Source organism: Paenarthrobacter sp. 10L412 (assembly GCF_056395565.1).
Genome location: NZ_JBFTJT010000003.1, coordinates 1 through 57,671 on the forward strand (window position 1 = coordinate 1; position 57,671 = coordinate 57,671).

A 57,671-nucleotide genomic window follows, 5' to 3' on the forward strand; every position below is an offset into this window, starting at 1 on the left:
AGGTTGGACGTGGCTGCAGGAGAAGAGACCTCACACATCCTCAGCGGGTTGACTGCCCAGCTGCCTGATCGTGATCCGGAAGAGACCGCGGAGTGGATTGAGTCCCTTGATGCGTTGATCGCGGAGCAGGGCACGGAGCGTGCCCAGTACATTATGCGTTCGTTGTTGCAGCGTGCCGGTGCCCGGTCGGTGGGTGTGCCGATGGTGACGACCACTGATTATGTGAACACGATCCCGGTGGAYCAGGAAGCAGARTTYCCSGGGAACGAGGAGTTCGAGCGCCGGTACCGTGCGTACATGCGCTGGAACGCCGCGGTCATGGTCCACCGTGCGCAGCGGGCCGATATCGGGGTGGGCGGGCATATTTCCACYTATGCCGGCGCGGCGACCCTGTACGAGGTCGGGTTCAACCATTTCTTCCGCGGCAAGGACCACCCCTCGGGCGGGGACCAGGTGTTCTTCCAGGGACACGCGTCCCCGGGCATGTACGCCCGGGCGTTCATGGAAGGCCGGCTCTCCGAGGAGGACCTGGACGGGTTCCGTCAGGAAAAGTCCAAGCARGGCCAYGCCCTGTCCTCSTACCCGCACCCRCGCCTGATGCCGGACTTCTGGGAATTCCCCACCGTGTCGATGGGCATCGGTCCGATGAACGCGATCTACCAGGCCCAGTCCAACCGGTACCTGCACAACCGCGGCATCAAGGACACTTCCGACCAGCAGGTCTGGGCGTTCCTGGGCGACGGGGAAATGGACGAGCCCGAGTCCCGCGGGTTGCTGCAGCTGGCAGCGAACGAGAACCTGGACAACCTGAACTTCGTGATCAACTGCAACCTCCAGCGCCTGGACGGGCCCGTGCGCGGCAACGGCAAGATCATGCAGGAACTGGAGGCGTTCTTCCGCGGTGCGGGCTGGAACGTGATCAAGGTCGTCTGGGGCCGGGAATGGGACACCCTCCTGGAAAACGACACCGACGGGGCGTTGGTGAAAATCATGAACGAAACCCCCGATGGTGACTACCAGACCTACAAGGCCGAGTCCGGCGGGTTCGTCAGGGACCACTTCTTCGGCAAGTCCCCGCAGACCAAGGACATGGTCGCTGACCTGACCGATGAGCAGATCTGGGGCCTCAAACGCGGCGGGCACGATTACCGCAAGGTCTACGCCGCCTATAAGGCAGCGGTGGAGTTCAAGGGCAAACCCACCGTGATCCTGGCCAAAACCGTCAAGGGCTACGGCCTGGGACCGCACTTCGAGGGCCGCAACGCGACCCACCAGATGAAGAAGCTGACCATGGAAGACCTCAAGGCCTTCCGTGACCACCTGCGCATCCCCATCAGCGATGACCAGCTCGACGCGGACCTCTACCGGCCCCCGTACTACCACCCCGGCATGGACGCCCCCGAAATCAAATACCTGATGGAACGCCGGGCAGAACTCGGCGGGTTCGTCCCCGAACGCCGCCGCACCCACACCCCCGTCACCCTGCCCGARGCSAARTCCTACGARGTCGCCAAACGCGGCTCCGGCAAACAACAAGCCGCGACCACCATGGCCTTCGTCCGTTTGTTGAAGGACCTGATGCGGGACAAGAACTTCGGGGCCCGGTTCGTGCCCGTCGTCCCGGACGAATCCCGGACCTTCGGCATGGACGCGTTCTTCCCGACCGCGAAAATCTACAACCCCAAAGGCCAGAACTACCTCTCCGTGGACCGGGACCTCGTCCTGGCCTACAAGGAATCCCCCGCCGGGCAACTGATCCACCCCGGCATCAACGAAGCCGGCGCCGTCGCAGCGTTCACCGCCGCCGGAACCGCGTACGCCACCCACGGCGAACCCCTGGTCCCGATCTACGTCTTCTACTCCATGTTCGGCTTCCAACGCACCGGAGATTCCTTCTGGGCCGCCGCGGACCAAATGACCCGCGGCTTCATCATCGGCGCCACCGCAGGACGAACCACCCTCACCGGCGAAGGACTCCAACACGCCGACGGGCACTCCCCCATCCTGGCCTCCACCAACCCCGCCGTGAAAACCTACGACCCCGCCTACGGCTACGAAATCGGCCACATCATCCGCCACGGCCTCGAAGAAATGTACGGCCCCGACAACGACGGCACCGGCACAGCATCCGATAAAAACGTGATGTACTACCTCACCGTCTACAACGAACCCATCACCCAACCCGCCGAACCCGAGAACCTGGACATCAACGGGCTCCTCAAAGGCATCTACCGCCTCGCSCCCGCCCCGGAAAACACCACCGGAGACACCAGGCCCACCGCGAACATCCTCGCCTCCGGCGTGTCCGTGCCCTGGGCCCTCGAAGCCGCCCGGATCCTCGCCGAAGACTGGGGAGTCGCCGCCGAAGTCTGGTCCGTGACGTCCTGGAACGAACTCCGACGCGACGGACTCGCCGCCGAAGAACACGCCTTCCTCAACCCCGGCCAACCCGCCCGCACCCCGTTCATCACCGAACAACTCGCCGGCACCACCGGACCCGTCATCGCCGTGTCCGACTACATGAAAGCCGTCCCCGACCAAATCCGCCAATTCATCCCCAACGACTTCGCCTCCCTCGGAGCAGACGGCTTCGGCTTCTCCGACACCCGCCAAGCCGCCCGCCGCTACTTCAAAAACGACACCCACTCCATCGTCGCCAAAACCCTCCACCAACTGTATTTGCGATGGAACCGGGAGGGCTCAGGTGCCCAGATTCCTCCGGTCTACGACGAATCCGGTTGCCGCGTTTTCGCGGACTGCGTTGATACCGGCCACGACGGCCTTCAAATTGGGAAACTGTGGCGACACTGCCACAACTGTGCCGTCATCGGCTGTGAGTCGGAACCTGAACGTGTTCGTCCCGGCCTTGAGTATCTCGAAACTGCCCGCCATCTTCCCCTTTTCCTCCACGCATCATTGCATTAGAGCTGATTTGAACAATTCCCTACCGACAATAATGGCCGTCGGAACCTACCAACAGACCTACTGAGGAGTAGTTTGCAACCGATTTTGGTAGATGTCCCGGAAAGCTCCGAGGGAGCTACAGACCGCGTGCATGCCCGCGCGTATCGTGAGGATATGACTGGATCCGGCGTGGCGCCCACTACGGGCGTCCTGCTTGCCGCAGGGGCTGGTACTCGCTTGGGCCGCGGACCGAAAGCGCTGCTCCCCTACCGCGGCCGCACGCTGGTTGAGGTGCTGGCCGACACGCTGTTCGACGGCGGCTGCCGCGAGGTGGTGGTTGTTGTTGGGGCCGAGGCGGACCGCGTTCGAAGCACCACGGATCTACGGACGTACACCGTGGTCGAGAACGAAAACTGGGCCAAGGGCATGGCCGGTTCTTTCCGCGCAGGAATCGAGGCGGCCTCGCCGGGACACAGCATCATGGTGGCTCTGGTGGATCAGCCCGGACTAACCCCGACGGCGGTCAGCAGGTTGCTGGGCAGCCACCATCCCGGTCGGGTCACCGCAGCCGCCTACCCTGACGAATCAGGCCGCCTTAAGCGTCGGCACCCGGTGATTATCGACGTCGCGCTCCGATCCCAAGCGGCGGAAGCCGCGAATGGTGACACGGGGGCGCGATCGTTCCTCAAGGCGCATCCGGGCTTGGTGGACCTGGTGGATTGCAGTGACCTCTGCTCCGGCGAAGACCTGGATACGAAGGACCAGTTGCACCTGCTGGAGGACTGACTGCGGAGCCGACCACTCCAGGGCCGGTAAATTTGAATCCATGATCCAGATTGCCCTTGACGATCCCACGCGCCCGGATGTCCATCAGCTCCTCAGCGAACATCTGGCGGACATGTTTGCGACGTCGCCCGCAGAAAGCGTGCACGCATTGGACCATTCGGCGTTGTCCCATGAAGCCATCACGTTCTGGACGGCCCGCGAAAACGGCGTGTTGCTGGGATGCGGGGCGCTGAAGGAACTGGCCACTTCTGACGGAGACGGCCGGTCCGGCGAGATCAAGTCGATGCGCACCACCGCCGCTGCCCGTGGGCGCGGAGTAGCCACGCTGATGCTCAACCACATCGTGGTCGAAGCCGGCCGCCGGGGCTACGAGCGGCTGAACTTGGAAACCGGGACCGAAGAATACTTTGCCCCTGCACGTCGTTTGTATGCCAGGCACGGATTCACCGAGTGCCCGCCCTTCGCGGACTACGCCCTGGACCCAAACAGCGTGTTCATGGAACTCGCCGTTTCCCCCCAAATAGCCGTCCCACCCAAGTAAGTCGCAGTTAAGCGCGTTCTAACGGCTCAAAACGCGCTCAACTGCGACCTAGTTGGGTAGGACGGGTTTAGTTGGGGATCAGGGTGCGGTCCCGGAGGGCCAGGTAGATCTTGTCCGTGGCAATGGGCAGTTCGCCGAAGCGGATTCCGGTGGCGTTTCGGATGGCGTTGGCCAGCGCAGGTGCCACGGGGTTGAACGGGCTCTCGCTCATGGACTTGGCGCCGAGGGGCCCGGTCGTGTCGTTCGTTGTTGCGAAATAGACCTCGCTCCGTGGCACGTCCGCGAATGACGGAATGTGGTACTGCCGGAGGATATCGGTGGTTACCTGTCCGGCGTCGTCCACTATCACTTCCTCATAGAGCACCGCACCAAGCGCCTGCGCGATGCCGCCTTCGATCTGCCCACGGCACTGCCGCGGGTTCACCACAACGCCGGCATCTGCCGCCTGCACGCTCTGCAGGATCCGCAGCTCACCCGTACCCGTATTAACGGCAACCCGGAAACCGTGCACGTTGAATGCCACCGAGCGTGGCGTTCCTCCCCAGTTCCCATCGATGGCGAGGCGAACGCCTTGGAGACGGGCTGCGTCGTAGATTTCATTGAGCGGAACCATGCGGGCGCCGCACTCCACAGCTCCATCCACCAAGCGGCAATCCGTCAATGCAGCCCCAGTCAGCGACGCTGCAACGGCATGGATCCTGGTTGCGAGCTCCAGGGCCGCGCCGAGCGTCGCCTTACCGGCCACGACCGTCCCGGAAGAACCGAACGCGCCGGTGTCGTGCTCCACAAGGTCCGTATCGGACTGACGGACGGTAATTTTGGAGGCGGCTGTCGCCAGCGCAGTCGCAGCCAGTTGTGCATGAACGGTTGTGGTGCCGTTCCCGAACTCTGCAGTACCGACGTCGACGGCGAACCTTCCGTCCGATTCCAGGCTCACCCTGGTGTGGGCGAAATGGCCTCGCGGCGGAACGGTATCGATCATGGAGAGCGCCGAGCCCTCACCGACGACCCAGTCGGGGCCGAGGTCCTCCAGGCCAGCGGCCCGGTAACGCTCCTTGCCCCGGTCCAGGGCATCCCGGACCAAGGCCACACACTGGTCCAGACCGTAGCTACCGTAGTGGACGTCTTCCTCAGGTTCGGGTGTAGTAGACAACATGTGATCGCCCGGACGGACCATGTTCTTGAGCCGGAACTCCAAGGGGTCCATCCCGATACCGATCGCAAGTTCGTCGATGGCGGACTCAATCGCGAAGATCATCTGGCTCAACCCATACCCCCGGAAAGCACCGGCGGGAACGGTGTTGGTATAGACGGCCTGGGCGTCCACCTTCTTGTTGACGCATTTATAGACGGCCAACGATTCCCCACAACCATGGAACATCACGCCGGGCGCATGGTTTCCGTAGGCGCCAGTGTTGGTGATGACGTCCAGTTGAAGGGCGGTCAGGTATCCATCCCGGCTGGCTCCCGCCTTGAGATTGATGGTGAAGGGGTGGCGCGTTGTGGTGGACGTGAACTGTTCGGTCCGGGTGAACTCCACCTGGACCGGCCTACGCAAAGCAAGTGCCGCGAGGGCCACAAGATCCTCGGTGAGGACCTCCTGCTTGCTGCCGAAACCACCCCCGACGCGGCCAGCCACCACGCGAACAGTCTCCTCCGGCAGATTGAACAACCTCATCAGGGTACGCTTTACCAGGAAAGGAACCTGGGTGGAGGAACGGACAACCAGCCTGCCGTCCTCGTCCAGCCAGGCAATGGACGCGTGCGTTTCCATCGCGACGTGCTGAACCCTTTGCGTCTTGTACGTGTGCTCATGGATGAAGTCGGCTGCCGCGAAGCCGTCGGCCACGCTGCCAAGCTCGGCGTGGACCTCTGCCACCACGTTCTCCAGGGGCCGGGAGATTCTGGAGTAAACGCCATCCTTGTCACCATGGATGGCAGGTGCGCCGGGAAGAATGGCCTCTTGGGGCGTGAACACCGGTTCCAAGAGCTCGTACTCCACAGCAAGCGCCCGGGTTCCGGCCTCGGCAGCACCCACGGACTCCGCCACGACAGCGGCAACACGCTGCCCGATGAACCGCACCACATTGTCCAGCACGCGGGTGTCATCAGGATCGTCCGTGAAGTGTTCGTGCTGGGCAGTGGAGAACAACTGCGCTGGTGCGTCTTCGTGCGTGAAAACAGCGACGACGCCAGGAACTGCCAATGCCGCGGTCTTGTCAATGGATACGATCCGCGCGTGTGGATGCGGCGACCTCACGAGCTTGAGATGCAGCAGTCCGGGCAGTTGCTCAGCCGGGACATCCAGGGTGTACCGGGCATTTCCGGTAACCACGGCTTGACCGGCGGGTGCGGGCACGTTGTCCCCGAGCTGGCCGGGCGTGGCTTCCACAGCCACGGGCTGTCCGGCGGCAGACTGTCCAGCGGCAGGCGATTGTGCCCTGGAAACGTCAGCTCCGGCGTCGTGCTTGTGCCTGCCGCCGTGACCATCAGCATGACCACACACGGCGTCGGCGATGGAGCGGTAACCGGTGCAGCGGCACAGATTGCCCTTGAGGTTGCGGGGCAGGTTGGCACGTTGCTCGTCGTCAAAAGTGGCTGCGGTCATGACCATGCCAGCGGTGCAGAAACCGCATTGGAAACCCTGGGCTTCGAGGAACTGCTCCTGCACAGGGTGAAGGTTTTCGCCGGCGGAGAGGCCTTCGATCGTGGTGACCGCTTTGCCCTCGGCGCGGACAGCCGGATAGATACAGCTGTGGACGGGGGTGCCGTCGACGTGCACAGTGCAGGCGCCACAGTCACCGCCGTCGCAGCCCTTCTTAACACCGAAGTTTCCCTGTTCCCGGAGGAAAGTGCGCAGGCATTGGCCCGGGCGGGGTGTGGCCTGAGAGGCAGCGCCGTTGATCTCAATTGCCATGGGAGGCCTCCTTCTGCGGGTTGTTCTGTGCGGGTTGCGTGGATGGTTGCGGCGAGGTGGCGTGCGGCGGCCAGAAATCGCCAGAAACGACCATCGACTCGCCCAGCAGCTCGGCCCGGATCTCCTCGGCCAGTTTGAACGTCATATCGCGGCGCCACGCGGGGAGCCCATGGATGTCATCGTGGTACAGCGGCCAGGGAATGGAATCCCCGACGGCGTCAGCCAGCATCCCGGCGTCGGGAACCTGCCCGGCGGGGAACCGTAGCTGTACGGGACTTTTGGTGGAGGCAGTGACGGTGATGATCAAACCGCCATCGGCGTCGAGGCGTCCGATGAGCAGCACGCCGGATCGTCCAAGATTACTCAGCGACAGACGCCGGAAGGCAACGCGGGCCGAGAGTGCCGCGGCCGGAAGGTGGACGCTCCGGAGCAACTCCCCCGCGGCCAGGACATTCTCCATGTCCCCTACGACGAAATCGGCCACGGGTACGCTGCGGCTGCTGCCGTCCGGGCTCTGGATGGATGCTGTGGCATCGAGCCCGGCACACAGCGAAATCATTGGACCGGCCGGCAAGGATGTGCAGAGATTGCCTCCCACCGTGGACATGTTCCAGATCTTGAAGGACGCCACAAACGAGTCGCAGCAAGGACGGATCAATGCCAGGCCGGGCCACTCGCGGTTTGCTGTTTCCGCGGACACCGGCAGGGCGTAGAGCTCGGCAACGGTGCAGGTTGCGGCCAGCTCGATGCCGTCATCGGTTACGGTAATGGCCGGCCAATCCGCTTGGCCCAAATCAAGGAGCCGCTTGAGGACAGTGCTTCCGTAGGAGAAGAGGACAGTCCCTCCGGCAAGCCAGGCATCGCCGTCGCGCCATTGCGAAGGATCCGTGGTGGGAACCACGGCCTCGATGGTGTTCATGTCCATGGGTCCTCCTGAGTGAGGTGTTGCGGTGCTGGGTGAATGGGTGCCGCGTGAATCGGGCCGGTGCTGTCCTTCAACGAGGGGAAGCCTGCGGCTGTGCGGCCGGGGGCCTTGTGGCCGGTGACTTTGTGGCCCGTGACTTTGCCGCTGTGGGCCCCTCGCTCGGCGATGATTTCTGCCGTGATGGAGACTGCGACTTCGGCTGGTGTCACTGCACCAAGGTCTAATCCGATCGGGGAATGCAGGCGTTCGAGCGCTTCGGAGGGCGTGCCCGCCTCGAGCAGGGCGTCAACCCGTTGCCGGTGGCTGCGACGCGAGCCCATTGCGCCGACGTAAGCCAGGTCTAAGCGAAGCGCTGTTTCGAGCAAGGGAATGTCGAACTTTGGATCGTGGGTCAGGACGCACGCCACGGTCCGGGCGTCGACTCGCCCGGCCGCTGCTTCGGCTTCCAGATAGCGGTGCGGCCAGTCTGTGACCACTTGGTCCGCTCCGGCGAAACGGCCCTGCCGGGCAAACGCAGGGCGGGCATCACACAGGGTGACGTTGTAGCCAAGCAACTGTCCGGCGGGGAGCAACGCGGCACCGAAGTCGTTGGCGCCGAAAATGAGCATCCGCGCGGCCGGCAAACGGCTTTCCACGAACAAGGTGATGGGCTCGGGCTGCGTTATTTCTTCCGGGCCGGCCGACGCCCATCTGTCCACTGTCACCCAGCCATCGATGCAGCCTTCGGGTGCTGCCAGGCGGACCAACCCCGTGCGTCCGCCTTGGAGCAGCGGCTCAACCTGGGCCGCCGCAGCCATAAGGGTGGCGGGATGATCGCCCACCAACCGGGCCAGTTGCGTTGATTCCATGGCGCGGAACCGAAGAGGATCATCAACGACCACCGCTCCCCCTCCTCCACCGAGCCTGCGGATGAGGGCCAAGGCCGTGGGTTCGTTTGATACGGCGATGTCCAACAAGGCCATTTCGCCGGAATCGCTACCCAGTGGCTGGATATGGACTTCCAGTTCTCCTCCACAGGTGAGTCCGACGGCGAACGCGTCCTCGGCACTGTAGCCAAAAGACTCAAGGCGTGGGCCGCCGTCGCGCATTGCTTCCAAGGCTGCCTCAACGACGGCCCCTTCCACGCAACCGCCGGACAGGCTGCCCAGGATTTCGCCATCTTCGGAGACCATCATGGAAGTCCCCATGGGCTGCGGGACTGAGCCGCCGGTCCCTACGATCGTGGCCACAGCGCATCGTTGGCCAGAGACCGCAGTCCGCCAGCTGCCCAGTGAAGGCATCAGATCCAGCATGGCAACACGTCCTTTTTCCAGGTGTCCCGGCCAGGTGGCCCGGCCGGAGCAGTGCGCGATCTTGCCCTCATAATCTCATTTCCAGAAGGTGTTGAGGGGTAGTCGCGGTTATTGAATAAGAGTTCATAGGAACGGGGGCAAGGGCTTCATCTCCCTGCCCCCGTTCCCTGACGGAGCATCAGCACCCGTTCCTGAATCACCAGGGCCGCCGCCCGCCGTCGTGCCTGTTCCGGTGGTGCTGTTCGGTCAGGGACCACGACGACGGACGCCTATTCGCGCGGTGGGTGCGGATGGACCGCCGTTCGAAGTGCCGGATGTGGACCCGCCGGCGCGGGGGTGGGGCACCGGGCTAGACGCCCATCAAGGCGTTGATCGGGCCCCGTGCGAAGTAGATAATGAAGCCCGCCGTGACCACCCACATGAGCGGATGGACCTTCTTGGCCTTGCCCGATGCCGCGCTGATCACTGCGAAGGAGATGAAGCCGACGCCGATGCCGTTGGCAATGGAGTAGGTCAGCGGCATGGTCACGATGGTGAGGAACGCCGGCAACGCGATGGCGAACTTGGTGAACTTGATCTCGCGGATCTGAGCCATCATCATCGCGCCCACCACCACCAGCGCTGAAGCAGCCACTTCCAGCGGGACAACCGATGTAAGAGGCGTGAAGAACATCGAGCCCAGGAACAGCAGGCCAGTGACAACCGAGGCCAGACCTGTGCGGGCGCCCTCGCCGATTCCTGCTGCGGAGTCGATGTAGACGGTGTTGGATGAACCGGAGGTCCCGCCACCCACTACTGCACCCATGCCTTCAACGATGAAGGCCGACTTCAGCTTGGGGAACGTACCGTCCTTATGTGCCACGCCTGCGCTCTTGGCCAGGCCCGTCATGGTGCCCATGGCATCGAAGAAGTTGGTGAACACCAGGGTGAAGACCAGCATGGTCGCAGCCAGGCCGCCGATCCTGGCGAACGAACCAAAGAGATCGAACTGGCCTACCAGGCTGAGGTCCGGGACGGACATCAACTGGCTGGACAAGATCGGCACGTTGAGGTGCCAACCGCCGGGGTTGTCGGCGGTGCCTGGACCAATGTGGAACACGGCCTCGGCTACAGCGGCGAGGACTGTTGTGGCGACGATGCCAATCAACAGGCCGCCTTGGATCTTGCGTGCCACGAGGATACCCATGACCAGCAAACCGATGATGAAGACGAGAGTTGGGATGGAGGTGATGGAACCATCCGTGCCGAGCTGGACCGGCGGGCCGCCCTTGGTGGGGCGGACAAAGCCGGAGTCGACGAAGCCGATGAAGGCGATGAACAGGCCGATGCCAACGGTGATTGCGGCTTTGAGTTCCTTAGGGACTGCCTTGAAGATCGCCGTCCGGGCACCGGTGGCGCCGAAGAGGACGATCAGGATGCCGTTGATGACCACCAGGCCCATGGCTTCTGGCCATGTGACTTCCTGGATGACAGCGACGGCGAGGAAGGAATTGATACCGAGACCGGCTGCGAGGCCGAAGGGCAGGTTGGCCACGAGTCCGAAGACGATGGTCATGACGCCGGCGGTCAGGCCAGTAACTGCGCCCACCTGTGCTGCCGAGAGCCAGCCGCCCGCCACGTCCACCGGGGCGTTGTCTGCCGAGAAGCCGCCCAGAATGAGCGGGTTGAGGATGACGATGTACGCCATGGTGAAGAACGTGACCAGGCCGCCGCGGAATTCGCGGGCCAGCGTGGAGCCACGTTTGGTGATCTGGAAGAACTTATCCAGGAAGGAGTTCGACACCGGCGGCTTGCCGTTGCCGCCTTGTCCGGCGAGCCGGGTGGCTGTGTGCTTTGCGTTTGCCGCTGTGGGCTCTGCGCTCTTGCCTCCGTTGGGGAGGAGCGCAGCCTGCTTTTCAGCTGCGGTCTGCATTTCTGCGGGATCCAGGATTGTCATGTCAGCCACCGGGCCCTAGTAGTCGATCCTGGAATCAAGCGTGTTCCATGTGGTGAACGGCTGGAGGGCCGCCGGAGCCTGGGGGTCGCCCAGTTCCAGCTTGGCTACCGGCATCAGCGCGTCCCGGTTGTCGTTCTCGAAGAACTCGTAGAAGACGGCGTCGTCAAAGCCAACGGATGCGGCGTCGTGACGGTCTGCGGCAAAGAACACGCGGTCAACGCGTGCCCAGAGTGCGGAGGCCAGACACATGGGGCATGGCTCGCAACTGGTGTAGAGGGTTGCTCCGCTCAAATCGAAGGTTCCCAGTTCGCGGCAGGCGTTGCGGATGGCCGTGACTTCTGCGTGTGCGGTGGGATCGTTCGTGGCGGTGACGCGGTTGACGCCTTGGAAGGCTTGTCCATCCGCGGTAACAATGACGGCGCCGAAGGGGCCACCACTGTTGAGGACATTGGCTGTTGCCAGCTCAATGGTTGTGGCCAGGAATTGCTCGGCCGTGACGGTTGTACTCATGTTGCGACTTCCTTAGTGCTGAGGAAGCCAGGTGACCTGTTGGGGGCGCTACGGAGCAGAGCTCCAGTTAGCTTGGTTACCAGGCTTCAGCATGTGCGATGAAGGTTAAGTTGCGCCTGGTAGATAGCTTCCCGAAGTCCGGGTGCCCGCCTTTGGCAGTTAGAGCGTAGCACCAGGTTTGTGAGCCGCGCCATAGTTTTTTGAAAATTTAATTTCGTCATACGAAATTAGGGTTGCTGGCCAGATGTGACCGGGGGACGCCTGCGAACGTTGACTGCGGCCGTCGTGCACCTTACGCTTTTCGGACCGGACGCACTTGGTGGCTTCCGGCTCCTGGATCAGCAGACAGGGCCTAACTGAGCTGGAACGCGTACACGCCGACCAGACAAGGAACCTGTCATGACCCCTCTTTGGATCAAGAACCCGCTGGGTATCTTCACCGCAAACGACCTCGACGCCGGTGGCGGCCTGGTGGTCTCCGATGGGAAAATCGTGGAGCTCGTGCCTACGGGCGGGCAGCCTTCGTTGCCTTGTTCTGTCTTTGATGCCTCCGCCCACGTGGTTCTGCCTGGGCTCATCAACACCCACCACCACTTCTACCAAACCCTCACCCGAGCCTGGGGTCCGGTGGCCAACGCTCCGCTGTTCCCGTGGCTGCAGAATTTGTACCCGGTGTGGGCACGGTTGACGCCACGGAGCCTTGAGCTTGCAGTGCAGGTTGCACTGGCGGAGCTTTTGTTGTCCGGCTGCACCACCGCCGCCGACCACCACTACCTCTTCCCCGACGGCATGGAAGACGCCATTGATATCGAAGTAGGCGCTGTGCGCTCCATGGGCATGCGGGCCACACTGACCCGCGGATCCATGACTTTGGGAGAGGACGACGGCGGGCTGCCGCCCCGGACCACGGTCCAGTCACCCGAGACGATCCTTGCGGACAGCGAACGGCTGATTCGTGAGTACCACGAAACCGGTGATGGGGCTTCGATACAGATTGCCCTCGCCCCCTGCTCTCCATTCTCCGTGACCAAAGAGATCATGGCCGAGAGCGCAGCCATGGCCGAACGCTTCGATGTCCGGTTGCACACGCACCTTGCAGAGACCATCGACGAGGAAGACTTCTGCCGCTCCATGTTTGGGCTGCGGACCGTGGATTACCTGGAGTCCGTTGGCTGGTTGGGATCCCGCACGTGGCTTGGACACGGCATCCACTTCAACGACGACGAGATCGCCAGGCTGGGAGCCGCTGGCACCGCCGTCGCGCATTGCCCAACCTCCAACATGCGCCTCGCATCCGGGACAGCCCGAGTGCTGGAACTTGAAGCCGCGGGTGTTCCTGTGGGCCTGGGAGTGGATGGCTCAGCGTCGAACGATGCTTCCAACATGATCCTCGAGGCCCGCCAAGCGCTGTATTTGCAACGACTCCGGTACGGGGCTTCCGTCCCTGTGGAGAGAGCACTCGGTTGGGCGACACGCGGGTCCGCCGCCGTTTTGGGCCGCTCGGACATCGGTCAGTTGGCTCCGGGCCTTCAGGCAGACCTTGCCCTGTTCAAGCCCGACGAACTGCGCTTCTCCGGCAGCCATGACCCCGTCGCCGCCTTGCTGCTCTGTGGGGCGGACCGGGCAGACCGCGTCATGGTTGGGGGTGCTTGGAGGGTAGTGGACGGGGAGATCCCAGGGCTGGACGTTGCCGGGCTGATCGCTGAGCACTCGGCTGCGGCGCGGAAGTTGGTGGCGGGGTAGGTTCTGCTCCCCCTTGCGCGAAATCGCCGGAACGCTGCCACTTCACCGGGAACGTTCCGGCGATTTCGCACTTTTCCAGCGATCTCATTGCGGGCCGCAGGAAACGGCCGAAGGCCAACGGAAAGGCGGGCGGCACCTCCCCAGGTGCCGCCCGCCTCGTTGGCTCTGTTGCGCAGAGTCCGCGCCCCTTGGATGCAGAAAAGATCCTAGGGGCGCTGGCGGCCGAACACCGGGAGCGCGCGGAGCCAACGGGAGAATCCGCCGGCATTGCGGTCGCAGTCGGCCGGAATGTAGAAGTCCGGATCTGTTGCACCGAAGGGCAGGTACAGCTCCTGACCCGGTGCCGGGAATTCCACGACGTTGTTCGTATCCTTCGAGTCCATCTGTTCCTCCTCTTTCCAGTGCAGCATTTTTCCGTATTTCGGAAAATCTTTATTGCTATGTGAAAAGGATAGGCAACGCGCCGAGCAGCCGTCAAGACCTGTCCAAGAGGGAAGAAGAGTTCCTCCGGTCACATTTGGCTGCTTCATAACGATCTCCGAAAACCCATATACACAAGCCGAAATCATGCGCTACTCTCGAATGAGTTCGTGGCGTACGTCACGTAACCTGAGAGCAGCAGGCAGGGTCGTAATGAGCTGGCATCAATGGATGCCGGCTCTTTTTTGTTGGGTCGGCTCCACCAGAAACGCGGTGGAAACACGCGCTTAATTTCATTGATGGAACGTAGGTTCCACCTCACAGAAGTTGGGATATGACCATGAGCAACAACATCGTCCTCGGCGAAAACCAGTACGGAAAAGCGGAAGTCCGCGTCGTCAAGGTCACTCGGGATACTGACCGCCACCACATCGAAGATCTGAATGTCACCTCGCAACTGCGCGGCGATTTCCAGGCTGCGCACCTCGAAGGCGACAACGGCCACGTCGTTGCCACCGATACCCAGAAGAACACTGTCTACGCTTTTGCCCGTGACGGCATCGGCTCACCGGAGTCCTTCCTGCTGCGTCTCGCCGATCACTTCACCGGCGAGTTCGAATGGGTAACCGGCGGACGCTGGGAAGCCGAGGCCTACAGTTGGGATCGCATCCAGGCGCACGGCGCGGGACACGATCACAGCTTCGTCCGCAACGGACAAGAGGTGCGTACCGCCGTCGTCGTCCGTGATGGCGCAACCACGCACGTGATTTCCGGCCTCAAGGACTTGACCGTCCTCAAGACCACGCAGTCAGGGTTCGTCGGCTACCCGCGCGACAAGTACACCACCCTGCCGGAAACCACTGACCGCATCCTTGCCACCGACGTTTCAGCCCGCTGGCGCTACAACACCAACGTGGACTTGGCAGGCACCGACTTCAACAAGAGCTACGAGGACATCAAGGCCCTCCTGCTGGAAGGCTTCACCGAGAACTACTCGCACGCCCTGCAGCAGACGCTGTTCGACATGGGCAAGAAGGTCCTGGAAGCACACAGCGAAGTAGATGAAATCAAGTTCTCCATGCCCAACAAGCACCACTTCCTGGTTGACCTGAGCCCGTTCGGCCTGGACAACCCCAACGAGGTCTTCTTCGCCGCGGACCGTCCGTACGGCCTCATCGAAGCAACCGTCCAGCGCGACAACACCACGGCCGCGCCCGTTGCATGGAGCGGCATCGCCGGCTTCTGCTAAGCACCACCCCTAACAACGCACCACTAACAACGCACCACTAACAACGCACCATCCAGGAGTTTGTGTGCAGGTCCCCCAAGGGCGCCCCGCCAAGGCCGGACCTGCACACAAACCCCACGCCAAAACCCAAGATTTTGTTAGCCAGACACAGTTAGCCAGACGAAGACGTCTGCCATGAACCCAGAAAGTCTGCCATGAACATCAAGAAGAAATCCCGCCCTGCGAATACCGCCCCTTCCCAGTCGCACAAGCCGGAACGTCCCGAGGACAAGCGCCTCTCCATCGGAAGCACGTTCGCGTACGGCTTTCAGCACGTCCTCACCATGTACGGCGGAATCATTGCCCCTCCGCTGATCATCGGCGCCGCCGCGGGCATGTCCTCGCAGGATATCGGGCTCCTCATCGCAGCCTGCCTGTTCGTTGGCGGCCTGGCCACAATCCTCCAGACGGTGGGCATCCCGTTCTTCGGCTCACAGCTACCCCTGGTTCAGGGCGTCTCCTTCGCCGGCGTCTCAACGATGGTTGCGATCGTCCAGGGCGGCGGGGGCATTCAGTCCGTGTTCGGTTCGGTCATTGTGGCGTCCCTGATCGGCCTGGCCATCACTCCCCTGTTCTCCAAGATCATCAAGTTCTTCCCGCCAGTGGTCACCGGCACGGTCATCACCACCATTGGGCTCACGCTCATGCCGGTCGCAGCCAACTGGGCCATGGGTGGAAACGCCAAGGCCGATAACTACGGCAGCATGGCCAACATCGGCCTCGCCGCAGCAACCATGGGCGTCGTCCTGCTTCTGAGCAAGGTGGGCAACGCCGCGATCTCCCGGCTCTCCATCCTGCTGGCCATGGTCATCGGCACCATCATCGCGTTCGTTGCAGGAATGGCAGACTTCTCCAAGGTTGGCCAGGGTGACATCGTCGCTTTCCCCACGCCCTTCGCTTTCGGTGCTCCGACCTTCGAAATCGCAGCAATCATTTCCATGCTCATCGTCATCCTGGTAACACTGACCGAGACCTCCGCGGACATCATTGCAGTGGGCGAGATCGTCGATACGAAGGTTGACTCCCGCCGCATCGGCGACGGCCTCCGCGCGGACATGCTCTCCAGCGCCATCTCACCGCTATTCAACTCTTTCACGCAGAGCGCCTTCGCCCAGAACGTTGGGCTCGTGGCCATCACAGGCATCAAGAGCCGCTTCGTTGTCAGCGCCGGCGGCCTCATCCTGGTGGTCCTCGGCCTCCTGCCGATCCTGGGCCGAGTGGTCGCAGCGGTCCCGACGCCCGTCCTGGGCGGTGCCGGCGTCGTGCTTTTCGGCACGGTGGCGGCCAGCGGTATCCGCACCTTGGCCAAGGTTGAGTACAAGAACAACATGAACCTGATCATCGTGGCCGCTTCGATCGGTTTCGGTATGATCCCCATTGCCGCTCCGAAGTTCTACGACCAGTTCCCATCCTGGTTCTCCACGATCTTCCACTCCGGCATCAGCTCCGCCGCAGTCATGGCGATCCTGCTGAACATCCTCTTCAACCACTTCAAGGCAGGCAACACGGACAACCAGTCTGTGTTCGTCGCTGGTACGGACCGCATCGTCAGCGAGGAAGACATCAAGTGCCTGAGCGAAGGCGACCGCTTCGAGAACGGCAAGCTGATCGACGCCGACGGCAAGGAAGTCCCGCTCAAGACCTCCAGCGCCTCGGAGCACTAGCTCCCGCCCAAAATGGCAGATGACGGCAGCGTTTCCTTGGGGGACGCTGCCGTCATTTGTCGCCTTGCTCGGAAATCGCCCCGCGCAGAATGTACGACGGCGGCGCTCACCACCGGGCAACACTCACCGTAGGATCAGCCCATGACCGAACAGCTCCCCTGCTTCCGTTCCCTCGCCCTCCGCAAGATACCGGAGCCGGACTACGCGGACGTTTGCCTGGCCACCCTCCCTGAGGACGCTGGCACGGATCCCAGGGAATGGGCGGAGCGAGTGTTCTCCATCGAGTCGATGCCGCGCTGGGTTGCTTGGGCAATGGGTTTGAGGCAGGCGATCGTGCCCTTGATCGGCATACCCAAAGCACCTAAGAACACCTTTACGGTGAGCGAACAGTCGGGCGAGGAAGCCCTGATCTTTGTCCGGGACAGGCACTTGGACTTCGCGGTGGCGGTTGGAGTTGATCCCGTGACCCGACTGATCAGGGTGACTACCGCCGTCGAGCTTAAGGGGTGGCGCGGAAAGCTGTACTTCGGCGTCGTGCGGCCGGTTCACCCGCTGGTGGTGGACTCGATGCTGCGGGCGGCCACCCGCAAGAAGGCTAGTTCTGGTTGAGCTCCGCGGAGATCGCCAAGGCCGCCTCGCGCAGCATCGGCACAGCGCGGTCGGCAAAGCTCTGGTCCACACGGGTGATGGGCCCGGAAACGGAGATTGCCGTGGGAGTGGGAGCATTGGGCACGGCCATCGCGAAGCAACGGACGCCGAGCTCCTGCTCTTCCTCGTCAATGGAGTAGCCACGTTCGCGGATCAGCTTGAGGTCCGCGAGCAAGGAGTCGATGTCGCCGATGCTCTTGGCCGTGGGAGTGGGCATGCCGGTGCGGGCCACGATGCCGCGGACCACCTCGTCGTCCAACTGGGCGAGGATGGCTTTGCCCACGCCGGTGTCGTGCGTGTGGGCGCGGCGGCCGACCTCGGTAAACATGCGCATGGAGTGCATGGACGGGACCTGGGCCACGTAAATGACCATGTCGGAATCCAGGACGGCCATGTTGGAGGTCTCGCCCAGGCGTTCCACGAGGGTCTTCAGTTGCGGACGGGCCACGGCACCGAGCTGCTTGCTGGCACCTTCGCCGAGCCGGATCAGGCGCGGCCCCAGGGCATAGCGGCGGTTGGGCAGCTGGCGGATGTAGCCGAGTGACACCAGCGTGCGCAGCAGGCGGTGGATGGTGGGCAAGGGCAGGTCCGTGGACGACGAAAGCTCGCTCAGAGTGACGTCGCCACCCGCATCCGTGATCAGTTCCAGCAGTTCAAAGACGCGCTCAACGGACTGCACGCCTCCGGAGGCTTTTTCAGCCATTCCCTTGTCTCCAATGACTCAGATTCCGACAACTCTTATCCGCATCGTGAAAAGAATTGCTTAGAACACCCAAGATACAGCACAGCGGGCAAGTGCGCGACGAGACGCAAGATGACCGAGTAGGGGGTTGTGTTTCCACTTGGTAGATAATAATATCCATAATACGAAAACATCTAGTTTGGAACGGCGGCCCGGGAACGGGCCTAACAGGAGGAATTTCAATGGCGAATCCGAGCCCCGGAAACTCGATCACCCTGCGCGTCGCCGCACCGTCCAGCTTCACCGCTACGAGCGAACTGGCAGCAGCTGTCGGCGCAGCCGGTGCCGCAATCACCGCACTGGACGTCACGGAATCCCACCACGAGACGATCGTCGTGGACGTCACCTGCAACACCACTGATGACGACCACGCTGCACGCGTCAAAGATGCCCTGAACGCCCTCGACGGCGTCACCGTCCAGCACGTCTCGGACCGCACCTTCCTCATGCACCTCGGCGGCAAGCTCGAGGTGGTCCCCAAAGTAGCCCTGCGCAACCGTGACGATCTGTCACGCGCCTACACTCCCGGCGTCGCACGTGTTTGCCTGGCCATTGCAGAAGACCCGGCCGCTGCCCGCAACCTCACAGTCAAGCGAAACACCATCGCCGTCCTCACCGACGGCTCCGCCGTCCTGGGCCTGGGCAACATTGGCCCCGCAGCTGCACTGCCCGTCATGGAAGGCAAGGCCGCCCTCTTCAAGCAGTTCGCCAACGTTGACGCCTGGCCGGTCTGCCTGGACACGCAGGACACCGAAGAAATCATCATGATCGCCAAGGCCATGGCCCCCGTCTACGGCGGCATCAACCTCGAAGACATCGCCGCACCGCGTTGCTTCGAGATCGAGAACCGCCTCCGCGAAGAACTGGACATCCCGGTGTTCCACGACGACCAGCACGGCACCGCGATCGTCACCCTGGCCGCCTTGGTTAACGCCCTGCGCGTGGTGGACAAGAAGCTGTCCGAGGTCAAGATCGTTGTCTCGGGTGTCGGCGCTGCCGGCTCCGCCATCATCCAGCTCCTCAAGGCCCAGGGCGCGCAGCACATCATCGCCGCCGGCCGCTCCGGAGCCATCCACTCCGGCGAAAAGTACGACGACGAGCACCGCAGCTGGATTGCCGCGAACACCAACGAAGAAGGCTTCTCCGGAACCCTGCACGACGCCCTCAAGGGAGCAGACGTCTTCATCGGCGTCTCCGCCCCGCACGTGATCGGCGAGGAGCAGGTTGCTTCCATGGCCGAGAATGCAATCGTGTTCGCCATGGCCAACCCCACGCCGGAAATCGACCCCGTCATCGCTTCCAAGCACGCGGCCGTTGTCGCCACGGGTCGCAGCGACTTCCCGAACCAGATCAACAACGTATTGGCCTTCCCCGGCTTCTTCCGCGGACTGCTGGATGCTGGAGCCTCTGACATCACGCCGAACATGCTGGTGGCCGCCGCCGAGGCAATTGCCAACCGGGTGGCTGACGACGAGCTGAACGCGAGTTACATTATCCCCAGCGTCTTCGATCCCCATGTTGCTGCCGATGTGGCCTCTGCCGTCGCTACCGCGGCGGCTGCTGCGCACGCAAACGCCGCCAGCGCTCTCTAGAAAAGGACACCGCCCCATGGCTATTACAGTCACTGATCCCCGGCCGATCGATCGGGCCGAGGAGATCCTCACGCCCAAGGCACTGGGCTTCATCGAGGAACTGCACAAGCGCTTCGCCGGCACCCGTGCCGAGCTGCTGGAGGCACGCAAGGTCAAGCGCCAGCAGGTTGCGGACACCAGCCGCCTGGACTTCCTCCCGGAGACCCAGGAAATCCGCGACGGCGACTGGAAGGTCGCGGAGGCACCGGCAGCGTTACAGGACCGCCGCGTTGAGATGACCGGCCCCGCAACCCCTGCCAAGATGGCCATCAACGCGCTCAATTCCGGCGCCAAGGTCTGGCTCGCGGACCTCGAAGATGCCAGCACGCCAACCTGGCCCAACGTCATTGACGCGATCCTCAACCTTCGCGACGCCGCCCAGGGCACCCTGAGCTACACCTCGCCGGAAGGTAAGGAGTATCGTCTGCGAACGGACGCTCCTTTGGCTGTTGTTGTTGCCCGTCCGCGCGGCTGGCACATGGAAGAGAACCACCTGCTGATCGACGGCCAACCTGCGGTGGGCGCGCTGGTGGACTTTGGTTTGCACTTCTTCCACATCGCCAAGCAGCTGCTCCTGAACGGCCACGGCCCGTACTACTACCTCCCCAAGATGGAGAGCCATCTGGAGGCCCGCCTCTGGAACGACGTCTTCGTCTTCGCCCAGGACTTCCTCGGCATCCCGCAGGGCAGCATCCGCGCCACCGTCCTCATCGAGACCATCCCGGCCGCGTTTGAAATGGACGAGATCCTCTACGAACTGCGCGATCACGCCTCGGGCCTGAACGCCGGCCGTTGGGACTATCTGTTCAGCATCATCAAGTACTTCCGTGATGCCGGCGAAGAGTTCGTCCTCCCGGACCGTGCCACGGTTGCCATGACGGCTCCGTTCATGCGCGCCTACACCGAGCTCCTGGTCAAAACCTGCCACAAGCGCGGCGCCTTCGCCATGGGTGGAATGGCCGCCGTCATCCCGAACCGGAAGCAGCCGGACGTCACCGCTGCGGCCTTCGACAAGGTCCGTGCCGACAAGACGCGTGAGGCAAACGATGGCTTCGACGGCTCCTGGGTTGCGCACCCGGACCTCGTTTCCACGTGCCGCGAGGTGTTCGATTCGGTCCTCGGTGACCCCGCCGACGGTGGAAAGCCCAACCAGCTGGACAAGCAGCGCCCCGAGGTCAACGTCACGGCTGAGCAGCTGATCGACGTCGCCTCTGCCGGCGGCACCGTCACGGAAGCCGGACTGCGGCTGAACCTCTATGTCGCCGTCGCCTACACGGGTGTCTGGATTTCCGGCAGCGGCGCAGTTGCCATCCACAACCTCATGGAAGATGCCGCGACCGCGGAGATCTCCCGCTCGCAGGTGTGGCAGCAGATCCGCAACAAGTCGGTCCTGGCGGACACGGGCAACACCGTGACCCGCGAACTGGTCACCCGCATCCTCGGCGAAGAGACCGAGCGCCTGCGGATCGAGTTCGGTGACGAGAATTTCAAGGCATACTACGAGCCGGCCTCCAAGCTGATCGAGGACATCTGCCTGTCAGACGATTACACCGACTTCCTGACAACACCCGCTTACGAACTGGTGGGCTGAGATGGGCTCATTCTCTTCATCTGATCTGGCCCACATCGAGTCCCAGCTGGCCGCGACGGACCAGCTCCTGGACCGCAATTACCCCGGCGACGACGGCTCACGCCAACCCATCCACACCGTCTACGTCCCGGCGGACCGCTTCACACCGTCATTTGCGGCGGAGTGGGGCGCCCAGGCGCTCGCGACGGCGGAAGCTCACGGGGGTCTCGAAAAGCTTGGCCAGTTGCTGGGCCAGGAACCGGACTTGGCTGGCGCTGTTGCATCCCGTGTGGCGGCGAAGCTCTCCTCCGAGCCGATCGAGGACCTGCGTCTGGACTTCGAGGACGGCTACGGCGACCGCGGCGATGAGGCAGAAGACGCCGACGCCGCTGCTGCCGCCAACGCTGTTGCTGCTGCGGTTGCAGCGGGAACCGCTCCTCCGTTCATCGGCATCCGCTTCAAGTGCTTCGAGGCAGCCACCCGTGCCCGCGGACTGAAGACGCTGGACTTGTTTGTGTCCACACTGGCTGAGGCGGGCGAACTGCCTGCGGGGTTGATCCTGACCCTGCCTAAAGTCACCACGGTGGCCCAGGTGCAGGCCATGGACTTCGCGGTCTCGCGCCTCGAGGAAGTCCACGGGCTTCCCGCGGGGAGGCTCCGGTTCGAGGTGCAGGTGGAAACGCCGCAGCTCATTCTGGGCGCCGATGGAACGTCCCCTGTGGCGCAGCTCCCCCACGTTGTTCCGGGCCGCATCAGTGCTCTGCACTACGGCACGTATGACTACAGCGCTTCCTTGGGCATATCCGCCGAATACCAATCCATGGAGCACCCGGTTGCCGATTTCGCCAAGGAAGTCATGCAGCTCGCCGTCGCCGGAACGGGTATCCGCCTCTCTGACGGTTCCACCAACATCATCCCCGTGGGCGACGCGGTTGAAGACGCCTGGAAGCTTCACGGCCGGCTGGTCCGCCGCTCCTTGGAGAACGGTTACTACCAAGGATGGGACCTCCACGCCGCCCAGCTCCCCAGCCGGTTCTCGGCGTCGTACGCTTTCTACCGCGAAGGTCTGCCTGCCGCAGCCCTGCGCCTCCGGAACTATGTGGAGCGCACCGAAGGGGGCGTCATGGACGAGCCCGCCACCGCCCGCGCCCTCGCTGGTTTCGTCCTTCGCGGCGTCCAGTGCGGCGCAGTGGGGACCGACGAAGTCAAGGCGCTTGCCGGCGTCGAACTTTCACAGCTGACCGCACTGGCGCACCCGCGGCTCGCGCAACCGACTTCCCACTGATAAGGAGCATTCCCATGGGTAAGTACTACTACCCCCAGGGCGGCCTGCCGCCGCAGACCCACCTCACCACGGAACGGGCGATCGTCACCGAGGCTTACACGGTGATCCCCAAGGGCGTGATGACGGACATCGTCACCAGCAACCTGCCCGGCTTCTCCAACACGCGTTCCTGGATCATTGCTCGGCCGATTTCCGGCTTCGCCACCACGTTCTCCCAGCTGATCGTGGAGATCGCACCGGGCGGCGGGGCTCCCAAAGCCGAGTTCGAAGCGGGCGTTGAAGGCGTCATCTTTGTCACCAAGGGACAGGTCAACCTGACGCTCGACGGCGAACTGCACCACCTCGAGGAGGGCGGCTACGCCTACCTCGCGGCCGGTTCCGAGTGGGGCCTGGAAAACATCTCGGACGACATCGTCTCCTTCCACTGGATCCGCAAGGCCTACGAGCGCCTTGAGGGCTTCGAGGCCAAGTCCTTCGTGACCAACGAGAAGGACGTGGAGCCCACCTCCATGCCGGACACCAACGACGTCTGGAAGACCACTCGTTTCACGGACTCCAGCGACCTCGCCCACGACATGCAGGTCAACATCGTCACCTTCCAGCCCGGCGGCGTGATCCCCTTCCCGGAGACCCACGTCATGGAGCACGGCCTGTACGTCCTGGAGGGCAAGGCCATGTACCTGCTCAACAACGACTGGGTGGAAGTGGAAGCCGGTGACTTCATGTGGCTACGCGCGTTCTGCCCGCAGGCTTGCTACGCGGGTGGCCCGGGCGAGTTCCGTTACCTGCTGTACAAGGACATGAACCGCCAGGTGAAACTGACCTGATTTGCGCCGAGATCGCCGGAAAGCTGCCAGTTCGCTGGAGCTTTCCGGCGATTTTGCGTGTGTCCGGCGAACTCAGCGACGCCGGCCTGTGACGAAGCCCGCCCAGAACGCAAGGACCAGCAGGCCGGTCACGGCGAGAGTGAGCCCATTTCGCACACCCGCGCCAACGTACGTCAGTCCGTCTCCGGCGAATGTTTGATTACTCAGGGGCGCGTAAGCAAACCAGCCCGTGGTCTCGTTCAGGCCATTCCATGCCAGGACGCATCCCACGATCACCGCGATCAGGCCAAGCAAAGGCACGACGGCGGCAAGGACTCTGCGGGCAGGCTGCGGTGTGTTGCGTTCCCCAACTTTGCTGTGTTCCCCCATGCGGGCGAGTCTAGCGTGAGCTCGCGCACCCAACTAGGTCGCAGTTAAGCGCGTTTTGAGCTCTCTAAACGCGCTCTGCTGCGACCTAGTTGGGTTTTGGTTTGCCCGGGGAACCGGCGATCCTGTGCGACTCCTGGAGCAGTTCGTCGAGCTCCTCTACGTCGATGTTCTCCAGCCTGATCAACAGCAACTTTGGTGATCGTTCGTGGTGAGGGGTCCAGAAGTAGGTATCCGGGTCCATTGCTGCCAGAGCTTCGCGCTCATCGGTTTTGACCGTAACAACCCCCTCTTCCCAGATCCGGGCCATGAGGGTCTTGCCAAACCAGGCAGGCTGCCCCCAACTTGGGCGTTCCGTGATGCCGGGCATCCCAAGGCAGATACGCCTGACGTCCTCTTCGGTTGCCATGGTTCACTGTGACACTGGCGTCCGGCAACGGCAAGGAAGGCGTGGACTCTCGCAGTCTAGGCTAGGCACATGTTGACCATCGGCAGCACCGTTCTCGGAGTCAATGACATCACCCGCGGCACTGCGTTTTGGCACGCGGCCCTCGACTATGTTCCACGGGAGCCGGGCGATGACACCTGGGTGATCCTCGTTCCGTCCGCCGGCCCAGGCCCCCAACTCGCGTTGATGCTGAGTGAAACGCCCGTACAGGAGCATCCACGTACTCATCTGGACCTCTATGCGGATGACCAGGCTGCGGAGGTAGAACGGCTGATTTCCCTCGGCGCTCAACGCGTTGACTGGGACCTGTATCCAGAGAATCCGGATTTCGTGGTACTCGCCGACCCTGACGGCAACCGCTTCTGCGTTATCGACAAAAGTCCGCGATAGCGCCGTCGTCGACTCCTTCGGCGGGGTCTCAAGTCGCCGGAAACGTGCACTGTCGGCCGGAATGCTGCCAAGCCGCCGGAGGGCTCCGGCGATCCGGCACGCTTCCCACGAAGTCGCGGTCCCGGTCTTGGGTAGAGTGCCGTGCATGGACGACAAAGCGACATTGCTCGGTTATTTGCGCCTTCGTAGGGCGGACCTGCTCGGGAAGCTTGATGGCTTGGGTGAATACGATGCCCGAAGGCCCATGACACCCACGGGTACCAACCTGTTGGGGCTCGTGAAGCACGTGGCGAGCGTGGAGTTGGGGTATTTCGGGGAGACTTTCGAGCGTCCGAGTGGGCGCGAACTGCCTTGGCTGGAACAAGATGCAGAACCGGATTCCGATATGTGGGTCCCGGCCTCGGAGAGCCGCGCGGAAATCCTGGAGTTGCACCACTTCTCGGCAGCGCACAGTGATGCCACCATCCACGCCCTCCCGTTGGATGCTCCGGGCGTTGTGCCGTGGTGGTCCGAAGAGAAGCGGAATGTGACCCTCCACCAGATCCTGGTCCACATGTGTGTGGAAACCGCGCGGCATGCCGGGCACGCGGACATCATCCGCGAACTGATTGACGGCTCGGCCGGGCAGAGACCGGGGGATCCCAACATGCCTGCCCGCAATTCCGAGGAATGGGCAGCACACCGGTTCCGCATCGAAGAAGCAGCATTGGAGGCAGACCTCCGGCACTGAAGACCCCAAGCACCGCTCAGCACGCCCCGATGGCATACTACTTAGCCGTCGAGGCGTGCTTTGTCGTTTCCAGGTTGGTGAGGTCGGGCGGGGTTTGACCCGTGGCTTCCTGACCTTCTTCGCAGCCGAAGTCGCCGGAAAACAACCTAGTTCAGTTGTAAACATGAGCCTTGAGCGGCAATAGTGGTCGCGAAGCCGCACGCTCCCAGCTCCTCCATGAGCATCCGGTCACATTTTGTTTACGCGCCAACCATGGCCTTTTGGTATCCCAAAGCGTAATCTACATCACATTCCCTCATGTGATATTCGCATTCCGCATGATGGAACCATTCACGTGGCAATGAATGAACCTTCAGAGCTCAGTAAGGAGCGCACTGTGGAAAAAGACCTTGCCCAGGAGGCTGCAACACCGCGGACCGGATCCCTGGCGAAACAAATTGAGGGCGCGTACCAGCGGATCGGAGTGACTGGCGCGCACCGCCAGATCGTCTTTGATCCTGCTGGGAGTGTTCTTCGACGCCCTCGAGCAAAACGCCGTGGGTATCACCGGACCCATCCTGCGCCAGTCGTGGGGACTTGGGGCCACCGAAATCGGCTTGCTGAACACAATGACGTTTACGGCAACCGCGCTCGGACGGCTGGCGACGGGCCTGATCGTCGATAAATACGGCCGACGGCACATGCTGGTCATCAACCTCATCATCTTCGCCGGCGGTTCCTTGCTCTGCGCCGTTGCCCCCAATTACCCCATCCTGGCCGCTGGCCGGTTCGTGGTGGGCTTTGGCCTGGGCGGGGAAATCGCGGTGGCGGTGATCATGATGGCCGAGTTCTTCGCCGCGAAACACCGCGGGACCGCCGTCGGACTCATCAACGTCACGGCGGCGGGCCTGGGCAACATGCTTGCGCCGGCTTTCGGCATTCTTGTCTTCACTCTCTTCGATGGTCCGGACAAGTGGCGCTGGGTGTTCGGCTTGCTGTTCATCCCCGCCCTTTTGGTGATGTTCTTCCGACGCTTCGTCCCCGAAACGCCCCGTTTCCTGGCGTCCCAGGGCAAGATCGACGAAGCAAACATGGTGATCACCCGGCTGGCCCGCAACAAGCTCTCCGGACGTATCAACGATCCCGAAACGTACATCACCGCAGCGCCTGACCCAGTTGTGGCCACATCATCCGGGCATTGGAAGGACGCGCTGCGCGGCAAACTCCTCAAGCGGACTGTCCTGCTGTGCATCGCCGTCTGCATGTCCTACGCCGCCCAGATTTCAATGCTGACGCTCATGCCCACCATTCTGGTTTCCCGCGGATATGCCGTGAACACCAGCCTCTGGTTTACCCTCATCATGCAGTCGGGCTCGTTGCTGGGCGCGGCCACGGCGGCATATTTGGCCAGCCGTTTGCCGCGCAAAAAGGTACTCACGGCTGCTGCCATCCTCGGTTGCTTGTCAGGACTGTCCATGGCCTTCCTCGCCAACGACATCGTGCTGGTGGTGATCTTCGGTGTCCTCTTCAACTTCTCCGTCATCATCCTGAACACCACCATCTGGCTGTTCGCCCCGGAGCTCTACCCCACCCGCACCCGAGGCTTCGGAACGTCGATTATCCTCGCTGCTGGCTCGTTGTCCGGTGGCCTGTTCCCGCTCATCTCCGGAGCAGTCTTTGACTCAGCGGGTCTGCCAGGCATGTTCACCACACTGGCCGTGCTCTTCTGCATCCTCGCAATCGTGGTTCAATTCCCGCCCGAAACCTTCGGCAAGCCGCTTGAAGAAGATACAGAACCCGGCAACGACGAGGAGGCGGCAATTTATGGGCACTGATACTCCCCAACCTTCAGCACGGATCGTCCTCCTGGTAAACCCGAACACCAACAGCAGCACCACAGCGATGATGGTGGACCTCGCCAAGGAGACCCTGAAACCTCACGGCCTCGAGGTAGTCGGCATCACCGCACCGGCCGGGCCATCCATGATTGTGGATCCCGTCTCGCTGGCTGAGTCGGAGGTACACGTCGCCGAGGCTGTGCACGGGTATCTTTCAGGGCCCGACGGCGGCGGGGTCGCCGGCGTAATTGTTGGCGCCATCGGTGATCCGGGACGCGCGCAACTCGCCGGGGAACTGAACATCCCGGTGATCGGCATCGGTCAAGGCTCCGTGCACGCCGCGGCCCGCACCCAGGATGGCAAGCTGCGTCGTTTTGGCATGGCGACCAGTACTCCATTGCTCGTGGACGCACTTGGCAAGCTCGTGGCGACCCATGGACTTTCGGAACACTTCGCAGGTGTTCGTCTGACGAAGTCCGAGCCACTGACCCTCGCTGCCGATCCTGAAAGTCAATTCCAGGAGTTGGCCGAAGCAGTCAAGACTGCCACTGAGACTGACGGCGCCCAGGCGGTCATCATTGCGGGCGGACCACTGAGTGCCACTGCCCGGCGCCTTGCCGAAACGACCGCCGTCGAGGTCATCCAACCGATCCCCAGCGCCTGCCGACTGCTGCTCGCGGAGCTGCCACAGGAAAGTTGAGACCCCACCAACAGGGCCCGACGGCGGTACGCAAGTGCCGTCGTCGGGCACCCCCGCATGAGCTGGGCCCACTCCGCAAGGCCGCCCCGCAAACTTGATGCGAAATTGAGCCAAACAAACAGAGTCCTTGATTTTGGCGCGCCACGCTGGAAGCAGACGAAGCACCGATCCAAACGGGTTTCGGCGACGAATAACCAGCAAGAATCACAATGATGTGGGGGAACCAATGGAACAGGCAGCAGCGCTAACCGAGGTGATCGCCGTCAAGGGCATCATCCAGGACCAACACCCCGTGGATTTCCACGCACTGGGTGTCGCAGGATGCATCGACAGGCTTGCTGCGCCGCTTCGACGCTCCGGCGTGACCGTCCACTGGAGCACACCCCATCACGGCATCGAAATCTCGTCCGCATCCGCCGCGCTGCTGTACCACGTAGCCCAGGAGACTTTCAGCAACACTCTGAACTACGCCGACGCCAGCGAACTGACCATCCGCCTCAATGCCGTCTACCACGGAATCCAAATGACGATCATGGACAACGGCAAGGGTTTCGTCATCCACGCCGCCCCCAGCGGTCGCCGTCACGGCTTCGGCCTGCTGCTCATGTCCATTGCAGTACACGACGCCGGTGGCACCGTTGAGATCGACTCCGGGCTTGGACAGGGCACCAGTGTGAGGGTCACACTGCCACTGGATTGAGTCCAAGTTGGGACCTTTTTCAGGCCCCAAAACCATGGATCGGCGGCGTTGGCAGACGTATTCTGTAGCTACTTTTCAGCCTGACATCTCGACGGAATGGCACGAAATGGCGCGGAACAGGGGTCCACGGTTAGGTCTTGGCAAGGTCCTTCTGAGGATCTTCGGGTTTTTCTTCGTGAGCGCCCTCTGCGGGGTGCTGATCTGCGGCTTTATGGTGCCGGTGGTTCAGTTCACCAGCACAACCATGGGCGGTTCCATCGGCTTTTACGAAAGCCTTCCCAGCCAACTGGACGTTGATTCGCCGTCCCTTTCCAGCACAGTGCTTAGTGCCGATGGCCAGCACATCGCCACGTTTTACGCAGAGAACCGGGTGAAGGTACCCCTGGACCAGATGTCCCCCTTCATTCGCCAGGCGATTGTGGCCATCGAAGACAGCCGCTTTTACGAGCATCCCGGAGTAGATGCGCAGGGCATCATCCGTGCGCTGACGTCCAACGTGACCAAGGGGACCCGGCAGGGCGCGTCCACCCTGACCCAGCAATACGTCACCAACGTGCTGAACGAATCCCGCCTTTCGAAGGGCCGGCCCGAGGATGTGGTGCTCAGCGGGGACAAGACCATGGGTGACAAACTCCGTGAGATCAAGCTGGCCCTGGAGCTTGAGAAACGCTTCAGCAAAGACCAGATCCTCGAGGGGTACCTGAACATCGTGTTCTTCAACCGGAACGCGTATGGCATCGAAGCAGCTTCACGATACTTCTTCAGCACGTCAGCGAAGGACCTCACTTTGCCACAGGCCGCGCTCTTGGCGGGACTCGTGAACGGGCCAAGCGTCTATGACCCCACGACCGCGCCCGAATCAGCGTTCAGCCGACGAAACATGGTGCTGGACAGAATGCTGGAACAAGGCAAGATCGCGCAAGCAGATCATGACGCGGCAGTCGCTACCCCAGTCGAGCTGAAAATCACTCCTTCCCTTCAGGGCTGCGCGGGGGCGTCTATCGCCATCTACTTCTGCGATTACGTGTCCCACCTGATCCTGAACAATGAGGCCTACGGCCCAACTGTGGAGGACCGCGAACGGCTCCTCTACCGGGGCGGCCTCACCATCACCACCACGTTGGACAGCCGGTTGCAGGCAGCGGCCCAAGTACAAGTGGATGCCTCAGCCGGCGCCAACCCGGACAAGTGGGGCGCTGCCATGACCACCGTGCAGCCAGGCACAGGCAAGATCCTGTCCATGGCCCAAAACACGGTGTTCGTTCCACAGGACGGGAAGTTCGATACCCAGCTGAACTTCAGCGTGGATGCCAAGGACGAAAACGGCAATGACCTCAACGGTGCAGGCGGGTTCCAACCCGGTTCCACCATGAAGCCCTTCATCTTCGCGGAGTGGCTCAACGAGGGCAAGTCGCCCACTGCCGTAGTGGATGCTTCCCGGCGGGTCTACCCGGTTGGCTTCCCCTGGCGATCCAGTTGCGGCAAGGTACTGGGTGGCTACAGCACGGCGCAGAAGGCGCAAAACCTGGGCGCGGATGATGACCTGCAGAACAACGACGAGGGCTACTACCGCCCCATGCCCATCAACTACGGCCTTTACAATTCCATTAACACCGCCACATTCGCTACAGCAGCTCAGTTGGATTTCTGCGGCATCCAGAAGATGGTGGACGCGGTTGGCTTGCACAGCGGCCTGGACAACGCCCAAATCAACATGCACCAGATCGGCAACCTCCTTGGCTCCATCGGCGTTGCTCCCGTCGTCTTGGCGAGCGCCTTCGCAACGTTCGCCAACGATGGCACCTACTGCAAGCCCATCGCCATCACCGACATCAGCGACTCACAAGGCAGGAAATACCCAGCGCAAACCCCTGAATGCAAGGAGACTGTGAAACCGGCCGTGGCCCGGGGAGTGACAGCTGTGCTGCAGGATGTGCTCAAGCTCGGATCCGGCGTCTACATCGAACCCAAGGTCCAGAACCAGGTCCCCGTTGCGGCCAAGACAGGCACCTCCAACAACAACGGCGCAACCTGGGTGGCGGGTTACACCACCCGGCTCGCCACAGCCTCCTTCTTTGGGGATACGACGGCGGGACAACAGCGGGCAGGACAAAACGTCACCATCAATGGCAAGTTCTACAAGTCACTGGACGGTTACATGATTGCCGGGCCGCAATGGGCCAACTACATGATGCAGGCCACCGCCCTCTACCCGAGCGGCGCCTTCAACCCGCCGGCTCCCCCGCCTTCACCTGGCCCCAGCACGTCGCCTGCAGCACCTCGCTGAGTTGTTCTGTGAAGCCCTTCCTTTTGTTGGCCACCCGCGCTGAAGACGCAGCTGCGGATGACGAGTACCAGGCCTACCTCCGGTACTGCGGGCTCCGGGCTGAGGAATTGGTCCGCGTCAGGTTGGAGGCGGCACCTCTGCCGGCCGTTGAGTTGGCCGATTACTCCGGTGTGATTGTGGGCGGCAGTCCTTACACCTCCAGCGACCCTTTGGAGGAGAAGAGTCAGGCCCAGCTTCGCGTCGAATCTGAACTCTCAGCACTCCTGGATCGCATCGTGGCCGAGGACTTCCCCTTCCTGGGTGCCTGCTACGGCGTTGGAACTCTGGGTGTTCATCAGGGAGCCATCATTGACCGTCGCTACGGCGAACCGGTGGGTGCTACGGAGATCAAACTGACCGCAGACGGCGAGCGCGATCCCCTGCTCAAAGGCCTGCCTCACGCTTTCGAAGCATTCGTTGGACATAAGGAAGCCTGCAGCCAACTGCCGGACAACGCGGTGTTGCTCGCGAGTTCCGCGGCCTGCCCTGTGCACATGTTCCGCATCAAGAAGAATCTCTACGCCACACAGTTCCACCCCGAGCTGGATGTCGATGGCCTCATCACCAGGATTAATATCTACAAGAACGCAGGCTATTTTCGGCCGGACGCTGCCGACGAGCTCATCGAAACCGCCAAGCATGCCTCGGTGACGGAACCCATGCGGGTCCTGAGGAATTTCACGGAACTCTACGCTCGCTAGGGATCTTGCGAGGCCCGCTCTGCGCCCCAAGAAAGGGGTTTCTATCAGAGCCTCCCTCGCGCGGCCATGGCTGGGTAGCGTTGTGATTACTCACCCACATGCCCCCAAACATGATTCATCCATGAGGAGCAATCTTTTGAAGCAGGACCCTTTGGCGGTCGAAACCCAGATGCACGCGACACCAGAAGAAGCGAAGACCAAGCCAACACCAGCGAAAACCCGGGCAGCGAGCAAGATCCCTTGGGGTGGCCTTTTGGTGCTTGCTGCCGCGGGCTTTACGGCTGTCACCACAGAGCTGCTTCCGTCCGGGCTGCTTCCCCAGATTAGCCGGGATCTGGGTGTGGAGGAATCGGCTGTAGGTTCCCTCACCGCAGCATATGCAGCAATCATCGTTTTCACGGCCCTTCCCTTGTCCCGGCTCCTGGGCGGGCGGGTTCCACGGAAGACCCTGTTGATCGGGACCGTGCTTGCCTTTGCACTTAGCAACGTCTTGCTGGCCTTGAGCCCAAATCGCGAAGTGGCCATCGTCGCAAGGCTGTTGGGCGGAATTGCCCATGGCATGCTGTGGTCGAGCATGGCGCCGTACGTGGCGCGCATCGTTCCGGCCCACTCCGTTGGAAAGTCCATGGCCGTGGTCTTCAGTGGTACCAGCATCGCGTTGGCCGTCGGGGCCCCGATTGGCACACTCATGGGCACACTCATGACATGGCGGGTTTCTTTCGTGGTCCTGGCCGGGGTTGGCGTCCTTCTGGCGGTTTTGGCGTTCTGGCTCCTGCCTGCTGCGCATGATCCTGGCACCCACAAGACGCCGTCGATCCGGGCCGCGCTCAAGCTACCGGGCGTGATCGCCGTGGCCACCGCTTGGCCACTCTTGCTGCTGGCCCACTTCACACTCTTTACGTATGTTGCCCCTTTCCTGCTCGCCTCCGGATTGCCCGAAGCCCTTACTGGCATTTCCCTGTCCGTGGTGGGAATCTCGGGCTTGGTCGGGATCTGGATTGCTGGCCTGACTGCCGATTCCCATCCCCGGCGTTCGGTGATTACCGCCGTCGGGCTTCTTTTGCTTGCCTTCGCGTTGCTGCCGGTTCTGGGCGGCACCTGGGTGGGGGTTTTCGCGCTGATGGTTGCTTGGGGCGTTTCCTTCGGCGCGATCGGCATCTACAACCAGGCGGCAATCCTTCGCGCTGGCGGAGAGCACAAGGATGCGGCCAACGGACTCACGGTAGTGACTATCCAACTGGGGATCGCCGTGGGTGCCGGGTACGGTGCTTTGGCGCTGACCACTGTTGGGGCTCGGTTGGTGCCGCTGGCCGCTGCGCTGCCAACGGCAATTGCCTTGGCGATCATGATTTCCAGCAAGCGCGGCGGATACCCGGCAGGGCCGCGCGAAAAAAGACGCCGCGAGAAGCGCCGGTAACATTCCCGAAACATGCCAGTCACGTGATCTTCATGAAGGTGGGGTTTCTGTAACTTACCTGCAACTTAGCTCTTCCGAGTCGGAAACATAGCTCACCGAATATTGATCGGGGGGTAGTGAGGGCCGTGCATCAACGGGCCCGTTTCGGACAGGCTTGATCAGAAGGGAACGCAGGTGGAGATCTCTGCGCAACACGTCTGGCTGATGTTGTCATCGGCAATGGTGCTTTTCATGACTCCGGGCCTCGGCCTGTTCTATGGCGGCATGACCCGCGCCAAGGCAGCACTCAACATGATCATGATGAGCTTTATCTCTGCAGGCATTGTGGGCGTCGTGTGGGTCCTGTGGGGATACTCGATGACCACCGGCGACGGTTTCCTCGGCCTGTTCGGCAACCCGTTCGCGCACTTCGGCCTTCAGGACCTCATAGGTTCGCCCGACCTCCTCAAGGCGGTCTTCGCCGCTACCTTCGCCATCATCACCGTGGCACTCATCAGCGGCGCCATCGCCGACCGCGCCAAGTTCAGCGCATGGGCGCTCTTCGTCCCGATCTGGGTCACCGTGGTCTACTGCCCGCTGGCTTACATGGTCTGGGGCGGCGGCTTGATGAGCGCAGGTGGAGCCGTCACGCAGATCTTCGGCCAGGTGATCGACTTCGCCGGCGGTGCCGTAGTTGAGGTCAGTTCAGGTACCGCCGCTTTCGTCCTCGCATTGATCGTGGGAAAGCGTCACGGATTCGCCAAAGACCCCAACCACCGCCCTCACAACGTCCCGTTCATCATGATCGGCGCAGCAATCCTCTGGTTCGGTTGGTTTGGCTTCAACGGCGGTGCTGCAACCACTGTTGAGCAGGCAGGCCTGATCTGGGTCAACACCCTGGTGGCTCCGGCCGCGGCGATGCTGAGCTGGTTGGTCACGGAAAAGATCCGCCACGGACACCCGACATCACTGGGCGCGGCCTCCGGCGTTGTTGCCGGCTTGGTCGCCATCACCCCTTCCTGCGCCAACATCACCCCGCTCGCGGCCCTTGGACTGGGACTCGTTGCTGGTGCCGCCTGCGCAGTCTTTGTGGACCTGAAGTACAAGTTCGGTTTCGACGATTCCCTCGACGTCGTGGGCGTGCACTTCGGCGCCGGCGTGATCGGCACGCTTTCCCTCGGCTTCGTCGCCTTCCCCACGGAAGGCACGGCCGGTGGCCTCCTTTACGGCGGCGGAGTGCAGCAACTCGTGGCGCAGACCGTTGCTGTACTGCTCACGATCGCCCTCTCCGGCCTGGGCACCCTGCTGATCGGTCGCGCTATTCACAAGACCATCGGCTTCCGCGTGGCCCACGAACACGAAGTTGCAGGAGTGGACCTCACCCAGCACGCAGAATCGGCCTACGAGTTCGGCCTCACAGCCCATGGACACTTCCGCCAGCAGCAGGCCCACCTGTCGTCGCTGATCAAGGGTGGACGCAAAGAGTCCGAGCCGGCGAAGGAAGACAGCTTCGCCTAGCGGCCCCACATTCAGAACAGCAGCCGACGGCGGAACCCAGGTCCCGCCGTCGGCTGCTGTTTGTGCGTCTCACAGTTGGTTGGGTTAGCCGAAGCCGTTCCAGAGCCGCTGCCACCACGTTCGCTTGATTGGTTCCTCCGGCTCCGGCTCAGGTGGAGCTGCCGCAGCCCGCCGCTCGCGCCATCGTTCCAGCTCGGCGTCAACATCCCGCAGCTTGGTGGTCACTGGCGGCCCACCCTGAAGCTGGCGACGGGCCTCAACCACTCGCTTGTTGAAGTCCTCAAGGATGTCGCGGACCTGCTTCGCGGTGTACTGCTGATCCAGCTTCGCGTCGAGTTCAGCGTCCTCGATCCGTAGCAGAATTGCTGGCGGGCCGATCCCGCTGAGTCGCTCACGCTGGATCAGACCTTTGACCCACCAGTCCGGATCATAGTGCTCGCCCAGACCCGGGATCGGCTTGCCAGCGTATTTGAGGTTGTCGAACTTGCCCTGGTTCATGGCGTCCCGGATCAAATATTCCACCCGCGCGGCGTCGTCCACCTTCCGGCGTTTCTCCCGCTCTTCCGCCTCGGCCGCCTCGAGCTCTGAATCTTCCTCCGCATTACCGCCCCACGAGCGGACTGCCCGCAATTCCGCGCCCCGCTCGAGCTTCCGCCTGAAGGCATTGTTCTCGGCGTTCACGTTTCGCCACCTCCTCGCACGGCAGTCCTCTCCTGCCGGAAATCGTGGTTCCGGCTCCAGTATTCCGCATTTTGCTGGGCCACGGGGAGGGCTGAGGGCTACTCTCGATCCAAATACCTCCACAGGAAGGGCCGCGCGTGACTACTGTTTCCAATGCATTCATTCCGGTCTCGGATCCGGGCCAGGCAGCCAAGTGGTATTCGGAACACCTGATGCTTCGGACTGTCACCGTTTCGGAGTGGACGGCAGTTCTAACGGGCGACGGCGGTGCCACAGTTACGCTGATGGGTCCGCTTAGCGGAATCGCGGCTGAGCCCGGGCTGGCATGGTCCACCTGCGGTTTCCTGGTGTATGACCTCACGGGCATGCGGGATCGTTTGCTCCGGAACGGACATGGCGTGTCTGTGGTGGAGGGCGATCCGGACACCTGCTTGTTCTTCACGGTCCGGGACCCCGACGGGAATGTCCTGCTGCTCACGGACCGCTAGGCTCGCTGGTTCAGGAGGCTCCCTCGTTCCACCAGCGCCGCAGCGCTGTTGCTTCACCACCCCCTTTGATCGCCGAGCGGCCCCCGACACGCCGGGATTAGCGGCGTGTCGGGGCCACTGTCAGCTCAAAGCAGGTGATGGAGCAACGCAGGCTAGCTGGCAGGCTAGTGAACGGCCATGCTCGGATCCAGTTGCTCGATGCCCTCAGGAGTAACAAGGACCACCCGGGCCGTGCAGATGTCGTAGAACAAGCCTGTGGCTTGCACTTGCCCGGATGCCAAGGCCGGCCTGGTGACCGGATGCTCTTCGAGTTTCTGGAGCTGGACGGCGACGTTCACCATGCTTAGCTGGTCGAGGCGGCTGTAACCTTCAGCTTCGGCAGCGAGGGCGACAGGATGGCCATCCAACAGCGCGGTGTAGCTCGGCCGGGCGTGCTCCAACCAGGCATCGAAGCCCGTGCCCAACGCTGCGGATGCACCCTCGGCGTCGGCTATGACGGCCTTCATCGCGCCACAGTTGGAGTGGCCGCAGATCACGATCGAGTCCACGGACAACCCCTTCACGGCGAATGCCAGTGCCGAGTCGATCGAGGCATCCCGGCCGTCGGAGCACACAACGTTGCCAATATTCCGCAGTGTCAGAAGGTCTCCGGGGCCGCTGCTGGTGATGAGGTTCGGATTGACCCGGGAGTCGACGCAGGCAACAAACAGTGTGTCCGGGTTCTGCCCCTCCGTAAGATCCTGAACCAGCGGTCGAACCTTGTCTGCGTACCGCCGATGGTATTTGTCGATGCCAAGGAGGATTGACCGCAGCGGAAGCTGCCCGCCGTCGTCGTGCGCTTCCTGCTGGGCACCGTCCACAGGCGACGGCTGCCAGGAAGTCCTGGGCGGAAGCGGGAATTCACGTGGATCCTGGCGCTGTGGAGTGTTGTCCGCGGCGTCGGTGAAAGCGGTGGTTCCGTGTTCCTCCAGCACCACCGAGGCGCCGCTGGAGCGGTGTTGTGCCTGCCAGGCAACCAGCGCCTCGCGGAAAGCGTGATCGAGGTAATCGGAGTTGAGTTCAACAACTGCGTCCTGGCCCTCGGGAACGGAGTGCAGGACGCGGTTCAGTCGGGGCAGCGCGAAGAAGCTGCAGGACCCGGCGATCGTGACGCGCCACGGCAGCTGCTCCCCGGCCGGGGCATGGGCGTGGATCTGGGCACGGAGTACCCGCCACAACACGCAGAGGGCCGCGAGGGCGAGGCCGATAATGACGCCTTCGAGCAGGTTCAGCACAACAACGCACGCGAGCGTGACCACGTAGACCAGGAGGTCGCCGGTGCGGAGGCTGGTTTTGATGTCGGCGACCTTGATGAGCTTGGCGCCGATGACGAGCAATAGGCCGGCGAGCACTGACAAGGGAATCAGCTGGATGAGGCCGGCGAACAGTGCCGAGAACACCAGGACCCACACGCCGTGCAGGATGGCGGACGCCCGGCTCGCGGCGCCGGCCTCGACGTTGGTGGCGCTGCGGACGATCACGCCTGTCACCGGGAGGCCTCCGAGCATTCCCGAGACCATGTTGGCGGAGCCTTGTCCGACGAGTTCGCGGTTGAGGTTGGTGCGCGCGCCTGCGTGCATCTTGTCCACCGCGACCGCGGACAGCAGCGATTCAATGCTTGCGATCAGGGCTACCGTGATGACTGCCATGGCGGCTGCGCGCCAGTTGCCGTCGGGCAAGCTGGGCAGGGCAAAGGCGTCGAAAAGCGAACCGCTGAAGCTGATGCGCTCGACGCTGGGCGCAACTGCTGCAGACAAAGCGGTGACAGCGACCACCGCCGCCAGCGGGCCGGGAATCTTCTGCACTGCAGTGGGCAGATATTTCCAGGCAAGGAGGATGGAAACAACTGCCAGGCCGAGAAGGGCGGAGTGCAGCTCGACATTGGTGATGGCCGCTGGAAGTGCGGTCAGGTTTTCGACGGCGGACCCAGCCGCCTTCCCACCGAGCAGCACATGCAACTGCTGCAGGATGATCGTGATGCCGATGCCAGCCAGCATCGCTTTGACCACTACGGGCGAAACTGCCAGCGCGGCCCGGCCTACGCGGCTGATACCCAGCAACAGCTGCACGACGCCGGCGGCTGCGGTAATGGCGCACGTCACCTGCCAACCGAACTCGTTAACCAACCCGGCCACGACGACGGTCAGTCCAGCGGCGGGGCCGCTCACCTGCAATGGGGAGCCGCCGAGGCTGCCAGCGACGATTCCTCCGATGGCTGCCGCAATAAGCCCGGCCATGACGGGTGCTCCGGAGGCGGCGGCGATACCGAGCGAGAGCGGAAGGGCAACAAGGAAGACGACGAGGGATGCGGGGAGGTCGGCTCCAAGGTTGCTGAGGAAGCTCGGCTTGGGTGCCTTGCCCCGGCTTCCGGGCGGGCTGTGGGAGTCCGTGGAGATGGAAGCGGAGTCGTTTGTTTGCGGCACTGGAATTTCCTAAGGCTCGGGAACACTGACTTCTCCAGCGTAGGAATATTGTCACGTGCAATGACAAGATGATGTGATTCTTGTGACAAAACTTGTGAACAGGCAGCGTCATGTGGCGACCAATGGGAACTTCTGCAGGGAGAGGGATCGTTGAGGACTCCATGTGCGTGGACATAGTCTGAAGAAATGGATGAAGAAACCCGCACAATGGACGAACACAGCACACGAGGCTCCTACGTCACCGGCAGCGAGTTCAATCGGGACACCAACTACATCGAGGACCGGATCACCCGCGAGGGCACTCCCGGCCCGAACGATGAACCCGGCTGGCCGGTAGAGCCAGGTAGATACAGACTGATAGCAGCCCGGGCCTGTCCGTGGGCCAACCGTTCGGTCATCGTCCGCAGGCTTCTGGGCCTGGAGCACGTCATCAGCCTCGGACAGCCGGGCCCTACCCACGACGCCAGGTCCTGGACCTTTGATTTGGATCCTGACGGAAAAGATCCAGTACTGGGAATCGAGCGGCTACAGGAGGCGTACTTCCACCGCTTTCCGGGCTATCCCCGCGGCATCACGGTTCCGGCAATCGTGGACATCCCCAGCGGGGCCGTCGTGACCAACAACTACCCCCAAATCACGCTCGACTTCTCCACAGAATGGGCAGAGTTCCACCGTCCGGGCGCACCACAGCTCTATCCGGAGCACCTGCGCGAGGAAATCGACACGGTGAACAAGCGCGTCTTCACCGAGGTCAACAATGGGGTCTATAAGTGCGGCTTCGCAGGGTCCCAGGAGGCTTACGAAGCTGCCTATGTCCGCCTGTGGAGCGCCTTGGACTGGCTCGAGGAACGGCTGGCAAACCAGAGATACCTCGTGGGTGACACCATCACCGAGGCGGATGTCAGGTTGTTCACCACACTGGCTCGCTTTGATGCGGTCTACCACGGGCATTTCAAATGCAATCGAAACAAGCTCAGCGAAATGCCGGTGCTGTGGGCGTATGCCAGGGATCTGTTCCAAACGCCGGGTTTCGGCGACACGACCGACTTCGTCCAGATCAAGCAGCACTACTACGTGGTGCACGAGGACATTAATCCCACACGCATCGTCCCTGTTGGCCCTGATCTCTCCCGTTGGCTGACCCCGCACGGAAGGGAATCGCTTGGCGGGAGCCCTTTCGGGGACGGAACTCCGCCAGGGCCGGTCAAGGCCGGCGAGGAAGTGGCTGCTGGCCACGGGGCCGCCTAACCGGCGGCAGCCTTCTGCCCATCTAATCGGCGGCCAACCCCGGCTGAACCCGTCACCGACGAAGGCCCGCCAGCGCCGCTTCCACCGCAGCGATCGCGGCCTTGGTGATCGATTCCCGCTCACCTGAGCCGTCCACCATCAACAGGATTCCGCGTTGCGTGTACGCGGTCACCACAGGCTGCGTCTCATCCCGGTACAGCTCCAACCGGCGCTGAATCACGGGTTCAGTATCGTCGCTGCGGCCCTGTTCCTGGGCCCTTTGAAGCATGCGGGCAACGAGCTCGGCATCCTCCACTGTCAGCACAACAACCACTTCAAGCGTCTGTTGTTTTGCGGCCAGAATCTCATCAAGGGCGCCGATTTGGATGACAGTCCGCGGGTAGCCGTCCAGTAGAAACCCGTTACCTGTATCGGCGTCCTCCAGTCGCTGACGGAGCATAGCCGTGGTGACGTGGTCCGGAACAAACTCACCCCGGTCCATGTACTCGCCGGCTTCTGCGCCGAGTTCTGTCTTGTCCCGAACATGTGCACGGAAAAGGTCCCCCGTAGAAATCGCGGGGATGGAGAAATGCCGCGCGATCACTTCCGCCTGCGTGCCTTTGCCGGAACCTGGAGGGCCCATGATGATCAATCGCGCCATGACACAAGTCCGTTTCAAGAGGCGGCCGGGACTTAAACGATACGCCGACGACGGCACGACACTCCCGCCGTCGCCGGTTTTTCTTTGGGGTCAGAACAGCCGGATTCGGGCTCAAGCACCCACGCGCCGCGGGAATTGGTGGGCGACCCTCGAATGCATCCCCCGGCACGTGGATCCCGGTGTCGAGGTGCTTTCTGGGTGGCGCCAGGGCAGTGACGTGGCGAGACCAAAGCCCGGTCACCCCTTGCGGCTCGCGACACCCGAAGGTAAGTTCTTTGAAACGTACCAAAGAAAGCGCTTTCCGAAACCTTAGGTGGAATCGAACATGACTCAGCACGCCCAGATCACGTGGCTCGACGACGAACCGCCCGCGGGACTTAGCAGTGGGACAACGTGGGGGATGCCCTTTCCGCGGGGTACCGTACGCGGCGCGGAAGAGCTGGCCGTTTTCGATGCCACCGGCGAGGCCGTCAAAGCCCAAACCTGGCCGCTCGCTACCTGGCCAGACGGATCGCTCAAGTGGGCGGGCGTAGCGGTCGGCGCGAGCGAAAAGCCCTCGGCCGCCTATAACGTCAGCACCGACAGTGGCGCGCACCCACCGGAAGAGCCCGACGGCGGTCCGGCAGCCGCCGTCGAGCGCTCACCTGACGTGACCGTCACCGAAACGGAAGAGTCCGTAACGGTCTCCACCGGGACCTTGGAAATAGTGCTCCCCCGGTCAGGATCCACTTTGTTCAGCACCCTGACCCGCGACGGTTCGGTGGTGGCGAAGGACGGCAGACTCGTGAGCCTTCTCCAGACCGGGCTGAGCGAGGGAGCCGGCAGCACAACACGTCAGGGTTTCACGGGCCAGATCACCTCCGTGACAGTGGAACAGCGTGGGCCGGTTCGGGCAGTCGTGCGACTGGAAGGCCGTCATCAGGCGGACCGGAGCGAAAGGGAATGGCTTCCGTTCACCGTCCGCTTCTACTTCTATGCCGGCGCGCGGAGCATCCGGATGATGCATTCGTTCATTTGGGACGGCGAGGCTGACAAGGACTTCCTCGCCGGGCTGGGCGTCCAGTTCAGCGTCCCGCTCGAAAGCGAATTGCACGATCGTCACGTCCGGATCGCCGGCGCGGACGGCGGATTCCTCGTGGAAGCGGTCCGCGGGTTGACGGGCCTGCGACGGGATCCGGGCGAGCCCGTCCGCCAAGCCCAAATTGCCGGAGAACCCACACCGCCACTCAACGAATGGAGCCCGCTGGTTTCCGAACGGCTGCATCTCATCCCGTCGTGGAACGACTACACGCTGACTCAGTTGAGCGCCGACGGCTTTGAGCTGCGGAAACGTACCGCTCCCGGCCGCGGCTGGGTGGGCATTTCCGGCGGCACGCGCTCGTCCGGTTTCTGTTCGCTCAGTGACCTGAGGGGTGGATTCGGGATTGGCGTCAGGGATTTCTGGCAGTCGCATCCGGGCCAGCTGGACATCCGCGGCGCCGCAACGTCCGAGGCCACGATGACGGCTTGGCTCTACTCCCCTGAAGCCCAGCCCATGGACCTCCGCTTCTACCACGATGGCCTCGGCCAGGACACTTTTGAGGAACAACTCGAGGGCTTGGAGATCACGTACGAGGATTACGAGCCCGGCTTTGGCAATCCCTCCGGAATCGCCCGCACGCATGAGTTGACGTTGTTCGCCTACGACGCAACACCCCCTACTGAAAGCCTCGCCGCCGACGCCCAATCAGCGTCCACTCCCCCGCTTCTGCAGCCGTCCCCGGAGTACCTGCACGCCGCCGGAGTCTTCGGCGACTGGTCCCCCGTGGACCGCAGAACTCCTGCCCGTGCAGAGCTGGAAGACAAGCTGGATTTCTTGTTCGACTTCTATCGGGCCCAAACGGAACAGCGCCGCTGGTACGGGTTCTGGAACTACGGCGACGTCATGCACACCTACGACTCGGACCGGCACGTCTGGCGGTACGACGTCGGCGGTTACGCCTGGGACAACTCGGAACTTTCGCCCGATCTCTGGCTTTGGTACATGTACCTCCGCTCCGGTCGCGCCGATGTTTTCCGCTTCGCCGAGGCCATGACCCGGCACACCGGTGAAGTGGACGTGTACCACCTTGGCCCTTGGCGCGGCCTGGGCTCGCGGCACAACGTGCAGCACTGGGGTTGCAGCGCCAAGCAACTCCGAATCAGCACCCCGGCCTACCGACGCTTCTACTATTACCTGACCGCGGATGAGCGCACCGGCGATCTCCTCACCGAACTCGTGGACAGCGACCAAAACTTCCTTGGCCTTGATCCGGTCCGGAAAGTACGTCCCGACGCCGATACCTACCGTCCGGACCGCGGCGCCTTGGGCGTCGGGCTTGGGACAGACTGGGGTTCGCTCGCAGCCACCTGGCTCACGGATTGGGAACGCACCGGAAACCCCCGCTCACGCGACCGCCTCTTGGGAACCATGGCCGATATAGGCGCCCTGAAGTACGGCTTCCTCACCGGCGAGGCGCTCTACGACCTCGACCAGGGAAGGTTCGACGCCCGCAGGGAAGCCATCAGCGTTTCGCACCTGAGTGCCGTGTTCGGTTTGGTGGAAATCTGCAGCGAACTGATCAGCCTGGTGCTGGACGCGTCCTTTGAGAAGGCGTGGCTGCAATACTGCAGGCTGTTCCTGGCTTCGCCGGAGGAGCAAGCCGCCGAAGTGGGGCAGCCCCTTGCAGGCATCTACCTGACTCAGGCGCACAGCCGACTCACTGCCTACGCCGCGGCTCGACTCGGGTCTCCTGATTTGGCGGAGCTGGCATGGGAGAGCTTTGCCCAGGGCGGGGAGAACCTGAACCATGCCGAGGCCTTCACCTTGAAAAAGATCCTCCCGCCGCATGTCCTTCAACCAGTGGACGAAGCCTCTACTGTTTCCACCAACGACACCGCCCAGTTCGGCTTGGCCGTCATCCAAAACCTGGCCCTCATCGGAAGTTCATTGCCCGGGGAGGAGGGCCCGGCGTCGTAAGTCCAGTGGTTTATAACCCGCGTTACCGCCGCAAGCGGGCGATGATCACCCCGCAAAGCCGGTCAGGAAGCCCCGCTTTTAGGAGCTCGACCGCGGATGCATGATCCGCATCTGGTCCCATGTGCGCTCTGAAGCAGCGATGTTCTGGTTGGAGCGTTCGCGGTCCAGGGAGGCAAGTTCGACGGCGATCGCCTGGACCGCGGCCACCGCACCTGTCAGCGACGGGAAGAAGCCGGCACCTTCGGTGGGCACGACGATCCGGTGCTGGGCGTGCACGGCCACAGGTGAGCCCGCGCTGTCGGTGATGGAAACGATCGGCGCACCTATGTTGTGGGCAATATCGACGGCGCGAATGGTGCTGTCGTAAACCCTCCAAAGGCTAATGGCGATGACGAGGTCCTCGGCGCCCAACCGCGCGATGGCATTTGTCAGGGCCGCGACGTCGGCATCGAGGAGTCGGACGTTATAGCCGGCGATGATTGCGTTGTGCTCCAAGGCCTTGCCCGGGATGGCGTAGCTTCCTGCCGCCACAATGAAGGTTTGCCGGGCGCTGGCGATGGCCTTCGCAATCTGGTGGATTGCATCTGCGTCCAAAGTCCGTTCAAAATGGACCAAATTCGCGCGATCCGTGGAGACCGCAGCCTGTGCAGGACTACTGATGTGCCCGTTGTGCTCAGCGGCAACTTCCACTGCGCTCAGCGATGCCAGGAAGCGTGACCTGAGCTCAAATTGGAAGTCTGCCCAGCCCTTGAATCCCAGTGTTTGAGCGGTTCTTGTCACCGTGGAGGCGTTCGAAGCGGCTGCTGCAGCAATGTCACTCACAGACCCGTAGGAGGCAAGGCGCGGCTGCGAGCGCAGGATTCCAACCACCTGCATCTGGCGTGCTGCAAGCTTCCGGCCTTGGACACGACTGTCGAGCCACTCGGTCAACGTTGACGAGTCGAAATCTTCTTCCACCTATTGACCTACCTCACACTTTCGCCGTACCTTCGATACATCGCATCTGCACAGACTTGTGCATATTCCTAAAAATGTACAACTTGGCCCACTTTGGCAGGAATCACCATGTCTCTCACAGCACGCTTGGATCGTCTGGCTCTCAGTCGACCACACTACAAGCTTCTCCTCATCGGAGGCCTCGGCTACTCATTCGACGGCATGGACGGCGCCGTGGTCGCGTTCCTGCTCCCTCGAATCCAGGAATTGTGGGGCCTCAGCAATGCCAGCCTCGGCCTGGTAGGTTCGGCCGCCCCGTTGGGCTTCTTCTTCGGCGCCATCCTCTCCGGATGGATGGGCGATCGATTCGGCCGCAAAAAGGTCATGCTCTGGGCACTCGCCTTCTACTGCCTCATGTCAGTGGTTGCAGCCATGGCTCCCAGCTTCGAAGTCTTCCTGATTGCACGGATCTTTGCAGGATTGGGGGCAGGAGCAGAAAGCGTCATCATCGCTCCGTTCCTGTCAGAGTTCATTCCCCCGAAGCGTCGCGGTTGGTTCATTGGAACCCTTGCCGGCTTCTTCTCCTTCGGCTTCGTGGGCGCTGCGTTGATTGGCCGGTTCATCGTGCCAATGGGTGAGGACGGCTGGCGCTGGGCCCAGGTTGTCACGGCCATACCTATCCTTCTTCTGCTCTGGTGGCGCCGCAGCCTGCCTGAATCGCCGCGCTTCCTTATCAGCCGTGGCCGCGTAGCCGAAGCAACAGAGGTGGTGGAGCGCTTTGAACAGAGCGTCGTCAAGGCCACCGGCAAAGACCTCGCTTCCTTGCCTCCGGCCCAGGAGGAGATCGCCAAGCACGAACAGAAGATCAGCATCTGGAACGCCCTGAAGTTCATGTGGTCAAAGGCCATGCGTCGGCGGACGGCCGTCATCTGGCTGATCTGGTTCGTGATCACCTTCTCCTATTACGGCTTCTTCTCGTGGATTCCCACGCTGCTGGTGGGCCGCGGCATCACTGTAACCAAGAGCTTTGAATACTCGATCATCATTTACCTGGCACAGATACCGGGCTACTTCTCGGCAGCATGGCTGTGCGACCGGATCGACCGCAAGAACACGATCGCCCTGTATTTGGCAGGATCAGCCATCAGCGCGTTCTGGCTGAGCCAGTCCAATGATTCCGGCATGATCCTCGTGGCCGCCGCAACGTTGTCCTTCTTCCTGAACGGTACCTATGCCGGTGTCTACGCCTACACTCCGGAGCTCTTCCCCACCTGGATGCGTGCCACTGGTGTTGGCCTGGCCAGCGCCGTTGGTCGCATCGGCAGCATCCTCGCACCGTCCATCATCGGTATCTTCTCAGTGGCCCTCGGTTTCGGCGGGGTGTTCACCATGACCACGGTGGTGTTGACCATCGGAGTGCTGGGCGTGGTGATCTTTGGAGCCTCGACCGCGGGCAAGTCTTTGGAGGACATCAATGCGCGCGCTGAACATGATCCGGCTCCGGCAGGAAAGGGACAGCAATGAGTTTCCTGGCAACGGACGCAGTGTTTCGGCAAACATTCGACGCCATGCGCCAGGATCCGGGCGTCATTCTCTTCACCGCCCTCCAATGGATCCCGCAGCGATCCGGCCTCCGGCGCCTTTTCACAAGCCATCCCGACGAGTATCCAGTGGGCGCTGAGAAAACCGTAGAGATCTCGCCAGGGTGGCTGGGAACGGTCATCGACGACAAGAAGCCCTTCCTCGCCCCGGACCTTAAAGGCCTCCGGGAAGTTTTCACGGACTCCGGACTCATCCAACAACTCGGCTGTGGCGCGGTCATCAACGTTCCCGTCCTGGATCCCGACGGCAACGTGGTGGGTGTCCTCGCCATGCTGGACGCAGAAGGCCGCTATACCCCGCAAAGTGTGGAAACCGCCGTCGAGGTCGTCAACCGTAACCTTGCTGACCTCGTTGCGGCCTTTGCAGCCCACCCCACCGAAGTCCCTGTAGCCACCGAAGTCCCCGGGAAGGACACCGTCTAAATGAGCACCACCCCAGAAACCCAAGCCACCGACCAGCAGGCGCCCGCCCTTCTCATTCGCAACGCAAGCGTCCTTGATGTCGAGGCAGGCACGTACTCCACAGCCGACGTCGTGAGTGTCGCGGGGAAGATCAGCAGCGTCGGCCCCGACGCCGAGACGCCCTCCGGAGCCCGCGTGATTGATGGAACTGGAAAGTTTGTCATCCCGGGGCTCATTGACGCGCACGTCCACGTGGTCGCGTCCAGCGCTGACTTCCGCTCACTGACCTGGACACCGGCATCGTATGTGTACGCACAGACGGCCCGGATCATGGGACAGATGCTTCGCCGCGGTTTTACCACCGTCCGGGACCTTTCCGGCGCCGATTTTGGCCTGGCGATGGCTCAGCAGGAAGGGCTGCTCGAGGGTCCGAAGATCCACTTCTGCGGCCACGCCCTGAGCCAGACCGGCGGACACGGCGACATGCGGCTTCCGGGTGAAGACCACGATCCCAATGGCCGCGGGTGCTGCGGAATCGGTCGCGTGGCCGACGGCGTTGACGCGGTCCGGGCAGCCGCTCGCGACGAGATCCGCAAGGGCGCCCACCACATCAAGATCATGGCGTCCGGTGGAGTCTCCTCCCCCACGGACCGCATCGATTCAACCCAGTACTCCATGGAAGAAATGCGTGCCGCGGTAGAAGAAGCCGAAGCCGCCAACCGCTACGTCGCCGCCCACGCCTACACCGCCCGCGCCATCAACCGCGCACTCGAAGCCGGCGTCCGCTCGATCGAACACGGAAACCTCCTCGACGACGAGAGCCTCAAGCTCTTCATCGAGAAGGACGCCTTCCTGGTTCCCACGCTCGTCACCTACTGGGCGCTGAAGGAAGAGGGAAAGGAATTCGGGCTCACCGAGGAGATGTGGGCCAAGGTGGATTCAGTATTAACCAGCGGACTGGAAGCCATCTCCCGAGCACATGAAGCCGGCGTGAAAATGGCATTCGGCTCGGACCTCCTAGGCGGCATGCACCGCCATCAGAACGAGCAGTTCAGGTTGCTCGGCAAGGTCCAACCAGCCATCGATGCCATCCGCTCAGCAACCACGACGGCGGCCCTTCTGCTTAACCGCCAAGGTGAACTAGGCGTGATCGCGCCTGGCGCGGACGCGGACATGTTGGTGTTGGGCGCCGACCCCGTGGCGGACATAGCGGTACTGGCAGACATCTCGGAACATTTGGAGTTCCTGATCCAGAACGGTCGGGTGATCTTCTAACACTCCGGCAGGTATCGGGAACCTCTGGTTACTACGCTCAAAGCTCGATATTGTAAGTATGCTGACAATATAGGTAGCGAGTCAGAGGAGGACATCGTGACCACGAAAGTCAACAAAACCATCATGGTCAACGTTCCGGTGAGTACGGCATACAGACAGTGGACGCAGTTCGAGGAATTCCCCCGCTTCATGGGCGGAGTGGAACGCGTGACGCGGCTGAGCGACGACCGCCTGGAATGGGTAGCCGAAATCGCTGGCGTCCACCGCCGCTGGGAAGCAAAGATCGTTCAGCAGGACGTGGACCGTGCTGTGGCATGGGCTGCCGTCGAAGGTGCCAAGAATGCCGGCTGGGTGGACTTCAAGGAAGCCGGACCGAGCCAGACATCCCTGCACCTGTCACTCGAATACGAGCCTCACGGCGTCCTTGAATTCCTCGGCGACAAACTGCATGTGGTTGAAAGGCAGGCGGAGTCGGACTTGAAAAAGTTCAAGGAGTACATCGAGAAGAAAGCACCCGAACGGGATGCTGATATGGGCACCACGGGGACTACGACGACAACGGGGGCCACAGGCACAGCGGCCAGCACCAGCGCGGCAACAGGAACCGCAACTGGCGCCGGCACTGATACGCCCGGCGACGTCCCCATCGTAGATCCCATCACGCACGCCTTCGATCAGACCAACGGCCTGGCAGATCTGGACGGCGATTCCGACGAGACAGCGGACAGCGATACGCGCAGTGCCGCGGAACGGAAGGACGACGACGGCTTCGGCCCAGGCTACATCCCACCGATGGGTGGGCTGCCCGGCCAGCGGTAGCGGCCGCCCGCACGAAACAAACAACCCGTGCCGCCCGGATCACCGCGATCCGGGCGGCACTGCTGTTTCGGCGGCGCTCCTGTTAATAGGCGCTCGTGTTAATAGGCGCCGTTACTTCTGGCCGGCATAGACGACGGCGGTCCCAAGGACCTGTTGCTTCCTGACCTTCCTTGGTCACCATTCGCACCAAATGCAACTGATTGGGGTTGTTTTGAGGCCCGCAAAGCTTCAAAGATGGTCGGGAGCCCACGCCGCCTCCCCTCAGGGGTAGCGTTTCAGTGGAGTGGTCCACCCATGAAAGGAACATCATGACTACCTGGCTCATCACTGGCTGCTCCACCGGACTCGGCCGCGCGCTGGCCCAAGCCGTACTCGCACGGGGCGATAACGCCGTCGTCACCGCCCGCGACGTCTCCAAGCTGCAGGAGTTGACCGCTGAATTTCCGACGACGGCCCTGGCCGTAGCGCTCGATGTCACCGAGCAGTCGGAGGTGGAGGCCGCCGTGAAGCAGGCCGAGGACCGGTTTGGCGCGGTAGACGTCCTGGTCAACAATGCAGGTTACGGTTACCGCGCAGCCATTGAAGAAGGCGACGACGGCGACGTCCGGGCGCTATTCGACACCAACGTTTTTGGTCCGGTCGCCATGATCAAAGCTGTCCTGCCAGGCATGCGCTCCCGCCGATCGGGTGCGATCGTGAATATTTCCTCCATCGGCGCCCGGATCTGCCCGCCCGGTTCCGGCTATTACTCAGCGTCGAAGGCTGCACTGGAGGGCCTGTCCGGCTCGTTGCAGAAGGAACTGAAGCCTCTGGGGATCTCGGTGACAGTGGTGGAGCCCGGTGCGTTCCGGACCGACTTTGCGGGGCGTTCGCTCACCCAGTCGGCGCAGGCAATTGAGGACTACGCCGAGACGGCCGGTAAGCGTCGCAAGGAAAATGACACCGTTCATGGCACCCAGCCCGGCGACCCGGACAAAGCAGCAGAGGTGATCATCGCCGCCGTCGAAGCAGCTGAGACGCCCGCCTTCCTGCTGCTGGGCGCCGATGCCGTTTACGCATACGGTGCGGTAGAGGAAGCCCAGCGCGCCGAGGTGGATCGTTGGCGCGAGCAGAGCATCAACACGGGTTACACGGAGTAACGTCCAACGTGTAATCGGTCACACTTGGCCGGATCAGCTTGTCAATCGCGGTAGGCAGCATGAACCATGAATGAGGGAATTCGTTCCCATACAAGCTGAATCAGCAATCCTCACCGACGAGGATGCGGCCCCTGCGAAGAAGCTTGGGGCTGTTAACGGCCTGAGTGAAAGTACTGACAATGACGACACATACTGACTCCATCACGCTGAAAATCTGGGACAAGTCGGCAATCGACCACACCATCGACGCCGCCATCCGGGATCTTTCCCCCCGCGCCGCTGCAGAAAACTGCGGCATTGCAGTAACGCTCAGCGGACCGAAAACCTTCACCGTTAGCCTGAGCCGCTAAGCAGCTCAAACTCACCACAAGAGGACGACGCCGGGACCTCCCGGCGTCGTCCTCTTGCGTTTTCTGAACACCCTGCCCGGTGACCAAGCTCCAGTCTCCGGACGACGCCGGAAATGTCCGTCGACACGGCGACCAGCGGTAAGCCTCCGAAGGGAACCACGGAAATGGCAACTGCGGGATTCTGGTCCATGCCGGACTGGTGTGGTCCAGTTTCCGGCAGATGTAGGCCGTCGAACCGGCCAAGGCAGCAGTCCATTCCGCGCTCGATAAAGCTGGTTTTCGGTCCAGCAGCGGCCGGCCAACCACGAGCGACGCAGTGACGTACTCCGACAACTGTTTGAGCGAGAATTCGTAGTCCTCTTTTCGAAGCAGCTCCGCAAAACTGCCGGCATAGTCACGCGTTGAGGGGTTCAGGTTCTTGTCAGCCTGAACATGCAGGCACGACGGCTGTTCACTTGACTGGGCTACCACAACCCTCCCTTTGCTACTGCAGTAGTGCACGCTCGACGCCAGGGGTGACGCGCCATCACGAAACTCCTGATCAAACCTTGAGACTTCCTTGATGCTTTGCGGGCAGGTTTCTTGCGTTTGCGTTGGAACTCTAAGTGAAACACCACTTCAAGGTTCGAACGGAGGGATCCCAGCATGCATCGGGGCGTCAATTCAGAGACAACTCCTGCACCGCGAGGATCCCACCGTGCCCCTGGTGGTGTGGTCACGGTCCTGGTCCCGGCACACAACGAATCCGCTGGGATTACCGAAACCCTTATCTCGCTGAACAACCAGACCCGCCGCCCTGACCGCGTGATCGTGGTGGCCGATAACTGCACTGACGATACTGAAGAACTCGCCTTGGCCCAAGGTGTCGAAGTCTTCCACACGGTCGGCAACAAGGATAAGAAGGCCGGTGCCCTGAACTTCGCCCTGGGGCAGTTTCTTCCCGGGGCGGATCCCGAAGACCTGGTTCTGGTGCAGGACGCCGATTCGCAGCTCGCCCCGGACTTCATCGAGAATGCCACCAACAACCTCCTCAAGGACGAACTGCTGGGCGCCGTGGGCGGAGTGTTCAGCGGTGGCCCCGGAGGCGGATTCGTAGGACACCTGCAGCGAAATGAATACGCCCGCTACGCCAGGGATGTAAAGCGCCTCCACGGCAGATGCCTGGTAGTCACCGGGACTGCGGCGCTATTCCGCATTAAAACCCTTGGGGACGTCGTCGCAGCGCGGTTGAACGGTACGCTTCCTCCCGGAAACGGCGAGGGCGGCGTCTACGATACCTCCGTGCTGACCGAAGACAACGAATTGTCCTTCGCACTCCTCACCCTCGGATACCGCATAGCTTCACCGTCAAACTGCACGCTGGTCACCGAAGTCATGCCGACGTGGCGGGAACTATGGTCGCAGCGGCTCCGCTGGAAGCGCGGAGCCGTGGAGAACTGCGTGCAGTACGGGTGGACCAAAGTGACCAGGGCCTACTGGGGACGGCAGTTCCTCTCCATGCTCGGCGTCCTGGTGACCCTGGCATATCTCGGATCCATCGTCTTTGCCCTGACCACTGGAATGGGATTGAATCTCCACCCATTCTGGCTCGCCGTCACCTGCATCTTCGTCCTGGAACGCATAGTAACCCTGCGTTTCCGGGGCTGGAGGTACATGTTGCTTGCCGCAACCATGTACGAAACCGTCATCGACGTTTTCCTCCAGGCAGTCCATGCCAAGGCCTACCTGGACGCCGCACTCAACAGAAAGAAAGTTTGGTAAACGACTCATGTACAACAACCCAGCAGGATCCGCAGGCGCAGCAATTGCAGGAGGAGCCGGTTCCGGCACTCTTGCCATGACCGGCGCCGGGGACCTCTTCTGGTTCGCACTGGCCGCTTTCGCCATGCTGGCCCTTGGCCTGGCCATCAAGAGGATCGTCCCGGTCCGCGCGCAGAGAAACTAGCTCGTAAAGAGAAACCAGCAAGCCCAGCAAACCCGCAGTTGTGTCGGATCACGCCCCCAGCGCGACACAACCGCGGGTTTGTTGTTTTACCCCGGCCGTTGCTTAACTTAGGAGCCCTAACTCACGAGTGCCGTATTGGCGGAATACTTGGATACCGAGGTGTATCCGGCCTTCGTTCCTGTGACCCGCACCCGCATGGTGTCTCCTTGGTCGGCCCCAACAAGAACGTAGGTCTTGGCTGTTGCCCCTGTGATCGCTACACCGGAGCGGTACCACTGGTACGCCAGTGTGGTTCCCGAGGTCCACGTTCCCGGGTTGGCCGTCAGTGTGGAGCCAACGGTGAGCGTTCCTGTGACGGTGGGAGTGGGTGCCAGCAGCGTACCGGCCACCACGGTAGCCGTTGGCGCCGATTCCTTGGTGGTAGTTGCGTAGCCGGCCTTCGTGCCTGTAACCCGGACGGTCAACGTGCCACCTTGATCCGCGGCTGCAAGGACACGGGTGGGCGCTGTTGCACCAGCGATGGCCGTACCGTTCTTGTACCACTGATACGTCAACGCAGTTCCGGTGGTCCACGCACCTGGATTGGCAGTCAACGTTGACCCAACTGCCGCCGTTCCGGAGATAGTGGGTGTTGGGGCCGTCAACGGGATCCCTGGAACAAACGAGAAATCACGAATGGTCACGGATTCAGGTGCCACATGGGCAGCGTCACCGCCACCACCTCCGGTAACCCACAGGTTGAAGTGGATCTGTTCGTTGGCCGGAAGTGGAACTGTAGAGCCTTGCAGGACCGTCCGCTTCAACAGCGTTCCTCCGTAGCCTTCGCCGGCAAACGTCTCGAAGGTGAGCTTGCCTGGTTCCCAGACCATCCTGTGGGTGAGGATCGGGGCATTGGTGACATCGAACGTGACCGTGTTGTTGCCCTGCCCAGGGGGCAGTGTGGCATCAAACCAATAGCCATGGCCTTGGGTGACAGGCCAGCTCTGACCATAGGCAGCTCCGCCTCCCCAAGCGGACGCCTCACAGAGGTCGATCTCCGTGTAACCAGGTTCGGCCGCGGGGTCATAGGTGAAGAGGCAACCCCAGACCACCTCCTTCTGGAGCGCGCTCACGTCCTTTTCCACAGTGGTGCTGTACGTTCCGTAGCCGAACCCCTCCCGTGTGGACTGGAACTCCGCGCCCTTGGGAGCCGAGCCGGTTGGGTTGGTGATGGACAGTTTGACGTATCCGTTGGCGTCCGGGTTGCTCACGTTGTTGGCGTCCCAACTCGCGTTGTACATCGGGGCCCCACCCCAGAAACGCTTCTGCCAGTTCAAACCCTTCCAGGCGAAGCTGCCCACAGGGCCAGGGTCCTCAGCCATGGGGGTTGTATCGGCCGCGTGTGATGGGCCTGTTCCAGTGAGCATTGATAAGCCCACCGCCAGCACAACGGCCAAACCTGCTGCTTTTATTCGCCCATGCGGAATGAGCCCTACTGACCATGCCATAGCCGTGTCCTCCATTGATGCGCCCAGACTCGTCGCCGGCAAAAACCGGCGACCGCAAAGACGTTCCACCCCCACGAGGAACGTGCAGTTCCTCGATTATCAAGTAGGCGTGGGTCCTTAGGAAGGGAATTGAAGAACCAAAATGGGCGATATGCCATCAATTGGATAACGGCAGGGTGCCCGGGAGTAATCTTGGCTTTGTCCGTTCATTTCGCGTTCAAATCATCACGTCGGGAGGCCACATCACGATTCGCAGCGCTGGAATCCTGCTTTACCGGCAAGGTTCCTCTGGAGAGTTGGAACTTTGGATTGCCCACATGGGTGGACCTTTTTGGGCACATAAGGACGAACACGCGTGGTCAATTCCCAAGGGTGAATTCCTTGAGGACGAAGACCCGCTGGTTGCTGCCCGCCGCGAATTCACCGAGGAAATTGGAACTCCACCGCCACCATGCGACTACGAGCCACTGGGGGTTTTCAAACAGCCCTCCGGCAAACTCATCACTGCCTTCGCAGCAGAAGCGGATTCCTTCCAGCCCGATGAGATCGTCAGCAACACCTTTCCCATGGAATGGCCCAAGGGTTCCGGCTCCATCAAGGAATTTCCGGAGATAGACGACGCCCGTTGGTTTGAACAAGCCACAGCCCGGAGCAAGCTCGTCAAAGGGCAACTGCCCATTGTGGACGCTTTGGTCCGGCACCTTGGCGGGAAAGCCCTTTAGAGCCAGCCAGCAGGAGCTACTCCCCCTTTTTGGTGATGAATTGCCGGATCCAGTCAATGGTCTCCGGGTGGTCCAGGTGTAGGCCATGTCCCGCCCCGGGAACCCTTACAAGCACCGAACGGCGGATGTGCTCGCGCAGGAGCGCAGCGTTGGGTAATGGCGTAAGCGCATCCTCGGTGCCGTGAATTATCAGAGTCGGGGCTTTGATATCACCCAGCCGGCTCCATGCATCGTGCTCACGACTGGCCTTGAAATGACGTGCCTTGGCCCATGCTGAAGCGTGGGAGGAGAAGAAGGTGTGAACGGCCTCCGGATTGTTGCGCGCCCAGTCCTCAGCGAAGAAGAGCGGTATCAGGCGGCTCATATCCCCGCTGACCAGTGCCTGCATGGCAACCTTGTCGGGGTCAGTGCCCTCGCCTGGCCACCTTCCTCCACTCGTGGCGGCCAAGACCAGCGTCCGGACTTTCTCCGGGTAGTCGATGGCCAACCACTGCGCTACCCGTCCGCCCATGGAGTGACCGTACACGTGTGCTAAATCAACGCCTGCAGCTTTGAGGACCTCGGCTGCATCTGCGGCCATCAGCCTCGTGGTGTAACGGCCGGCGTCACCCTTGCTGCTGCGGCCTATGCCCCGGTGATCGAAGCGGATGACGCGGTAAGAGCGGGACAGGAGCTCCGCCGTCGGGCCCCAACCGTCCATGGCGGTCGCTTGGCCGGCAATCAACAGCATTGGTTCGCCGTCGCCTTCGGACGTCCAGGCGAGTTCAGCGCCATCAGGGGCCACGGCAAAGTTCACCGTGCCACTGTATCTTCAGGGGCGGCGCCGGCGCTGTGGCGTACGGCATAGGGCGCTGCCGTTCCGAGCGCCGAGGCATTAGCGTTGAATGATGACTGCTGAATTCAGGTACGACGTCGAGGTGCTGCATCTCTTGGTATCGCCGGCGCACGCCTATTTTGGCCGCGCCCGAGAAGGCGCCGCGGATGTTCCGACGACGGACGCCGAACAGGCCGAGTTGGTGGCCGGCAAGGGCATCGTGGGTGACAGGTTCTTCGGCAAAGCCGCGCACATGGATGCGGCTGTGACCTTGTTCGCGGTGGAGGCACTCGAATCGATTGCCTCCGAGCTGGACGCCGGGCCTTTGGATCCGTTGATGACCCGGCGAAACGTGGTGCTTCGAGGGGCCGAACTGGCTCCCTTGCTGGGGCATGAATTCACTCTGGAATCCGGAGGCGATTCCGTGCGGCTGAAGGCAGGGAGGCCAGCACACCCTTGCGCTTGGATGGACCAGATGCTGGCACCGGGGGCACACAAGGCGATGCGCGGCAGGGGTGGGGTTCGCTGTCAGGTGATCTCCGGAGGATTACTCCACAGAGGTCCGGCTGTGTTGGTGAGTCCTGTGCCGTTGGACCCTTCCCGGGCAGGAGAGGCAACGGTGCTCCGGCCCTCCCGGCTGCCCTAATTTCCACGGCTTCCCAAAACCGAAGGCTCACACCTCTTCAGCCGCCGGCGCCGCAAACTGCGCCTCATAGAGCCGTGAGTACGCCCCGCCCGCAGCAAGCAGCTCAGCGTGGGTCCCCTGTTCCACGATCTGCCCGGATTCCATCACCAGGATGAGATCGGCGTCGCGGATGGTGGAGAGCCGATGCGCGATGACAAAGCTTGTCCGGTCCGAGCGCAGTGCGTTCATGGCTTTCTGCACCAGAACCTCGGTACGGGTATCCACCGAGCTGGTGGCTTCATCGAGGATCAGCACAGATGGACGGGACAAGAAGGCGCGGGCGATGGTGAGCAGCTGCTTCTCGCCAGCGGAGACGTTGCCGCCTTCGTCGTCGAGCACTGTGTCATAGCCCTCGGGAAGGGAACGGACGAACCGGTCCACGTAGGTGGCCTGGGCAGCTTCCAGAATCTCGGGTTCGGACGCTGTGGGCCGTCCATAGGCGATGTTGTCGCGGATAGTCCCGCCGAAGAGCCACGTATCCTGCAGGACCATGCCCATCCGCGAGCGCAGTTCCTGCCGTGACATGGAGGCGATGTCCACGCCGTCGAGCGTTATGCGCCCTGCGTCCAGTTCGTAGAAGCGCATCATGAGGTTCACCAGGGTGGTCTTGCCGGCACCGGTTGGTCCAACGATGGCAATGCTTTGGCCGGGCTCGGCCACCAGGCTGAGGTCCGTGATGAGTGGCTTGTCGGGCAGGTAGCGGAAGGACACATTCTCGAACACGAGCCGCCCACGCGACGGACCGGACTGCGGAATGGGAGCAGGTTCCGGGGATTCTTCTTCCTCGTCCAGCAGGTCGAACACCCGCTCGGCCGAGGCAACGCCGGACTGCAGCATGTTGGCCATGGATCCCAATTGCGCCAAGGGCATGGTGAACTGCCGCGAGTATTGGATGAAGGCCTGCACGTCACCCAACTGCATCGCACCAGAGGCCACTTGCAGACCGCCCACCACGGCAATACCCACGTACACCAGGTTTCCGATGAACGTCATGGCCGGCATGATCAGGCCACTCACGAATTGCGCTCCGAAACTTGCCTGGTACAGCTCGCCGTTCTTGGCCCGGAATTTCTCCTGGACTTCGTTTTGCCGGCCGAAGACCTTCACCAGTGCGTGACCGGTGTACGTTTCCTCAATCTGCCCGTTGAGCTCGCCGGTGTTTTTCCATTGTGCGACGAACAGTTTCTGTGAACGTTTGGCAATCACCACCGTGGTCCCCAAGGTGAGCGGGATGGTCACCAACGCGATGACGGCCAGCAGCGGCGAGAGCAGGAACATCATCACCAGCACGCCCAGCACGGTCAGCAGTGAGGACACCACCTGGCTGATGGATTGCTGCAGGCTTTGGGAGATATTGTCGACGTCGTTCGTCACCCGGCTGAGCAGCTCACCACGCTGGATGGAGTCAAAATAGCGAAGCGGAAGCCGATGGATTTTCGCTTCGATCCGCTCGCGGAGCCGGTATACAGTCCGCTGGACGACGCCGTTGAGCACGTACGCCTGCATCCAACCGAACGCTGAGGCCAGGACATACAGCGCCAGCACCCAGAGCAGCACGGAGGACAGTGCACCGAAGTCGATTCCGACGCCGGGTGTCAGGTTCATGGCGCTCAGCATGTCGGCCTTGTTGTTCTCGCCGGAGGCGCGCAGGCCGGCGATGACTTGGGCTTTGGTAACCCCTGCGGGTAGCTGTTTGGACACGACGCCGGCAAAGATGAGGTTTGTTCCTTCGCCGAGCAGCCTGGGCCCAATCACGGACAAAGTAACGCTGACCACCGCGAAAACCAGGACAAGCGTCAGCCAGAACCGCTCAGGCCGCAAGGTGCCCAGTAGCCGCCGGGCCGAGGCACCAAAGTTGGAGGCTTTCTCCGCCGGAATGCTCATTCCAGCGAACGGACCGCCACGTCCGGGGCCCATGGGTGGCCGCTGTGGCCCGCGTTGACCAGCTGTTATGGCGCTCATGCCGCCTCCTCCGCCGCCAGCTGGGAGGACACGATTTCCCTGTACGTTTCGGAAATCTCCAACAGCTCATCATGCGTTCCCTGCCCAACGATCCTGCCGTCGTCGAGCACTAATATCTGGTCCGCGTCCGCGATGCTGGAGACGCGCTGGGCGATGATCACCAGCGTGGCGCCGTTGGTGTGATGCTTGAGGGCCTGCCGCAGGCGGGCGTCGGTAGCGGTATCCAGGGAGGAGAACGAATCGTCGAAAATGTAGAGCTCCGGTTGTTTCACCAATGCCCGGGCAATGGCCAGGCG

The 57,671-nt window shown here is 62.2% G+C and carries 50 protein-coding genes and 1 pseudogene (1 of these 51 running past the window's edge); 33 read left to right on the forward strand and 18 right to left on the reverse strand.

Going from position 1 to position 57,671, the window contains the following annotated elements:
• Positions 1 to 9 precede the first annotated feature (9 nt).
• Positions 10 to 2,685 (forward strand): annotated as a pseudogene (gene aceE / locus AC1DD7_RS03300) (pyruvate dehydrogenase (acetyl-transferring), homodimeric type); the annotation flags it as partial.
• A 15-nt stretch (positions 2,686 to 2,700) separates the two neighbouring features.
• Here aceE and AC1DD7_RS03305 read toward each other — a convergent pair.
• Positions 2,701 to 2,892: a YegP family protein gene (locus AC1DD7_RS03305; protein ID WP_223934473.1), complete on the reverse strand. Its 192-nt coding sequence runs from the start codon at positions 2,890 to 2,892 to the stop codon at positions 2,701 to 2,703.
• A 159-nt stretch (positions 2,893 to 3,051) separates the two neighbouring features.
• Here AC1DD7_RS03305 and nboR point away from each other — a divergent pair, with 159 nt between their 5' ends.
• Together nboR and AC1DD7_RS03315 are read left to right on the forward strand one after the other, a co-directional pair.
• Complete coding sequence (nboR, locus tag AC1DD7_RS03310; RefSeq protein WP_477514074.1) at positions 3,052 to 3,690, forward strand: nicotine blue oxidoreductase; 639 nt, start codon at positions 3,052 to 3,054, stop codon at positions 3,688 to 3,690.
• Positions 3,691 to 3,730: 40 nt separating this feature from the next.
• The gene (locus AC1DD7_RS03315; protein ID WP_477513787.1) at positions 3,731 to 4,231 is read left to right on the forward strand and encodes a GNAT family N-acetyltransferase; all 501 of its coding nucleotides are present in this window, start codon (positions 3,731 to 3,733) and stop codon (positions 4,229 to 4,231) included.
• Between the two features lie 67 nt (positions 4,232 to 4,298).
• Here AC1DD7_RS03315 and AC1DD7_RS03320 read toward each other — a convergent pair whose 3' ends face one another.
• From AC1DD7_RS03320 to AC1DD7_RS03340, 5 genes are all read right to left on the reverse strand, one after another.
• Entirely contained in the window at positions 4,299 to 7,148 is a 2,850-nt protein-coding gene (locus tag AC1DD7_RS03320; RefSeq protein WP_477513788.1) for a molybdopterin-dependent oxidoreductase, read from the reverse strand.
• Positions 7,138 to 8,073, reverse strand: coding sequence for an FAD binding domain-containing protein (locus AC1DD7_RS03325; protein WP_477513789.1), 936 nt, complete (start codon positions 8,071 to 8,073; stop codon positions 7,138 to 7,140). Before AC1DD7_RS03325 ends, AC1DD7_RS03320 begins: the two co-directional genes overlap by 11 nt.
• Positions 8,064 to 9,365: an XdhC family protein gene (locus AC1DD7_RS03330; protein ID WP_477513790.1), complete on the reverse strand. Its 1,302-nt coding sequence runs from the start codon at positions 9,363 to 9,365 to the stop codon at positions 8,064 to 8,066. The genes AC1DD7_RS03325 and AC1DD7_RS03330 overlap by 10 nt, the downstream gene beginning before the upstream one ends.
• Positions 9,366 to 9,714: 349 nt before the next feature.
• On the reverse strand, positions 9,715 to 11,310 hold the full coding sequence (locus AC1DD7_RS03335; RefSeq protein ID WP_477513791.1) for an NCS2 family permease: 1,596 nt from the start codon (positions 11,308 to 11,310) through the stop codon (positions 9,715 to 9,717).
• Positions 11,311 to 11,316: 6 nt separating this feature from the next.
• Complete coding sequence (locus tag AC1DD7_RS03340; protein ID WP_442003169.1) at positions 11,317 to 11,811, reverse strand: nucleoside deaminase; 495 nt, start codon at positions 11,809 to 11,811, stop codon at positions 11,317 to 11,319.
• 399 nt (positions 11,812 to 12,210) lie between these two features.
• Here AC1DD7_RS03340 and AC1DD7_RS03345 point away from each other — a divergent pair, with 399 nt between their 5' ends.
• Positions 12,211 to 13,554: an 8-oxoguanine deaminase gene (locus tag AC1DD7_RS03345; protein ID WP_477513792.1), complete on the forward strand. Its 1,344-nt coding sequence runs from the start codon at positions 12,211 to 12,213 to the stop codon at positions 13,552 to 13,554.
• 206 nt (positions 13,555 to 13,760) lie between these two features.
• Here AC1DD7_RS03345 and AC1DD7_RS03350 read toward each other — a convergent pair whose 3' ends face one another.
• A complete protein-coding gene (locus AC1DD7_RS03350; protein ID WP_216926482.1) occupies positions 13,761 to 13,937 on the reverse strand; it encodes a hypothetical protein in 177 nt (58 codons plus the stop codon).
• A gap of 371 nt (positions 13,938 to 14,308) precedes the next feature.
• Here AC1DD7_RS03350 and pucL point away from each other — a divergent pair, with 371 nt between their 5' ends.
• The 3 genes from pucL (at position 14,309) to AC1DD7_RS03365 (ending at position 17,535) form a co-directional block, all read left to right on the forward strand.
• Entirely contained in the window at positions 14,309 to 15,223 is a 915-nt protein-coding gene (gene pucL / locus AC1DD7_RS03355; protein WP_224088890.1) for a factor-independent urate hydroxylase, read from the forward strand.
• A 194-nt stretch (positions 15,224 to 15,417) separates the two neighbouring features.
• A complete protein-coding gene (locus tag AC1DD7_RS03360) occupies positions 15,418 to 16,926 on the forward strand; it encodes a nucleobase:cation symporter-2 family protein (protein WP_477513793.1) in 1,509 nt (502 codons plus the stop codon).
• 141 nt (positions 16,927 to 17,067) lie between these two features.
• Entirely contained in the window at positions 17,068 to 17,535 is a 468-nt protein-coding gene (locus tag AC1DD7_RS03365) for a DUF2867 domain-containing protein (RefSeq protein ID WP_477513794.1), read from the forward strand.
• Here the strand turns inward: AC1DD7_RS03365 and AC1DD7_RS03370 are convergent.
• On the reverse strand, positions 17,522 to 18,277 hold the full coding sequence (locus tag AC1DD7_RS03370; protein ID WP_431116621.1) for an IclR family transcriptional regulator: 756 nt from the start codon (positions 18,275 to 18,277) through the stop codon (positions 17,522 to 17,524). The genes AC1DD7_RS03365 and AC1DD7_RS03370 overlap by 14 nt on opposite strands.
• A gap of 221 nt (positions 18,278 to 18,498) precedes the next feature.
• Here AC1DD7_RS03370 and AC1DD7_RS03375 point away from each other — a divergent pair, with 221 nt between their 5' ends.
• The 4 genes from AC1DD7_RS03375 to AC1DD7_RS03390 are packed head-to-tail and all read left to right on the forward strand — an operon-like array spanning position 18,499 to position 23,629.
• Complete coding sequence (locus AC1DD7_RS03375; protein ID WP_477513795.1) at positions 18,499 to 19,908, forward strand: NAD-dependent malic enzyme; 1,410 nt, start codon at positions 18,499 to 18,501, stop codon at positions 19,906 to 19,908.
• A gap of 16 nt (positions 19,909 to 19,924) precedes the next feature.
• Complete coding sequence (gene aceB / locus AC1DD7_RS03380; RefSeq protein WP_477513796.1) at positions 19,925 to 21,538, forward strand: malate synthase A; 1,614 nt, start codon at positions 19,925 to 19,927, stop codon at positions 21,536 to 21,538.
• 1 nt (position 21,539) lies between these two features.
• Positions 21,540 to 22,802: a DUF6986 family protein gene (locus AC1DD7_RS03385; protein ID WP_477513797.1), complete on the forward strand. Its 1,263-nt coding sequence runs from the start codon at positions 21,540 to 21,542 to the stop codon at positions 22,800 to 22,802.
• 14 nt (positions 22,803 to 22,816) lie between these two features.
• On the forward strand, positions 22,817 to 23,629 hold the full coding sequence (locus AC1DD7_RS03390) for a bifunctional allantoicase/(S)-ureidoglycine aminohydrolase (protein WP_477513798.1): 813 nt from the start codon (positions 22,817 to 22,819) through the stop codon (positions 23,627 to 23,629).
• A 72-nt stretch (positions 23,630 to 23,701) separates the two neighbouring features.
• Here the strand turns inward: AC1DD7_RS03390 and AC1DD7_RS03395 are convergent, their stop codons facing one another.
• Entirely contained in the window at positions 23,702 to 23,998 is a 297-nt protein-coding gene (locus AC1DD7_RS03395; protein ID WP_477513799.1) for a hypothetical protein, read from the reverse strand.
• A gap of 85 nt (positions 23,999 to 24,083) precedes the next feature.
• Entirely contained in the window at positions 24,084 to 24,404 is a 321-nt protein-coding gene (locus AC1DD7_RS03400) for an MmcQ/YjbR family DNA-binding protein (RefSeq protein WP_477513800.1), read from the reverse strand.
• A 69-nt stretch (positions 24,405 to 24,473) separates the two neighbouring features.
• Here AC1DD7_RS03400 and AC1DD7_RS03405 point away from each other — a divergent pair, with 69 nt between their 5' ends.
• The 9 genes from AC1DD7_RS03405 to AC1DD7_RS03445 all read left to right on the forward strand — a co-directional run bounded on the left by AC1DD7_RS03405 (position 24,474) and on the right by AC1DD7_RS03445 (position 34,721).
• A complete protein-coding gene (locus AC1DD7_RS03405) occupies positions 24,474 to 24,833 on the forward strand; it encodes a VOC family protein (protein ID WP_477513801.1) in 360 nt (119 codons plus the stop codon).
• A 145-nt stretch (positions 24,834 to 24,978) separates the two neighbouring features.
• Positions 24,979 to 25,563, forward strand: a complete 585-nt coding sequence (locus tag AC1DD7_RS03410; RefSeq protein ID WP_477513802.1) for a DinB family protein — start codon at positions 24,979 to 24,981, stop codon at positions 25,561 to 25,563.
• Between the two features lie 506 nt (positions 25,564 to 26,069).
• Positions 26,070 to 27,377: an MFS transporter gene (locus AC1DD7_RS03415; RefSeq protein ID WP_477513803.1), complete on the forward strand. Its 1,308-nt coding sequence runs from the start codon at positions 26,070 to 26,072 to the stop codon at positions 27,375 to 27,377.
• Complete coding sequence (locus tag AC1DD7_RS03420) at positions 27,367 to 28,080, forward strand: aspartate/glutamate racemase family protein (protein ID WP_477513804.1); 714 nt, start codon at positions 27,367 to 27,369, stop codon at positions 28,078 to 28,080. The genes AC1DD7_RS03415 and AC1DD7_RS03420 overlap by 11 nt, the downstream gene beginning before the upstream one ends.
• A gap of 226 nt (positions 28,081 to 28,306) precedes the next feature.
• Positions 28,307 to 28,780 carry a sensor histidine kinase gene (locus AC1DD7_RS03425; protein WP_477513805.1) on the forward strand — a complete coding sequence of 158 codons (474 nt, stop codon included), beginning with the start codon at positions 28,307 to 28,309 and terminating at the stop codon, positions 28,778 to 28,780.
• Positions 28,781 to 28,886: 106 nt separating this feature from the next.
• The gene (locus AC1DD7_RS03430; RefSeq protein WP_477513806.1) at positions 28,887 to 31,067 is read left to right on the forward strand and encodes a transglycosylase domain-containing protein; all 2,181 of its coding nucleotides are present in this window, start codon (positions 28,887 to 28,889) and stop codon (positions 31,065 to 31,067) included.
• Between the two features lie 8 nt (positions 31,068 to 31,075).
• A complete protein-coding gene (locus tag AC1DD7_RS03435; RefSeq protein WP_477513807.1) occupies positions 31,076 to 31,807 on the forward strand; it encodes a glutamine amidotransferase in 732 nt (243 codons plus the stop codon).
• Positions 31,808 to 31,976: 169 nt separating this feature from the next.
• A complete protein-coding gene (locus tag AC1DD7_RS03440) occupies positions 31,977 to 33,224 on the forward strand; it encodes an MFS transporter (RefSeq protein ID WP_477514075.1) in 1,248 nt (415 codons plus the stop codon).
• 174 nt (positions 33,225 to 33,398) lie between these two features.
• Positions 33,399 to 34,721 (forward strand): ammonium transporter, encoded by a 1,323-nt coding sequence (locus AC1DD7_RS03445; protein ID WP_477513808.1) that lies wholly within the window; start codon positions 33,399 to 33,401, stop codon positions 34,719 to 34,721.
• Between the two features lie 84 nt (positions 34,722 to 34,805).
• Here the strand turns inward: AC1DD7_RS03445 and AC1DD7_RS03450 are convergent, their stop codons facing one another.
• Entirely contained in the window at positions 34,806 to 35,402 is a 597-nt protein-coding gene (locus AC1DD7_RS03450; protein WP_477513809.1) for a DnaJ family domain-containing protein, read from the reverse strand.
• 137 nt (positions 35,403 to 35,539) lie between these two features.
• Between AC1DD7_RS03450 and AC1DD7_RS03455 the strand changes: the two genes are divergently transcribed.
• Positions 35,540 to 35,890: a VOC family protein gene (locus tag AC1DD7_RS03455; RefSeq protein WP_477513810.1), complete on the forward strand. Its 351-nt coding sequence runs from the start codon at positions 35,540 to 35,542 to the stop codon at positions 35,888 to 35,890.
• Between the two features lie 164 nt (positions 35,891 to 36,054).
• Here the strand turns inward: AC1DD7_RS03455 and AC1DD7_RS03460 are convergent, their stop codons facing one another.
• Complete coding sequence (locus AC1DD7_RS03460) at positions 36,055 to 38,352, reverse strand: SulP family inorganic anion transporter (RefSeq protein WP_477513811.1); 2,298 nt, start codon at positions 38,350 to 38,352, stop codon at positions 36,055 to 36,057.
• Positions 38,353 to 38,538: 186 nt separating this feature from the next.
• On the opposite strand from AC1DD7_RS03460, the gene AC1DD7_RS03465 reads away from it, so the two are divergent.
• Positions 38,539 to 39,600, forward strand: coding sequence for a glutathione S-transferase family protein (locus tag AC1DD7_RS03465; protein ID WP_477513812.1), 1,062 nt, complete (start codon positions 38,539 to 38,541; stop codon positions 39,598 to 39,600).
• Positions 39,601 to 39,652: 52 nt separating this feature from the next.
• Here the strand turns inward: AC1DD7_RS03465 and AC1DD7_RS03470 are convergent, their stop codons facing one another.
• Positions 39,653 to 40,240: an adenylate kinase gene (locus AC1DD7_RS03470; protein WP_477513813.1), complete on the reverse strand. Its 588-nt coding sequence runs from the start codon at positions 40,238 to 40,240 to the stop codon at positions 39,653 to 39,655.
• Between the two features lie 325 nt (positions 40,241 to 40,565).
• On the opposite strand from AC1DD7_RS03470, the gene AC1DD7_RS03475 reads away from it, so the two are divergent.
• The gene (locus tag AC1DD7_RS03475) at positions 40,566 to 43,238 is read left to right on the forward strand and encodes an exo-rhamnogalacturonan lyase family protein (protein WP_477513814.1); all 2,673 of its coding nucleotides are present in this window, start codon (positions 40,566 to 40,568) and stop codon (positions 43,236 to 43,238) included.
• Between the two features lie 78 nt (positions 43,239 to 43,316).
• Here the strand turns inward: AC1DD7_RS03475 and AC1DD7_RS03480 are convergent, their stop codons facing one another.
• Positions 43,317 to 44,195 (reverse strand): MurR/RpiR family transcriptional regulator, encoded by an 879-nt coding sequence (locus tag AC1DD7_RS03480; RefSeq protein WP_477513815.1) that lies wholly within the window; start codon positions 44,193 to 44,195, stop codon positions 43,317 to 43,319.
• A 108-nt stretch (positions 44,196 to 44,303) separates the two neighbouring features.
• Here AC1DD7_RS03480 and AC1DD7_RS03485 point away from each other — a divergent pair, with 108 nt between their 5' ends.
• The 8 genes from AC1DD7_RS03485 to AC1DD7_RS03520 all read left to right on the forward strand — a co-directional run bounded on the left by AC1DD7_RS03485 (position 44,304) and on the right by AC1DD7_RS03520 (position 51,705).
• On the forward strand, positions 44,304 to 45,698 hold the full coding sequence (locus AC1DD7_RS03485) for an MFS transporter (RefSeq protein ID WP_477513816.1): 1,395 nt from the start codon (positions 44,304 to 44,306) through the stop codon (positions 45,696 to 45,698).
• Positions 45,695 to 46,198 carry a GAF domain-containing protein gene (locus AC1DD7_RS03490; RefSeq protein ID WP_477513817.1) on the forward strand — a complete coding sequence of 168 codons (504 nt, stop codon included), beginning with the start codon at positions 45,695 to 45,697 and terminating at the stop codon, positions 46,196 to 46,198. The genes AC1DD7_RS03485 and AC1DD7_RS03490 overlap by 4 nt, the downstream gene beginning before the upstream one ends.
• Positions 46,199 to 47,452: a metal-dependent hydrolase family protein gene (locus tag AC1DD7_RS03495; RefSeq protein WP_477513818.1), complete on the forward strand. Its 1,254-nt coding sequence runs from the start codon at positions 46,199 to 46,201 to the stop codon at positions 47,450 to 47,452.
• A 96-nt stretch (positions 47,453 to 47,548) separates the two neighbouring features.
• Positions 47,549 to 48,271 (forward strand): SRPBCC family protein, encoded by a 723-nt coding sequence (locus AC1DD7_RS03500; RefSeq protein ID WP_477513819.1) that lies wholly within the window; start codon positions 47,549 to 47,551, stop codon positions 48,269 to 48,271.
• A 308-nt stretch (positions 48,272 to 48,579) separates the two neighbouring features.
• The gene (locus AC1DD7_RS03505; protein WP_477513820.1) at positions 48,580 to 49,410 is read left to right on the forward strand and encodes an oxidoreductase; all 831 of its coding nucleotides are present in this window, start codon (positions 48,580 to 48,582) and stop codon (positions 49,408 to 49,410) included.
• 179 nt (positions 49,411 to 49,589) lie between these two features.
• A complete protein-coding gene (locus AC1DD7_RS03510) occupies positions 49,590 to 49,760 on the forward strand; it encodes a hypothetical protein (RefSeq protein WP_216926503.1) in 171 nt (56 codons plus the stop codon).
• A 645-nt stretch (positions 49,761 to 50,405) separates the two neighbouring features.
• Positions 50,406 to 51,521 (forward strand): glycosyltransferase family 2 protein, encoded by a 1,116-nt coding sequence (locus AC1DD7_RS03515; protein ID WP_477513821.1) that lies wholly within the window; start codon positions 50,406 to 50,408, stop codon positions 51,519 to 51,521.
• A 7-nt stretch (positions 51,522 to 51,528) separates the two neighbouring features.
• Positions 51,529 to 51,705: a hypothetical protein gene (locus AC1DD7_RS03520; RefSeq protein ID WP_431116652.1), complete on the forward strand. Its 177-nt coding sequence runs from the start codon at positions 51,529 to 51,531 to the stop codon at positions 51,703 to 51,705.
• A gap of 116 nt (positions 51,706 to 51,821) precedes the next feature.
• Here AC1DD7_RS03520 and AC1DD7_RS03525 read toward each other — a convergent pair whose 3' ends face one another.
• Positions 51,822 to 53,192, reverse strand: a complete 1,371-nt coding sequence (locus AC1DD7_RS03525; protein ID WP_477513822.1) for a hypothetical protein — start codon at positions 53,190 to 53,192, stop codon at positions 51,822 to 51,824.
• Between the two features lie 242 nt (positions 53,193 to 53,434).
• On the opposite strand from AC1DD7_RS03525, the gene AC1DD7_RS03530 reads away from it, so the two are divergent.
• A complete protein-coding gene (locus tag AC1DD7_RS03530) occupies positions 53,435 to 53,914 on the forward strand; it encodes an NUDIX hydrolase (protein ID WP_477514076.1) in 480 nt (159 codons plus the stop codon).
• Positions 53,915 to 53,930: 16 nt separating this feature from the next.
• Here AC1DD7_RS03530 and AC1DD7_RS03535 read toward each other — a convergent pair whose 3' ends face one another.
• Entirely contained in the window at positions 53,931 to 54,710 is a 780-nt protein-coding gene (locus AC1DD7_RS03535) for an alpha/beta fold hydrolase (protein WP_477513823.1), read from the reverse strand.
• A 91-nt stretch (positions 54,711 to 54,801) separates the two neighbouring features.
• Here AC1DD7_RS03535 and AC1DD7_RS03540 point away from each other — a divergent pair, with 91 nt between their 5' ends.
• Entirely contained in the window at positions 54,802 to 55,374 is a 573-nt protein-coding gene (locus AC1DD7_RS03540) for an MOSC domain-containing protein (protein WP_477513824.1), read from the forward strand.
• A gap of 27 nt (positions 55,375 to 55,401) precedes the next feature.
• Here the strand turns inward: AC1DD7_RS03540 and AC1DD7_RS03545 are convergent, their stop codons facing one another.
• The gene (locus tag AC1DD7_RS03545; RefSeq protein WP_477513825.1) at positions 55,402 to 57,375 is read right to left on the reverse strand and encodes an ABC transporter ATP-binding protein; all 1,974 of its coding nucleotides are present in this window, start codon (positions 57,373 to 57,375) and stop codon (positions 55,402 to 55,404) included.
• Positions 57,372 to 57,671 carry the 3' end of an ABC transporter ATP-binding protein gene (locus tag AC1DD7_RS03550; RefSeq protein WP_477513826.1) on the reverse strand. 1,434 nt of this gene lie beyond the right edge of the window, so the window shows 300 of its 1,734 coding nt (coding positions 1,435–1,734); its start codon lies beyond the right edge, outside the window — the gene reads right to left on this strand; it ends in the stop codon at positions 57,372 to 57,374. Before AC1DD7_RS03550 ends, AC1DD7_RS03545 begins: the two co-directional genes overlap by 4 nt.

What these genes read in the sequence shown, in the direction of transcription:
- AC1DD7_RS03465 (WP_477513812.1), top strand. Translation starts at nt 38,539, where the DNA reads ATGGATGAAGAAACCCGCACAATGGACGAACACAGCACACGAGGCTCC.
- AC1DD7_RS03520 (WP_431116652.1), top strand. Translation starts at nt 51,529, where the DNA reads ATGTACAACAACCCAGCAGGATCCGCAGGCGCAGCAATTGCAGGAGGA.
- AC1DD7_RS03385 (WP_477513797.1), top strand. Translation starts at nt 21,540, where the DNA reads ATGGGCTCATTCTCTTCATCTGATCTGGCCCACATCGAGTCCCAGCTG.
- AC1DD7_RS03440 (WP_477514075.1), top strand. Translation starts at nt 31,977, where the DNA reads ATGCACGCGACACCAGAAGAAGCGAAGACCAAGCCAACACCAGCGAAA.
- AC1DD7_RS03540 (WP_477513824.1), top strand. Translation starts at nt 54,802, where the DNA reads ATGACTGCTGAATTCAGGTACGACGTCGAGGTGCTGCATCTCTTGGTA.
- AC1DD7_RS03360 (WP_477513793.1), top strand. Translation starts at nt 15,418, where the DNA reads ATGAACATCAAGAAGAAATCCCGCCCTGCGAATACCGCCCCTTCCCAG.
- AC1DD7_RS03510 (WP_216926503.1), top strand. Translation starts at nt 49,590, where the DNA reads ATGACGACACATACTGACTCCATCACGCTGAAAATCTGGGACAAGTCG.
- AC1DD7_RS03405 (WP_477513801.1), top strand. Translation starts at nt 24,474, where the DNA reads ATGTTGACCATCGGCAGCACCGTTCTCGGAGTCAATGACATCACCCGC.
- AC1DD7_RS03400 (WP_477513800.1), bottom strand. Translation starts at nt 24,404, where the DNA reads ATGGCAACCGAAGAGGACGTCAGGCGTATCTGCCTTGGGATGCCCGGC.
- AC1DD7_RS03515 (WP_477513821.1), top strand. Translation starts at nt 50,406, where the DNA reads ATGCATCGGGGCGTCAATTCAGAGACAACTCCTGCACCGCGAGGATCC.
- AC1DD7_RS03545 (WP_477513825.1), bottom strand. Translation starts at nt 57,375, where the DNA reads ATGAGCGCCATAACAGCTGGTCAACGCGGGCCACAGCGGCCACCCATG.
- AC1DD7_RS03425 (WP_477513805.1), top strand. Translation starts at nt 28,307, where the DNA reads ATGGAACAGGCAGCAGCGCTAACCGAGGTGATCGCCGTCAAGGGCATC.
- AC1DD7_RS03390 (WP_477513798.1), top strand. Translation starts at nt 22,817, where the DNA reads ATGGGTAAGTACTACTACCCCCAGGGCGGCCTGCCGCCGCAGACCCAC.
- AC1DD7_RS03420 (WP_477513804.1), top strand. Translation starts at nt 27,367, where the DNA reads ATGGGCACTGATACTCCCCAACCTTCAGCACGGATCGTCCTCCTGGTA.
- AC1DD7_RS03495 (WP_477513818.1), top strand. Translation starts at nt 46,199, where the DNA reads ATGAGCACCACCCCAGAAACCCAAGCCACCGACCAGCAGGCGCCCGCC.
- aceB (WP_477513796.1), top strand. Translation starts at nt 19,925, where the DNA reads ATGGCTATTACAGTCACTGATCCCCGGCCGATCGATCGGGCCGAGGAG.
- AC1DD7_RS03325 (WP_477513789.1), bottom strand. Translation starts at nt 8,073, where the DNA reads ATGGACATGAACACCATCGAGGCCGTGGTTCCCACCACGGATCCTTCG.
- AC1DD7_RS03315 (WP_477513787.1), top strand. Translation starts at nt 3,731, where the DNA reads ATGATCCAGATTGCCCTTGACGATCCCACGCGCCCGGATGTCCATCAG.
- AC1DD7_RS03320 (WP_477513788.1), bottom strand. Translation starts at nt 7,148, where the DNA reads ATGGCAATTGAGATCAACGGCGCTGCCTCTCAGGCCACACCCCGCCCG.
- AC1DD7_RS03395 (WP_477513799.1), bottom strand. Translation starts at nt 23,998, where the DNA reads ATGGGGGAACACAGCAAAGTTGGGGAACGCAACACACCGCAGCCTGCC.
- AC1DD7_RS03430 (WP_477513806.1), top strand. Translation starts at nt 28,887, where the DNA reads ATGGCGCGGAACAGGGGTCCACGGTTAGGTCTTGGCAAGGTCCTTCTG.
- AC1DD7_RS03370 (WP_431116621.1), bottom strand. Translation starts at nt 18,277, where the DNA reads ATGGCTGAAAAAGCCTCCGGAGGCGTGCAGTCCGTTGAGCGCGTCTTT.
- AC1DD7_RS03410 (WP_477513802.1), top strand. Translation starts at nt 24,979, where the DNA reads ATGGACGACAAAGCGACATTGCTCGGTTATTTGCGCCTTCGTAGGGCG.
- AC1DD7_RS03330 (WP_477513790.1), bottom strand. Translation starts at nt 9,365, where the DNA reads ATGCTGGATCTGATGCCTTCACTGGGCAGCTGGCGGACTGCGGTCTCT.
- AC1DD7_RS03525 (WP_477513822.1), bottom strand. Translation starts at nt 53,192, where the DNA reads ATGGCATGGTCAGTAGGGCTCATTCCGCATGGGCGAATAAAAGCAGCA.
- AC1DD7_RS03470 (WP_477513813.1), bottom strand. Translation starts at nt 40,240, where the DNA reads ATGGCGCGATTGATCATCATGGGCCCTCCAGGTTCCGGCAAAGGCACG.
- AC1DD7_RS03340 (WP_442003169.1), bottom strand. Translation starts at nt 11,811, where the DNA reads ATGAGTACAACCGTCACGGCCGAGCAATTCCTGGCCACAACCATTGAG.
- AC1DD7_RS03305 (WP_223934473.1), bottom strand. Translation starts at nt 2,892, where the DNA reads ATGGCGGGCAGTTTCGAGATACTCAAGGCCGGGACGAACACGTTCAGG.
- AC1DD7_RS03485 (WP_477513816.1), top strand. Translation starts at nt 44,304, where the DNA reads ATGTCTCTCACAGCACGCTTGGATCGTCTGGCTCTCAGTCGACCACAC.
- AC1DD7_RS03350 (WP_216926482.1), bottom strand. Translation starts at nt 13,937, where the DNA reads ATGGACTCGAAGGATACGAACAACGTCGTGGAATTCCCGGCACCGGGT.
- AC1DD7_RS03505 (WP_477513820.1), top strand. Translation starts at nt 48,580, where the DNA reads ATGACTACCTGGCTCATCACTGGCTGCTCCACCGGACTCGGCCGCGCG.
- AC1DD7_RS03475 (WP_477513814.1), top strand. Translation starts at nt 40,566, where the DNA reads ATGACTCAGCACGCCCAGATCACGTGGCTCGACGACGAACCGCCCGCG.
- AC1DD7_RS03375 (WP_477513795.1), top strand. Translation starts at nt 18,499, where the DNA reads ATGGCGAATCCGAGCCCCGGAAACTCGATCACCCTGCGCGTCGCCGCA.
- AC1DD7_RS03490 (WP_477513817.1), top strand. Translation starts at nt 45,695, where the DNA reads ATGAGTTTCCTGGCAACGGACGCAGTGTTTCGGCAAACATTCGACGCC.
- pucL (WP_224088890.1), top strand. Translation starts at nt 14,309, where the DNA reads ATGACCATGAGCAACAACATCGTCCTCGGCGAAAACCAGTACGGAAAA.
- AC1DD7_RS03365 (WP_477513794.1), top strand. Translation starts at nt 17,068, where the DNA reads ATGACCGAACAGCTCCCCTGCTTCCGTTCCCTCGCCCTCCGCAAGATA.
- AC1DD7_RS03345 (WP_477513792.1), top strand. Translation starts at nt 12,211, where the DNA reads ATGACCCCTCTTTGGATCAAGAACCCGCTGGGTATCTTCACCGCAAAC.